The 56,928-nt window shown below is 60.3% G+C and carries 53 protein-coding genes and 1 pseudogene (1 of these 54 only partly in view); 26 read left to right on the forward strand and 28 right to left on the reverse strand.

The features are described 5' to 3' along the window. Together rep and ACYZT3_RS00010 are read left to right on the forward strand one after the other, a co-directional pair. Positions 1-2,010 carry a DNA helicase Rep gene (rep, locus tag ACYZT3_RS00005; RefSeq protein ID WP_282376194.1) on the forward strand — a complete coding sequence of 670 codons (2,010 nt, stop codon included), beginning with the start codon at positions 1-3 and terminating at the stop codon, positions 2,008-2,010. Between the two features lie 58 nt (positions 2,011-2,068). Then, positions 2,069-2,641 (forward strand): xanthine phosphoribosyltransferase, encoded by a 573-nt coding sequence (locus ACYZT3_RS00010; protein ID WP_020799401.1) that lies wholly within the window; start codon positions 2,069-2,071, stop codon positions 2,639-2,641. A 132-nt stretch (positions 2,642-2,773) separates the two neighbouring features. Here ACYZT3_RS00010 and ACYZT3_RS00015 read toward each other — a convergent pair whose 3' ends face one another. The 6 genes from ACYZT3_RS00015 to dadA form a co-directional block, all read right to left on the reverse strand. Next, on the reverse strand, positions 2,774-4,699 hold the full coding sequence (locus ACYZT3_RS00015) for an acetyl-CoA hydrolase/transferase C-terminal domain-containing protein (RefSeq protein WP_462031247.1): 1,926 nt from the start codon (positions 4,697-4,699) through the stop codon (positions 2,774-2,776). 135 nt (positions 4,700-4,834) lie between these two features. Further along, positions 4,835-5,260, reverse strand: a complete 426-nt coding sequence (locus ACYZT3_RS00020) for a c-type cytochrome (protein WP_348775346.1) — start codon at positions 5,258-5,260, stop codon at positions 4,835-4,837. A gap of 169 nt (positions 5,261-5,429) precedes the next feature. After that, on the reverse strand, positions 5,430-5,978 hold the full coding sequence (locus ACYZT3_RS00025; protein ID WP_008150195.1) for a cupin domain-containing protein: 549 nt from the start codon (positions 5,976-5,978) through the stop codon (positions 5,430-5,432). Positions 5,979-6,103: 125 nt separating this feature from the next. Next, positions 6,104-7,177 carry an alanine racemase gene (gene alr / locus ACYZT3_RS00030; RefSeq protein ID WP_282376196.1) on the reverse strand — a complete coding sequence of 358 codons (1,074 nt, stop codon included), beginning with the start codon at positions 7,175-7,177 and terminating at the stop codon, positions 6,104-6,106. A gap of 111 nt (positions 7,178-7,288) precedes the next feature. Continuing rightward, positions 7,289-7,642: a RidA family protein gene (locus ACYZT3_RS00035; RefSeq protein WP_008150191.1), complete on the reverse strand. Its 354-nt coding sequence runs from the start codon at positions 7,640-7,642 to the stop codon at positions 7,289-7,291. Further along, positions 7,614-8,918, reverse strand: a complete 1,305-nt coding sequence (gene dadA, locus ACYZT3_RS00040) for a D-amino acid dehydrogenase (RefSeq protein WP_282376197.1) — start codon at positions 8,916-8,918, stop codon at positions 7,614-7,616. Before dadA ends, ACYZT3_RS00035 begins: the two co-directional genes overlap by 29 nt. Positions 8,919-9,075: 157 nt before the next feature. Here dadA and ACYZT3_RS00045 point away from each other — a divergent pair, with 157 nt between their 5' ends. Then, complete coding sequence (locus ACYZT3_RS00045; protein WP_003206849.1) at positions 9,076-9,564, forward strand: Lrp/AsnC ligand binding domain-containing protein; 489 nt, start codon at positions 9,076-9,078, stop codon at positions 9,562-9,564. A gap of 8 nt (positions 9,565-9,572) precedes the next feature. Here the strand turns inward: ACYZT3_RS00045 and ACYZT3_RS00050 are convergent, their stop codons facing one another. Further along, the gene (locus ACYZT3_RS00050; RefSeq protein WP_282376199.1) at positions 9,573-9,926 is read right to left on the reverse strand and encodes a YkgJ family cysteine cluster protein; all 354 of its coding nucleotides are present in this window, start codon (positions 9,924-9,926) and stop codon (positions 9,573-9,575) included. Positions 9,927-10,077: 151 nt separating this feature from the next. On the opposite strand from ACYZT3_RS00050, the gene ACYZT3_RS00055 reads away from it, so the two are divergent. Beyond that, a complete protein-coding gene (locus ACYZT3_RS00055) occupies positions 10,078-11,391 on the forward strand; it encodes an NAD(P)/FAD-dependent oxidoreductase (RefSeq protein WP_462031248.1) in 1,314 nt (437 codons plus the stop codon). 197 nt (positions 11,392-11,588) lie between these two features. On the opposite strand, the gene ACYZT3_RS00060 is transcribed toward ACYZT3_RS00055, so the two are convergent. Further along, positions 11,589-11,834, reverse strand: coding sequence for a DUF1127 domain-containing protein (locus ACYZT3_RS00060; RefSeq protein ID WP_282376203.1), 246 nt, complete (start codon positions 11,832-11,834; stop codon positions 11,589-11,591). A gap of 179 nt (positions 11,835-12,013) precedes the next feature. On the opposite strand from ACYZT3_RS00060, the gene ACYZT3_RS00065 reads away from it, so the two are divergent. After that, a complete protein-coding gene (locus ACYZT3_RS00065) occupies positions 12,014-13,441 on the forward strand; it encodes an aminotransferase-like domain-containing protein (RefSeq protein WP_282376205.1) in 1,428 nt (475 codons plus the stop codon). 7 nt (positions 13,442-13,448) lie between these two features. Here ACYZT3_RS00065 and ACYZT3_RS00070 read toward each other — a convergent pair whose 3' ends face one another. The 3 genes from ACYZT3_RS00070 to ACYZT3_RS00080 form a co-directional block, all read right to left on the reverse strand. Further along, positions 13,449-15,869, reverse strand: a complete 2,421-nt coding sequence (locus tag ACYZT3_RS00070) for a fimbria/pilus outer membrane usher protein (protein ID WP_462031249.1) — start codon at positions 15,867-15,869, stop codon at positions 13,449-13,451. Next, complete coding sequence (locus tag ACYZT3_RS00075; protein ID WP_462031250.1) at positions 15,869-16,573, reverse strand: fimbria/pilus chaperone family protein; 705 nt, start codon at positions 16,571-16,573, stop codon at positions 15,869-15,871. Before ACYZT3_RS00075 ends, ACYZT3_RS00070 begins: the two co-directional genes overlap by 1 nt. Positions 16,574-16,749: 176 nt before the next feature. Then, positions 16,750-17,400, reverse strand: a complete 651-nt coding sequence (locus ACYZT3_RS00080) for a DUF1120 domain-containing protein (RefSeq protein WP_282376208.1) — start codon at positions 17,398-17,400, stop codon at positions 16,750-16,752. A 282-nt stretch (positions 17,401-17,682) separates the two neighbouring features. Here ACYZT3_RS00080 and ACYZT3_RS00085 point away from each other — a divergent pair, with 282 nt between their 5' ends. Next, positions 17,683-19,251, forward strand: coding sequence for a phospholipase D family protein (locus tag ACYZT3_RS00085; RefSeq protein ID WP_462031251.1), 1,569 nt, complete (start codon positions 17,683-17,685; stop codon positions 19,249-19,251). Here the strand turns inward: ACYZT3_RS00085 and ACYZT3_RS00090 are convergent. After that, positions 19,248-20,393, reverse strand: a complete 1,146-nt coding sequence (locus ACYZT3_RS00090; protein ID WP_282376210.1) for an MFS transporter — start codon at positions 20,391-20,393, stop codon at positions 19,248-19,250. The two genes, ACYZT3_RS00085 and ACYZT3_RS00090, sit on opposite strands and share 4 nt — an antisense overlap. Before the next feature lie 160 nt (positions 20,394-20,553). After that, positions 20,554-22,047: an aldehyde dehydrogenase gene (locus tag ACYZT3_RS00095; RefSeq protein WP_462031252.1), complete on the reverse strand. Its 1,494-nt coding sequence runs from the start codon at positions 22,045-22,047 to the stop codon at positions 20,554-20,556. Between the two features lie 238 nt (positions 22,048-22,285). On the opposite strand from ACYZT3_RS00095, the gene ACYZT3_RS00100 reads away from it, so the two are divergent. Beyond that, entirely contained in the window at positions 22,286-22,648 is a 363-nt protein-coding gene (locus tag ACYZT3_RS00100) for a cupin domain-containing protein (protein WP_282376212.1), read from the forward strand. A 72-nt stretch (positions 22,649-22,720) separates the two neighbouring features. Here the strand turns inward: ACYZT3_RS00100 and rpmG are convergent, their stop codons facing one another. Then, complete coding sequence (gene rpmG / locus ACYZT3_RS00105; RefSeq protein ID WP_007894709.1) at positions 22,721-22,876, reverse strand: 50S ribosomal protein L33; 156 nt, start codon at positions 22,874-22,876, stop codon at positions 22,721-22,723. A gap of 11 nt (positions 22,877-22,887) precedes the next feature. Next, the gene (rpmB, locus tag ACYZT3_RS00110) at positions 22,888-23,121 is read right to left on the reverse strand and encodes a 50S ribosomal protein L28 (protein ID WP_007894701.1); all 234 of its coding nucleotides are present in this window, start codon (positions 23,119-23,121) and stop codon (positions 22,888-22,890) included. Between the two features lie 447 nt (positions 23,122-23,568). Here rpmB and ACYZT3_RS00115 point away from each other — a divergent pair, with 447 nt between their 5' ends. Next, positions 23,569-25,155, forward strand: a complete 1,587-nt coding sequence (locus ACYZT3_RS00115) for an ABC transporter substrate-binding protein (protein ID WP_462031253.1) — start codon at positions 23,569-23,571, stop codon at positions 25,153-25,155. Between the two features lie 40 nt (positions 25,156-25,195). On the opposite strand, the gene radC is transcribed toward ACYZT3_RS00115, so the two are convergent. Further along, positions 25,196-25,870: a RadC family protein gene (radC, locus tag ACYZT3_RS00120; RefSeq protein WP_462031254.1), complete on the reverse strand. Its 675-nt coding sequence runs from the start codon at positions 25,868-25,870 to the stop codon at positions 25,196-25,198. 136 nt (positions 25,871-26,006) lie between these two features. Between radC and coaBC the strand changes: the two genes are divergently transcribed. The 5 genes and pseudogenes from coaBC (at position 26,007) to ACYZT3_RS00145 (ending at position 30,677) form a co-directional block, all read left to right on the forward strand. Continuing rightward, a complete protein-coding gene (coaBC, locus tag ACYZT3_RS00125; protein ID WP_282376216.1) occupies positions 26,007-27,215 on the forward strand; it encodes a bifunctional phosphopantothenoylcysteine decarboxylase/phosphopantothenate--cysteine ligase CoaBC in 1,209 nt (402 codons plus the stop codon). Positions 27,216-27,220: 5 nt separating this feature from the next. Next, the gene (dut, locus tag ACYZT3_RS00130) at positions 27,221-27,676 is read left to right on the forward strand and encodes a dUTP diphosphatase (RefSeq protein WP_134420907.1); all 456 of its coding nucleotides are present in this window, start codon (positions 27,221-27,223) and stop codon (positions 27,674-27,676) included. A gap of 259 nt (positions 27,677-27,935) precedes the next feature. After that, positions 27,936-29,339 (forward strand): annotated as a pseudogene (locus ACYZT3_RS00135) (phosphomannomutase/phosphoglucomutase); the annotation flags it as partial. Positions 29,340-29,378: 39 nt separating this feature from the next. Further along, positions 29,379-30,284 carry an acetylglutamate kinase gene (gene argB, locus ACYZT3_RS00140; RefSeq protein WP_214379802.1) on the forward strand — a complete coding sequence of 302 codons (906 nt, stop codon included), beginning with the start codon at positions 29,379-29,381 and terminating at the stop codon, positions 30,282-30,284. Positions 30,285-30,473: 189 nt separating this feature from the next. Continuing rightward, positions 30,474-30,677, forward strand: coding sequence for a hypothetical protein (locus tag ACYZT3_RS00145; protein WP_282376221.1), 204 nt, complete (start codon positions 30,474-30,476; stop codon positions 30,675-30,677). Positions 30,678-30,743: 66 nt separating this feature from the next. Here the strand turns inward: ACYZT3_RS00145 and pyrE are convergent, their stop codons facing one another. Then, positions 30,744-31,388, reverse strand: coding sequence for an orotate phosphoribosyltransferase (gene pyrE / locus ACYZT3_RS00150; RefSeq protein WP_007934609.1), 645 nt, complete (start codon positions 31,386-31,388; stop codon positions 30,744-30,746). An 82-nt stretch (positions 31,389-31,470) separates the two neighbouring features. Between pyrE and ACYZT3_RS00155 the strand changes: the two genes are divergently transcribed. Then, positions 31,471-32,250: an exodeoxyribonuclease III gene (locus ACYZT3_RS00155; protein ID WP_007934608.1), complete on the forward strand. Its 780-nt coding sequence runs from the start codon at positions 31,471-31,473 to the stop codon at positions 32,248-32,250. Between the two features lie 61 nt (positions 32,251-32,311). Here ACYZT3_RS00155 and ACYZT3_RS00160 read toward each other — a convergent pair whose 3' ends face one another. Then, entirely contained in the window at positions 32,312-32,680 is a 369-nt protein-coding gene (locus ACYZT3_RS00160) for a DUF4870 domain-containing protein (RefSeq protein ID WP_282376225.1), read from the reverse strand. 28 nt (positions 32,681-32,708) lie between these two features. Further along, a complete protein-coding gene (gene rph, locus ACYZT3_RS00165) occupies positions 32,709-33,431 on the reverse strand; it encodes a ribonuclease PH (RefSeq protein ID WP_010465211.1) in 723 nt (240 codons plus the stop codon). A 270-nt stretch (positions 33,432-33,701) separates the two neighbouring features. Between rph and ACYZT3_RS00170 the strand changes: the two genes are divergently transcribed. From ACYZT3_RS00170 to ACYZT3_RS00195, 6 genes are all read left to right on the forward strand, one after another. Then, positions 33,702-34,565 (forward strand): YicC/YloC family endoribonuclease, encoded by an 864-nt coding sequence (locus tag ACYZT3_RS00170; RefSeq protein ID WP_282376228.1) that lies wholly within the window; start codon positions 33,702-33,704, stop codon positions 34,563-34,565. Between the two features lie 12 nt (positions 34,566-34,577). Continuing rightward, positions 34,578-35,198: a guanylate kinase gene (gene gmk / locus ACYZT3_RS00175; protein ID WP_282376229.1), complete on the forward strand. Its 621-nt coding sequence runs from the start codon at positions 34,578-34,580 to the stop codon at positions 35,196-35,198. A gap of 167 nt (positions 35,199-35,365) precedes the next feature. Further along, the gene (gene rpoZ / locus ACYZT3_RS00180) at positions 35,366-35,629 is read left to right on the forward strand and encodes a DNA-directed RNA polymerase subunit omega (protein ID WP_007894670.1); all 264 of its coding nucleotides are present in this window, start codon (positions 35,366-35,368) and stop codon (positions 35,627-35,629) included. A 56-nt stretch (positions 35,630-35,685) separates the two neighbouring features. Then, a complete protein-coding gene (gene spoT, locus ACYZT3_RS00185; RefSeq protein WP_461967172.1) occupies positions 35,686-37,791 on the forward strand; it encodes a bifunctional GTP diphosphokinase/guanosine-3',5'-bis pyrophosphate 3'-pyrophosphohydrolase in 2,106 nt (701 codons plus the stop codon). 24 nt (positions 37,792-37,815) lie between these two features. After that, positions 37,816-38,196: a RidA family protein gene (locus tag ACYZT3_RS00190; RefSeq protein WP_003229509.1), complete on the forward strand. Its 381-nt coding sequence runs from the start codon at positions 37,816-37,818 to the stop codon at positions 38,194-38,196. A gap of 69 nt (positions 38,197-38,265) precedes the next feature. After that, positions 38,266-39,006 (forward strand): hypothetical protein, encoded by a 741-nt coding sequence (locus ACYZT3_RS00195; protein WP_462031255.1) that lies wholly within the window; start codon positions 38,266-38,268, stop codon positions 39,004-39,006. A gap of 51 nt (positions 39,007-39,057) precedes the next feature. Here the strand turns inward: ACYZT3_RS00195 and ACYZT3_RS00200 are convergent, their stop codons facing one another. After that, positions 39,058-39,915, reverse strand: coding sequence for an SDR family oxidoreductase (locus ACYZT3_RS00200; RefSeq protein ID WP_282376232.1), 858 nt, complete (start codon positions 39,913-39,915; stop codon positions 39,058-39,060). A gap of 188 nt (positions 39,916-40,103) precedes the next feature. Here ACYZT3_RS00200 and exbB point away from each other — a divergent pair, with 188 nt between their 5' ends. From exbB to ACYZT3_RS00215, 3 genes are read left to right on the forward strand one after another with little or no spacing between them, the layout of a single operon-like run. After that, positions 40,104-41,036 (forward strand): tonB-system energizer ExbB, encoded by a 933-nt coding sequence (gene exbB, locus ACYZT3_RS00205; protein WP_282376233.1) that lies wholly within the window; start codon positions 40,104-40,106, stop codon positions 41,034-41,036. Between the two features lie 6 nt (positions 41,037-41,042). Next, positions 41,043-41,471: a TonB system transport protein ExbD gene (gene exbD, locus ACYZT3_RS00210; RefSeq protein WP_008150131.1), complete on the forward strand. Its 429-nt coding sequence runs from the start codon at positions 41,043-41,045 to the stop codon at positions 41,469-41,471. After that, on the forward strand, positions 41,468-42,217 hold the full coding sequence (locus ACYZT3_RS00215) for an energy transducer TonB family protein (protein ID WP_282376236.1): 750 nt from the start codon (positions 41,468-41,470) through the stop codon (positions 42,215-42,217). The genes exbD and ACYZT3_RS00215 overlap by 4 nt, the downstream gene beginning before the upstream one ends. A gap of 389 nt (positions 42,218-42,606) precedes the next feature. Here the strand turns inward: ACYZT3_RS00215 and ACYZT3_RS00220 are convergent, their stop codons facing one another. Then, a complete protein-coding gene (locus tag ACYZT3_RS00220) occupies positions 42,607-43,665 on the reverse strand; it encodes an IS110 family RNA-guided transposase (RefSeq protein WP_282383495.1) in 1,059 nt (352 codons plus the stop codon). 290 nt (positions 43,666-43,955) lie between these two features. Between ACYZT3_RS00220 and ACYZT3_RS00225 the strand changes: the two genes are divergently transcribed. From ACYZT3_RS00225 to ACYZT3_RS00235, 3 genes are all read left to right on the forward strand, one after another. After that, positions 43,956-44,885, forward strand: a complete 930-nt coding sequence (locus tag ACYZT3_RS00225; RefSeq protein ID WP_010465236.1) for a hydrogen peroxide-inducible genes activator — start codon at positions 43,956-43,958, stop codon at positions 44,883-44,885. 9 nt (positions 44,886-44,894) lie between these two features. Then, positions 44,895-46,970: an ATP-dependent DNA helicase RecG gene (gene recG / locus ACYZT3_RS00230; RefSeq protein WP_462031256.1), complete on the forward strand. Its 2,076-nt coding sequence runs from the start codon at positions 44,895-44,897 to the stop codon at positions 46,968-46,970. Positions 46,971-47,048: 78 nt separating this feature from the next. Further along, positions 47,049-48,449: an aminoacyl-tRNA deacylase and HDOD domain-containing protein gene (locus ACYZT3_RS00235; protein ID WP_462031257.1), complete on the forward strand. Its 1,401-nt coding sequence runs from the start codon at positions 47,049-47,051 to the stop codon at positions 48,447-48,449. Positions 48,450-48,601: 152 nt separating this feature from the next. On the opposite strand, the gene ACYZT3_RS00240 is transcribed toward ACYZT3_RS00235, so the two are convergent. The 7 genes from ACYZT3_RS00240 to tssJ form a co-directional block, all read right to left on the reverse strand. Further along, positions 48,602-48,985, reverse strand: coding sequence for a helicase (locus ACYZT3_RS00240; RefSeq protein WP_282376240.1), 384 nt, complete (start codon positions 48,983-48,985; stop codon positions 48,602-48,604). Between the two features lie 178 nt (positions 48,986-49,163). Continuing rightward, on the reverse strand, positions 49,164-50,165 hold the full coding sequence (locus tag ACYZT3_RS00245) for a serine/threonine-protein kinase (protein ID WP_462031258.1): 1,002 nt from the start codon (positions 50,163-50,165) through the stop codon (positions 49,164-49,166). Beyond that, positions 50,162-50,890, reverse strand: coding sequence for a PP2C family protein-serine/threonine phosphatase (locus ACYZT3_RS00250; protein WP_282376242.1), 729 nt, complete (start codon positions 50,888-50,890; stop codon positions 50,162-50,164). Before ACYZT3_RS00250 ends, ACYZT3_RS00245 begins: the two co-directional genes overlap by 4 nt. Then, a complete protein-coding gene (gene tssM, locus ACYZT3_RS00255; protein WP_462031259.1) occupies positions 50,890-54,426 on the reverse strand; it encodes a type VI secretion system membrane subunit TssM in 3,537 nt (1,178 codons plus the stop codon). The genes ACYZT3_RS00250 and tssM overlap by 1 nt, the downstream gene beginning before the upstream one ends. Before the next feature lie 13 nt (positions 54,427-54,439). Further along, positions 54,440-55,315 (reverse strand): type IVB secretion system protein IcmH/DotU, encoded by an 876-nt coding sequence (gene icmH, locus ACYZT3_RS00260; protein ID WP_282376244.1) that lies wholly within the window; start codon positions 55,313-55,315, stop codon positions 54,440-54,442. 5 nt (positions 55,316-55,320) lie between these two features. Then, positions 55,321-56,652: a type VI secretion system baseplate subunit TssK gene (gene tssK, locus ACYZT3_RS00265; RefSeq protein WP_282376245.1), complete on the reverse strand. Its 1,332-nt coding sequence runs from the start codon at positions 56,650-56,652 to the stop codon at positions 55,321-55,323. Between the two features lie 2 nt (positions 56,653-56,654). Then, positions 56,655-56,928, reverse strand: the 3' portion of a protein-coding gene (tssJ, locus tag ACYZT3_RS00270) for a type VI secretion system lipoprotein TssJ (protein ID WP_282376246.1). 227 nt of this gene lie beyond the right edge of the window; only the last 274 of its 501 coding nucleotides appear in the window; its start codon lies off the right edge, out of view; it ends in the stop codon at positions 56,655-56,657.

The raw sequence follows: 56,928 nt of genomic DNA on the forward strand, positions 1-56,928 counted from the left end.
ATGTCCCGACTCAATCCCCGGCAGCAAGAAGCCGTGAGCTACGTCGGCGGCCCTCTTTTGGTGCTCGCCGGCGCAGGCTCCGGCAAGACCAGCGTGATCACCCGCAAAATTGCGCATCTGATCCAGAACTGCGGCATCCGCGCCCAGTACATCGTCGCCATGACCTTTACCAACAAGGCCGCGCGCGAGATGAAGGAGCGGGTCGGCACCCTGCTCAAGGGCGGCGAGGGTCGCGGCCTGACGGTCTGCACCTTCCACAACCTGGGCCTGAACATCATCCGCAAGGAACATGTGCGACTGGGCTACAAACCGGGTTTCTCGATCTTCGACGAAACCGATGTCAAAGCCCTGATGACCGACATCATGCAGAAGGAATACTCGGGCGACGACGGCGTCGACGAGATCAAGAACATGATCGGCTCATGGAAAAACGACCTGATCCTGCCGCCCGAAGCCCTGGAAAACGCACGCAATCCCAAGGAACAGACCGCCGCCATCGTCTACACCCACTATCAGCGCACGCTCAAGGCGTTCAACGCGGTGGACTTCGACGACCTGATCCTGCAGCCGGTGAAGCTGTTCCAGGAACACCCCGACATCCTCGAAAAATGGCAGAACAAAGTCCGCTACCTGCTGGTGGACGAGTATCAGGACACCAACGCCAGCCAATATTTGCTGGTGAAGTTGCTGATCGGCACGCGCAACCAGTTCACCGTGGTCGGTGACGACGACCAGTCGATTTATGCCTGGCGCGGCGCGCGGCCGGAAAACCTGATGTTGCTCAAGGACGATTACCCGTCCCTGAAAGTGGTGATGCTGGAGCAAAACTATCGCTCCACGAGTCGCATCCTGCGGTGCGCCAACGTGCTGATCTCGAACAACCCGCACGAATTCGAGAAGCAGTTGTGGAGCGAGATGGGCCACGGCGACGAGATCCGCGTGATCCGCTGCCGCAACGAAGACGCCGAAGCCGAGCGCGTGGCCGTGGAATTGCTGACCCTGCACCTGCGCACGGATCGGCCGTACAGCGATTTTGCGATTCTGTATCGCGGTAACTACCAGGCCAAGCTGATCGAGCTGAAGCTGCAACATCACCAGATTCCGTATCGCCTGTCCGGTGGCAACAGCTTTTTCGGACGTCAGGAAGTAAAAGACCTGATGGCCTACTTCCGCCTGATCGTGAACCCGGACGACGACAACGCCTTCCTGCGGGTGATCAACGTCCCACGCCGGGAGATCGGTTCGACCACACTGGAAAAGCTTGGCAACTACGCCACCGGGCGAAAAATCTCGATGTACGCCGCCACCGACGAAATCGGTCTGGGCGAACATCTGGATGCGCGCTTCACTGATCGCCTGTCGCGCTTCAAGCGTTTCATGGACAAGGTCCGCGAGCAGTGCACCGGCGAAGACCCGATTTCGGCGCTGCGCAGCATGGTCATGGACATCGACTACGAGAACTGGCTGCGCACCAACAGCTCCAGCGACAAGGCCGCCGATTACCGCATGGGTAACGTCTGGTTCCTGATCGAGGCGTTGAAGAATACCCTCGAAAAAGACGAAGAAGGCGAGATGACCGTCGAAGACGCCATCGGCAAACTCGTCCTGCGCGACATGCTGGAACGTCAGCAGGAAGAGGAGGACGGCGCCGAAGGTGTGCAGATGATGACCCTGCACGCCTCCAAGGGTCTGGAATTTCCTTACGTGTTCATCATGGGCATGGAAGAGGAAATCCTCCCGCACCGCTCCAGTATCGAAGCCGACACCATCGAAGAAGAACGCCGGCTGGCCTACGTCGGAATTACCCGAGCGCGTCAGACACTGGCCTTCACCTTTGCTGCCAAGCGTAAGCAATATGGCGAGATCATCGATTGTGCGCCGAGCCGCTTCCTCGATGAATTGCCGCCGGACGACCTGGCCTGGGAAGGCAACGACGACACACCGGTTGAAGTCAAAGCTGTTCGCGGTAATACCGCATTGGCGGATATACGCGCGATGTTAAAGCGCTAGAATCGACTGCTTTTTAACCGAACCTTCGGCGCACAAGGCGCCAGTAGAGGAAAGCTTCATGGAAGCACTGCACAAGAAAATTCGCGAAGAAGGCATCGTGCTTTCCGACCAGGTCCTGAAAGTCGACGCCTTTCTGAACCACCAGATCGACCCGGCCCTGATGAAGCTGATCGGCGACGAATTCGCCACGCTGTTCAAGGATTCGGGCATCACCAAGATCGTCACCATCGAAGCCTCGGGCATTGCCCCGGCGATCATGACCGGTCTGAACCTCGGCGTGCCGGTGATTTTTGCGCGCAAGCATCAGTCCCTGACCCTGACCGAAAACCTGCTGTCGGCGACCGTTTACTCGTTCACCAAGCAGACCGAAAGCACCGTGGCGATCTCTCCCCGCCACCTGACCAGCAGCGATCGCGTGCTGATCATCGATGACTTTTTGGCCAACGGTAAGGCGTCGCAAGCGCTGATCTCGATCATCAAACAGGCCGGCGCGACCGTGGCGGGTTTGGGTATCGTGATTGAGAAATCCTTCCAGGGCGGCCGTGCGGAGCTGGATGCTCAGGGTTATCGTGTTGAATCGTTGGCTCGGGTTCAATCCCTTGCCGGCGGCGTTGTAACCTTCATCGAATAACCCTCGCTGATGATCGTTCCCACGCTCCGCGTGGGAATGCCTCAAGGGACGCTCCGCGTTCCAGCTTTCGAATGGGACGCGGAGCGTCCCGGGCTGTATTCCCACGCAGAGCGTGGGAACGATCAGTCACGATCAGGTTTGCGTGGTGGCTTTCAGGCCCGTGAGCAGCAGCCGCTGAAACAAATCCTCTTTCAGCCCTTCCGGGTTGGTCAGCTGCATCCGTTCCAGATGCACGGGAAACTCCGACGCCTGCGGCGCATCCAGTGCAGCCTTGCCCAGTTCCAGAATCTCCGTGAGTTTGAACTTGCTCTTCAGCCAGTTCAGCGCCCGCAACAGGTCCCGCTCTTCAGCGGTGAAATCACAGCCCAACGGATACTCCGGAAACAAATTCGGATGCAGCGCCTGAATCGCCTGCAAACGCTGCGGGCTGTTATTGGCGAACCGTGGATCAATGCGGAAGTTCTTCGGCAATTTACCAACGTTCTGCGCCTGCTCGATCAACCCCGGCTGGAAACGTGAATCGCTGATGTTCAGCAACGCCTCGATCACTGCCGCATCGGTCTTGCCCCGCAGATCGGCGATGCCGTACTCGGTGACCACGATGTCCCGCAAATGCCGCGGGATCGTGCAATGGCCGTACTCCCAGACGATGTTCGAACTCACCTCACCGCCCGACTCGCGCCAGCTGCGCAGGAGCAACACCGAACGCGCCCCTTCCAGCGCATGGCCCTGGGCGACGAAGTTGTATTGCCCGCCGACACCGCTGAGCACTCGCCCGTCTTCGAGCTGATCAGCCACGCCTGCACCCAGCAAGGTCATGGTGAACACGGTGTTGATGAAGCGCGCATCGAGGCGTTGCAAGCGTTTGAGTTCTTCCTGACCGTAGAGCTCGTTGATGTAGCTGATGCGGGTCATGTTGAATTCGAGCCGCTTGCTTTGCGGCAGCTCGCGCAGGCGCTCATAGAAACTGCGCGGCCCGAGGAAAAACCCGCCATGCACCGAGATGCCGTCAGTCTGCGCGGCTTCATCCAGCGTGCCGGCATTGGCCTGTTGCTGGGTCGGCACATCGGGATAGACCTTGCGCCGCACAATCCCGGCGTCGGCCAGCACCAGCAAACCGTTGACGAACATTTCGCTGCAACCGTAAAGGCCTTTGGCGAAGGGTTCGACGCCGCCTTCGTGGTCGATGAGTTGCGCCCACTGACTGAGATTCACGTCCGCCAGCAACGCCTTGTAACCGTCATTGTCGGCCTGCCGCGCCAGCAACGCAGCGGTCAGCGCGTCGCCCATGGCGCCGATGCCGATCTGCAAAGTGCCGCCGTCGCGTACTAGCGTGCTGGCGTACAGTCCGATGAAGTGATCCTGGAAACCCACCGGCATGTTCGGCGTGGAGAACAGCGTGGTGCTGTCCTTCTCGTCGATCAGCAGGTCGAACGTGTCGATACCAATTTCGGCATCGCCGGGCATGTACGGCAAATCGTTGTGCACCTGGCCCACCAACAAGATCGTCTCCCCCGCCGCCCGACGCTTGGCGATCATGGGGAACAGGTCGAGGGTGATGTCCGGGTTGCAGCTCAGGCTCAGGCGATCGAGATGTTCGCTGTGGCTGGCCACCAATTGCGCCACCAGGTTCAACCCGGCGGCGTTGATGTCTCGAGCGGCGTGGCTGTAATTGCTGCTGACGTAATCCTGCTGGGCCTGTGCGCTGTGGAGCAGGCTGCCGGGCTGCATGAAGAATTGCTGAACATGGATGTTGGACGGCAGGCTGTCGCGATGCAGCTCTGCAAGGAAGTCCAGTTCCGGATAATCGCCGAAAACCCGTTCGATAAAGGGTTCGAGAAAACGCTTTTGCAAACCGTCGCCCAAGGCGGGACGGCCCAGGCACAGGGCGGTGTAGATCGTCAGCTGCCGTTCGGGCAACTGCGCAATGCGTTGGAACAGCGCGTTGACGAAGTGGTTGGGTTTGCCCAGACCGAGGGGCAGGCCCATGTGGATATGCACTGGCAACCGTGCCAAGACGTCATCGACCGCTTGCTCGATAGAACACAGCTGAACCATCTGATCCTCCCTTACATTCCGTGAACTGGGGTTGGACCGAGCTTGCCGGGCCTTTGCTGCAAAGAATAGTCCCAGGCGCAAATCGCGGGCACAAAAAAGCCGCTCGCAAGCGGCTTTTTCGCTGAAGATGGAGGCTTATTTCAAGCCGGACATCTTCTGGATGGCGCCCTTGAGATCTGCATCAGAGCAGTCGGCGCAGGTACCTTTAGGCGGCATCGCGTTGACGCCGGAGATCGCCTTCGCCAGCAAGCCGTCAAGGCCGCCTTGTTTCTTGGCGCGGTCGCCCCAGGCTGTCGCATCACCGACTTTCGGCGCGCCCAACAGGCCGGTGCCGTGGCAAGCGTTACAATGTTTTGCAATCACGGAATCAGGGGTTTTGGCATCACCACCGCCCGCCGAAGCAGCGACTTCCATCCCCTTGCACTCTTTACCCTGAACGCAAACCTGGCCGACTGGCTCAAGGCGTTTAGCAATATCGTCGTTGGTCGCAGCTTGTGCGCTGACTGCCCATAGGGCCAATACGGTTGCTGGTACGGCCAGCATTTTCATAATTAGATTCACGCGTTCACCCTCAATGGTGGCTAGTCACGCCCACGGCCACGGTTCGCAGGCGGGCGCAAGTATAACGGTAAGCCCGCCACACTGAAACAACCCCAAAGTCGAAGGGGTCTTATGCGTGGCGAAAAAACAACTCGGGCACCTGCGCAATGCTGGCGGGACGCCTCTTTTTTTAGAAATTTGCTGGAGTAGCTGCGCTGATTAGTCGCGCCGGCGCATCGAACGGATTACGGAAACGGTGCGGTTTAGTACTTTCAAAGTAGTAGCTGTCGCCGGCTTCGAGCACAAAAGTTTCGAGCCCTACCACCAGTTCAAGTCGACCTTCGAGCAAAATCCCGGTTTCCTCGCCCTCATGGGTGAGCATCTCGTCACCGGTGTCGGCGCCTGGCGGGTAGATTTCGTTGAGGAACGCGATGGCCCGGCTCGGATGAGCCCTGCCGACCAGTTTCATGGTCACTGCGCCATCGGAAATATCAATCAGCTCGTTGGCTTTGTAGACGATCTGAGTCGGTTTTTCCTGCAGGATCTCTTCGGAAAAGAACTCGACCATGGACATGGGAATCCCGCCCAGCACCTTCCTCAGCGAACTGATCGAGGGGCTGACGCTGTTCTTCTCGATCATCGAAATGGTGCTGTTGGTGACGCCCGCGCGTTTGGCGAGTTCACGCTGGGAAAGTCCTTTGAGCTTACGGATGGATTGCAGTCGTTCACCGACGTCCAAGCTTGCGCCTCCAAGATTCAGGTTGTTGGAATATTGAGCGTTATCATGGCGACAGCGTTCAGTATTTACAACACTTGGACCTGAATCCTGTTTGGCGAAGCGACTTTCGGTCGGCGCGCTTTGCGTCAAGCCCCGGAATAGAGCATTGACACCCGGCGCAGGTTGCAGAAGATCTGGTAAGGAATCGTGCCCGCGGCCGCAGCCACGTCACTGGCGAGGATATTTTTGCCCCACAACTCGACGGTCGAACCGAGACCGGCTTGCGGCGCATCGGTCAGGTCGATACAGAGCATGTCCATCGACACTCTGCCAATCAACTGGCTGCGCTGTCCGGCAACCATCACTGGCGTACCGGTCGGTGCCTGACGTGGGTAGCCGTCGGCGTAACCCATGGCTACCACGCCCACGCGCATCGGTTTCTGGGTGATGAATTGGGCGCCGTAACCGATCGGCTCGCCGGCCGGCAGTTCACGCACGCAAATCACTTTCGATTCGAGGGTCATCACCGGTTGCAGGCGCGACGCCACGGCATTGGCTTCTTCGAATGGCGTAGCGCCGTAGAGCATGATGCCCGGGCGAACCCAATCACTGGGAATCTGCGGCCAACCGAGCACTGCTGGCGAGTTGCGCAGGCTGACCTCGGCCGACAAGCCCTGACGCGCGGCTTCGAACACGGCGACCTGTTCTGCACTGGCCTGACTGTGCAGCTCATCGGCCCGGGCAAAGTGGCTCATCAGAACAATCTTCGCAACCTTGCCACTGGCCAGCAGCCGTTGATAGGCCGCCTGATAATCCTTTGGATGCAAGCCAACCCGATGCATGCCCGAATCGAGCTTGAGCCAGACCGTGATCGGCTTGCTCAGTGCAGCGTTCTCGATGGCTTCGAGCTGCCACAGCGAATGCACCACGCACCAGAAGTCATGCTCAACGATCAGCGACAGCTCATCGGCCTCGAAAAAACCTTCCAGCAACAACACCGGCGCACGAATGCCCGCGGCTCGCAGCGCCAGGGCCTCTTCAATACAAGCCACGGCAAATCCGTCCGCGCAGGCTTCCAGTGCCTGGGCGCAACGCACCGCGCCATGGCCATAGGCATCGGCCTTGATCACCGCGAGGGCCTTGGCCCCCGTGACTTCACGGGCGATTTGGTAGTTGTGACGCAGGGCTTGAAGGTCGATCAGGGCACGGGCAGGACGCATGGCGGCAGACTTCTGGTCGGTCATTGAGGAGGAAAAACCGGCGCTGGCTGACAGCGTGAACCGCGAGTAGCACCGGGAGAGGGATCTTTCTGAACACTTATGTCAGTGCAGTTATGGCAGAGCCGCGACAACTGACAGCTCAACCAGGATTTCCGGTTCACACAACTTCGATTCAACCGTGGCACGGGCCGGTGCGACGCCTTTTGGCAGCCACTTGTCCCAGACCGCATTCATGCCTTCGAAGTGCGCATCAATGTCTTTCAAGTAAATCGTCACCGACAGCAGGCGGCTCTTGTCGGTCCCGGCCAGATCCAGCAGACGCTCGATGTTGGCAAGCGTTTCACGGGTCTGCTGTTCAATCCCGGCGTTCATATCGTCGCCGACCTGCCCTGCCAGATACACGGTCCCGCTGTGGACTACGATCTGGCTCATGCGCTCATTGGTGAGCTGGCGCTGGATTGACATGTTTTGCTGACTCCTGAATTTTTTTGCCGTAACGGGAAATATCGAGGCCTTCGGCACTGATTTGCGGCGTTTTCTTCGCCATCAGATCAGCCAGCAAGCGACCGGAACCGCACGCCATGGTCCAACCAAGCGTACCGTGACCCGTGTTCAAAAACAGATTGCTGAACGGCGTAGCACCCACGATCGGCGTGCCGTCCGGGGTGGTCGGACGCAGACCGGTCCAGAAACTTGCCTGGGCCAGATCGCCGCCCTGAGGATAAAGATCGTTGACGATCATCTCCAGGGTTTCGCGCCGACGCGGGTTCAGCGACAGGTCAAAACCGGCTATTTCAGCCATGCCGCCGACGCGAATGCGATTGTCAAAGCGGGTGATCGCGACCTTGTAGGTCTCATCGAGGATAGTCGAAGTCGGGGCCATCGCCGGGTTGGTGATCGGCACGGTCAGGGAGTAACCCTTGAGCGGATACACCGGAGCCCTGATGCCCAACGGCTTTAGCAACTGCGGCGAATAGCTGCCCAGCGCCAACACATAGCGGTCAGCGGTTTCCAGCTTGCCGTCGATCCATACGCCGTTGATGCGATCACCGGCGTAGTCGAGGCGCTGAATGTCCTGGTCGAAGCGGAATTCCACACCGAGTTTCACGGCCATTTCGGCCAGGCGGGTGGTGAACATCTGGCAATCGCCGGTCTGGTCGTTCGGCAGGCGCAGGGCACCGGCGAGGATGTCGGTGACGCTGGCCAGCGCCGGCTCAACGCGAGCAATGCCAGCGCGGTCGAGCAGTTCGAACGGCACACCGGATTCTTTCAGCACGGCGATGTCTTTCCAGGCGCCGTCGAGTTGAGCCTGGGTGCGGAACAGTTGTGTAGTACCGAGGCTGCGGCCTTCGTAGGCAATGCCGGTTTCGGCGCGCAATTCGTCGAGGCAGTCACGGCTGTACTCGGACAGCCGGACCATGCGCTCCTTGTTCACCGCATAACGGTTGGCAGTGCAGTTGCGCAGCATTTGCGCCATCCACAGGTACTGGTCGATGTCGGCGGTGGCCTTGATCGCCAGCGGGGCGTGGCGCTGCAACAGCCACTTGATGGCCTTGAGCGGAACACCCGGCGCGGCCCATGGTGAGGCATAACCCGGCGATACCTGGCCGGCGTTGGCGAAACTGGTCTCCATGGCAGGGGCGGGCTGACGGTCCACGACCACCACTTCAAACCCGGCTCGAGCCAGATAATAAGCACTGGCGGTACCGATGACGCCGCTACCCAAGACCATAACGCGCATTTTCATATCCCTCATCGCGGCTTGCCGCTGACGTTCGTAGTTGTCGAGCATTGATGTGTGCAGTGTAAAAAAGATTAGGCAGTGCTTTTCACTATATAAGTGCCTATATTTGGCGAGAATTCTCGGCAAAATCCCTTTTCACGGAGGCGCATCCCCTATGCGTACCAACACTCAAACGAAACGTGAGCTGGACAAGATCGACCGCAACATCTTGCGGATCCTGCAAGCGGACGGGCGCATCTCCTTCACCGAGCTGGGGGAAAAGGTCGGGCTCTCGACCACGCCGTGTACCGAGCGGGTCCGGCGTCTGGAGCGCGAAGGAATCATCATGGGCTACAACGCCCGGCTCAATCCGCAGCACCTCAAGGGCAGTCTTCTGGTGTTCGTCGAGATCAGCCTCGACTACAAATCCGGTGATACTTTCGAAGAGTTCCGACGCGCGGTCCTGAAGCTTCCCCACGTGCTGGAGTGCCACCTGGTGTCAGGGGATTTCGACTATCTGGTGAAGGCGCGGATTTCCGAGATGGCCTCGTACCGCAAACTGCTGGGCGACATCCTGCTCAAGCTGCCGCATGTGCGCGAATCAAAGAGCTACATCGTGATGGAAGAGGTGAAAGAAAGCCTGAATCTGCCGATTCCGGATTGAGCCCACGATCAAACGAGGACTTGCCGAGTGCTGGCCATGTACTCGTGAATTTGCTTCTCGACCCGCGGATGAATCAGCTCCACCGGCCCGCGTCCATTGGGGCATGGCAAGGTCTTGGTAGTGCCGAACAGCCGACAGATCAGCGGCCGCTCGTCATACACGGTGCAGCCGTTGGGCCCCAAGTGGACGCAATTGAGTTCATCCATCGCGGCGTCCTGCTCGACCCGGGTCTTGCGCGGCAGGCGAGACATTTCTTCCGGTGAGGTGGTCACCGGCCCACAGCAGTCATGGCAGCCGGGCACGCACTCGAACGAGGGAATCTGCTGCCGTAGCGTGCGAATTTTCTGACTGTTGCAGCTCATCGAAGCGGTGACCAAAAGCGGAATAGAGCGCGATTCTGACGGAAAAGCCCCGATCCAGACAGCACCGATCGACCGACCAGTGTTGCCCGTGTCCGAAGGTCCGGCTTATGCTCCGTCAAATTTTCTAAACACAAGAATCAGGAACACGCACATGAATGCCCGTGCTCAGCAACCTGCCCCGAACCACCAGCACATTGCCTCTTATTACGCCGCCAGCAGCCTGCCGCAGCCCGATCATCCGGTGCTCACAGGCGATCTGGTGGCTGACGTGTGCGTCGTCGGTGGCGGGTTCTCCGGGTTGAACACGGCGCTCGAACTGGCCGACCGCGGCCTCAGCGTGATCCTGCTCGAAGCCCACAAAATCGGTTGGGGCGCCAGCGGACGCAACGGCGGGCAATTGATTCGTGGCGTCGGCCATGGCCTCGATCAGTTCGCTAACGTGATCGGTGCGGACGGCGTGCGTCAGATGAAACTCATGGGCCTGGAAGCGGTGGAAATCGTCCGACAGCGGGTCGAGCGTTTTCAGATCGCTTGCGACCTGACTTGGGGCTACTGCGACCTGGCCAACAAGCCCCGTGACCTCGAAGGCTTTGCCGAAGACGCCGAAGCGCTGCGCAGCCTCGGTTACCGTTACGAAACCCGTCTACTGCAAGCCAACGAAATGCACTCCGTAGTGGGGTCCGACCGCTACGTCGGCGGTTTGATCGACATGGGCTCGGGGCATCTGCATCCGCTGAACCTGGCGCTGGGCGAAGCGGCCGCCGCACAGCAGTTGGGGGTGAAGCTGTTCGAACAATCGGCGGTCACCCGCATCGATTATGGCCCCGAGGTCAAGGTCCATACCGCCCAGGGCTCGGTTCGCGCCAAGACGCTGGTGCTGGGCTGCAACGCCTACCTCAATGAACTCAGTCCCGAACTCAGCGGTAAAGTGCTGCCCGCCGGCAGCTACATCATCGCCACCGAACCCTTGAGTGAAGAGCTGGCTTACTCGCTACTGCCGCAGAATATGGCGGTCTGCGATCAACGGGTAGCGCTGGATTACTACCGACTCTCGGCGGACCGACGCTTGCTGTTTGGCGGCGCCTGTCATTATTCAGGTCGCGACCCGAAGGACATCGCCGCGTACATGCAGCCGAAGATGCTGGAAGTTTTCCCGCAACTGGCCGGCGTGAAGATCGATTTTCAATGGGGCGGGATGATCGGCATCGGCGCCAATCGCCTGCCGCAGATCGGGCGGCTAAAGGATCAGCCGAATGTCTATTACGCCCAGGCTTATTCCGGTCATGGCGTGAATGCCACACACCTCGCGGGCAAACTGTTGGCTGAGGCTATTAGCGGTCAGCACAGTGGAGGCTTTGATCTGTTTGCCAAGGTGCCGCATATCACCTTCCCGGGTGGTAAGCATTTGCGCTCGCCGTTGCTGGCATTGGGGATGCTTTGGCATCGGCTTAAAGAGTGGGTCTGAACCTGATTCAGCGACATGTCCGCCCTTGTAGCAGCTGACGAGCACCGGGAGGCAGCGTTCGGCGGCGAAGCCGTCGCAAATGCTGCAACCGCGCTCTTTCAGGCAAACCACGGCGCCTGATTTACGACTGCTGCGCAGTCGGACGTCCGAACGCGGCCCGAACCTTCCGCAGTTGCTACAAGGGATCGCATTTCATCTCACAGACGCCAGAACGGCTTCAAGCCCTCCTCCCGCGCCTGCTCCCGACTTAATCCGACATCCCTGAGCTGTTCCGGTGTCAGCCCAAGCAACGCCTTGCGCGTGTGCAGACGATGCCAGAACAGACCCCAGCGACTCAGGCCGGACGGTGCGTTGCGCATGACCGCCTCGCGTGCGCCGTTGTTTTGCGCTGCCGCCAGTTCCTGACTGTGTAACGTGAGCCGCACATCGCTCAATCCGTTCATTTTGATTGCTCCTGTTTACTTGGGTAGCCAGAGCTTTCATGATGCGCGGACGACGAAAAGCATTACAGAATCAAAGCAACTGTATTATTTCCATACAGATTGACTGTTTAAAGCTCTGAATCCTGTATTTCTGCCCCATCTGTACTGGTCAACCGAATCACCTGCACCGAGGCTGCGCCATGACCCTTTACGTCAATCTCGCCGAATTGCTCGGCACGCGTATCGAACAAGGCTTCTATCGCCCCGGCGACCGGCTGCCGTCGGTGCGGGCGCTGAGTGTCGAACACGGGGTCAGCCTGAGCACCGTGCAGCAGGCTTATCGGGTGTTGGAAGACAGCGGGCTGGCGACCCCGAAACCGAAATCCGGGTACTTCGTGCCAGTCAGCCGTGAGCTGCCAGAACTGCCCGCCGTTGGCCGTCCGGCTCAACGCCCGGTGGACATTTCCCAGTGGGATCAGGTGCTGGAATTGATCCACGCAGTGCCACGCAAAGACGTGGTGCAGCTGGGCCGCGGCATGCCGGACATCACCTCGCCAACCATGAAGCCGCTGCTGCGCGGGCTGGCGCAGATCAGTCGGCGCCAGGACATGCCCGGCCTGTATTACGACAACATCCATGGCAACCTCGAACTGCGCGAACAGATCGCCCGCCTGATGCTCGATTCCGGTTGCCAGTTGAGCGCCGCAGTCTTGGTGGTGACCACCGGTTGCCACGAAGCGCTCTCCACCAGCATCCGGTCCATCTGCGAACCCGGCGACATTGTCGCGGTGGATTCGCCGAGCTTTCACGGCGCCATGCAGACCCTCAAGGGCCTGGGCATGAAAGCCCTGGAAATCCCCACCGACCCGATCACCGGCATCAGCCTCGATGCGCTGGAACTGGCCTTGGAGCAATGGCCGATCAAGGCCATACAGTTAACGCCCAACTGCAACAACCCTTTGGGCTACATCATGCCGGAGTCGCGCAAACGCGCGTTGTTGACACTCGCACAGCGCTTCGACGTGGCGATCATAGAGGACGATGTGTATGGCGAACTGGCCTACACCTACCCGCGCCCACGCACGATAAAATCCTTCGATGAAGACGGTCGCGTCCTGCTGTGCAGTTCCTTTTCCAAGACCCTGGCGCCAGGGCTGCGTATCGGTTGGGTGGCGCCGGGACGGTATCTGGAACGGGTGCTGCACATGAAATACATCAGCACCGGCTCTACGGCGCCGCAACCGCAGATCGCGATTGCCGAATTTCTCAAGGCAGGGCACTTCGAACCGCATTTGCGGCGGATGCGCACCCAATACCAGCGCAATCGCGACGTAATGATCGATTGGGTCAGCCGTTATTTTCCTGCCGGCACCCGCGCCAGTCGCCCCCAGGGCAGCTTCATGCTTTGGGTTGAGCTGCCGGAGGGCTTCGACACCCTGAAACTGAATCGTGCGTTGCACGATCAAGGCGTACAGATTGCCGTCGGCAGCATTTTTTCCGCCTCGGGCAAATACCGCAATTGCCTGCGCATGAACTACGCTGCCAAGCCGACGCCGCAGATTGAGGATGCGGTGCGCAAGGTTGGTGCTGCGGCGATCAAACTGTTGGCCGAGACTCCCACGGACTGAGGAAGTCCTACCCCGCCCGGCAAACCACCTCGACGGTTGCGTAAGGCAAAGACGATTCGGGAAGCCCGGCGGTGTCGAGTTCAAGATGACAGGGTCGATTATCAGACAGCATCACTTGCAGTCGAACTTCGTCAGGCGCATCGGCCAGGTACACCAGGCCGGCGTCCACCACGCTGGTCAGGTACTCGCCCTGGTTGCCATGAACCGATGCGCCTTTGGGCACCCAGTCGCCCTCGGCCGTACGCACATGCAGCATCAACCGGCGCACCGAACCCACGCTGAAGTCCAGCCGCGGTACTGCGCCACGTCCGGCTTCGACTTCTTGATAGCCGTTGAGCACGTCCAGGTGACGCGGCAGGCTGACGGTGTCGATTTCGATACGACTGGTCTGGTAGGCCGGCAGGCTCGCAGCCACCGCCCGCCCGCCGCCATCGGTCCAGACCGGGCCTTGGGGCGTGCTGACCTTGACCCCGGCAGCATCGCCAACTTTGAGCAGGCCGAAGGTGTCACGCAACGGATAGGGTGACGGCGTCAGCCCTTCTTCATGGATCGCCAGGCCGCCGCGTAGCGTGAGGTCGTAACTGCTGGCGCCAACGCCACTGCGCGAATAGCCGAGGTCAACGCTGGTGTAACGGGGCAGGGCATTCAGGCGCCCGTTGACGTCCGTCTGACCACTGTCAGAACGGTCTGCACCGAGGCTGTAGCCCAGGGTATCGCTGATCTGTTCTGTGTAACGGGCGCCAGTGCGCAGTCCGTTTCGCTCATCATGGCGCCCGTAGGTATTGAGGCTACGGTTGCGCCCAAGGGGCAGACTGAGGCTGGCATAGAGACCCGTGCCACGGGCGTCGTCACCGCTGTCGCGCTGCACACTCAACGATAGGTTTGCACCACTGAACGCCCGTGACCACGAGGTGCTGACACGCGAACGGTCCTGCCCGCCTCCCACGGCATACCGCGTCAACGATCCGGAAAACGCGCCCCATAGTGGGTTGGAATGGCTCAACGACGCACCCCACTGGCGCTCAGAGCGACTATCGAAGTCATCGGCAACAGACGCCAGTCCGGTGTCGGCCAGGTGTTGAAACCCTTGACTGCGCTGACTCGCCGTCAGGCTGGCGGACAACCCGGGACCCAATGCCGCGCTGAACGTGGCTTGCAGTTCGCGACCCTGGCCGCTTTGTGGCGTTCGCGAACTCAGCTGCTGGAAACTCACCACCGACCTTCGAGTCAGCGCTTGCTGCACGCCCCAACCCAAGGATTGATATTGACCAGCGCCCATCAACCCGCCACTTAACTGAGTCGCAGACCCCCACTGCCAGTCCTTGCTCACGGCAAAGAATGACGGCGCATCGCGCTCATCCCCGTGAAACCGTCGGACCTTGCCTGCCGCTATGCCATAGCCCGGCAACATCCCGACGCTGACGGGGCGTACGTTAGCCGCCGGTACGCGGAAGTCACGCTGTTCGCCGCTCTCTTCGAAGACGCTGACCTCAAGGTCCAGTCGATGGCTGAGCAACGGCAAGTCGCGCAGGGTGAACGGCCCGCTGGGAACGAGGGTGGTGTAGATCACCACGCCACTCTGGCGCACCTCGACCCGCGCCGGCGAATAGGCCAGCCCTTGCACCGCCGTCCCGGCCCCCAGGCCATCGCCATTTTGGGACGCGAGGGCCGTTTCCGGGAGGATATGGAGGCCGGTGAACGCTTCCCCGGCAAACAGAGACGAACGCATGTTGAGCTGGCCCAGTTGCACGTTGGCCTGAAAACGCTCCCAGGTACGCGAGGCCTGGGTGTAAAGCGTTTCAAAACGCTCTACGCCCTGAAACGAGGTGTAGTTTTGCCGACTGCGCACCACCCAATCGCTGGCGTTGAAGCCCAACTCGGTGCCAAGACTGCGAAACTGGCTGGATTGCCCGGAGGCAGAACTGGTGAGCATCAGCGCGTCGTAGTTGAGCAACCCGGCCATACCGCCCGAGGCCCAGGTTCGCGGGCGCGGCGCTGATGCGAGCAGCAGGTCGGTTGGCACCAACAGCTGCACTTGTTGCTTGCCCGGGCCGAGCTGTACCTGCACACCCGTCAGACCATCGATGCTCCGTAAACACTGCGCACTGTCAGCGCTCGAGGGCAATCCCGATGGCGCGGCAATCCCGGCCTGATCAAGCAGATTCGAATCGAGGCACAACTGCCCGTCCGCATCGAAGGTCGCCACGACGTGTCCCGAAGGGGCGCCATTGACCTGCAGTGCCACTCGATTGCGCCCTGCCGAAAAGCGTGGCGCGCGACCAAAGTGCTCGGCGACTTTCGGATCGATGCCACGCGCCTTGAGCACTGACGGGTCGAACTCGGTGAGTGCCTCACCCCAGGCGTTGTCCATCGCCAACATGACCAGGGCAACGCCACCGGCCAGACGCCAACCGCTGCCATGACTCACTACTGCAAACTCAGCGGCGCATCGTAGTTGCCGACGGCAAACCCATAGGTTGTCGCGGGAAATAGCCGTACATGGGTGGCCAGGATCGACGGCGCACTGAGGCTCAGCACCTCTCCTGGCAGGATATAGGTGCGCCCCAGGTCCAGCGTCGCGCCACCGGGAATCAGGTTCACTGACCTGGCGAGCCTTACCACATAGGGGCTGGGATTGCTGACTCGCACATGATTGCCGGCGCCCGTCCAGACCAACCGTTTCCAGGGCATGCGCTCTACCGGGAGATTGGCCGGACGCAGGATGACCGGGATGTTCTGCCGGATCCCCAGGCTGACGTGTGCATCACTCGCATTCTGCCGAGGCTGGATGCCTTCCAGCACCACACGCTTGAGCCGTTCGGTTTCCAGGGGTCTGGCGCTACGCAGGATAAACCGCACTTGCTGGCTCTGACCCGGTTCGACGCGTGCCACTGGCGGGTTCAGCAACAACAGAGGCTCATTGTCCTCGGCGATATGCTCAATGGAGCTGTACAGCAACGCCGGTTGGTCGTCGGAGTTCCTGACGTTCAGGGTTGCCTCGCCCAACACCTGGTCGACCATCACCACTGGCGTCTCGGGGATCATTCCGGCGGCATGCGTACTCGGATTCGTGAACGACAGGCACACAGCTGCGACGGCGCCGAGCACCTTGTAGGATTTAAAGGGGTACATGAAAGTCTCCAGAAGGAATCGACCGACGCTGTTAAACACAGCGCCAGCCGATAACCGTTGATGCAATGACGTCTGTCGATGACGGTCTTTCAGGTAAGCCGCCACCCAGGTTAGCGCCAGGCAAACCCCGTCAATCAGGCAGGTTCAGAGCACAGTGACGCAGTGGCTGCGTCGGTTCAGAGGTAATACATGTCAAAGGTGACCGAACCGTCGAGCAGGAACTCGTCGGTGGTCGGCGGCAGCTCGGAGGTGGCGCGAATGGCCGCTGCCACTCTCATCGGGAATGTGTGCAGACGGGCTGCGGCCGGACCTGCCGCCGCACTCGGCCCCCAGGAGTAGGAGGTCGGCGCATTGGACATCAATCCACTGACCGGAACACGCCACACCGGGTTGGCCGGCGAACGCACCAGGAACATCTGTAGGTTGCCATCGGTCGATGGCTGACCGGTCTCCAGACTGAAACCACCGATACCGACGCCCTGAGTACTGCCCAAGCCGTAGTAAAGAGCGTCGCTGGTCCGGCCATTGAACGTCAGACCCGGCACCTTGGTGGCACCACGGTTATCGGTGACGGCGATTTCCACCGCAGCCGGCGCATCGCAAGCGATCTTCAGGGTGATATCCCGTGGCGGCAGATTGTTTTGCGCGTTAGGGCTCAAGGTGGCGGAAGAGATTCGACCCAGATCGACATTGCTACCGCCGGCAAAGGCCGGAATGCACGATGTCGGGATGACCGTGCCCGAGACCGTCAGATCAACGCTGGCTGCCTGCACCGCCAAAGGCGCCAGTGCAGCGGCCAAAACGCTGACCCAATAAAACTTTTTCATAATCACTTACCTGTGAGATAGCTGGAGACATGGACGCACGGGCAGCGCACGGAAAAAGCCGCTGCCTGCTACCGCATCCGATGCCCAGTCATCATTCCGGGTTTTGTAGGACGTTTATGTAGGAAGCAATGGCAAATCAACGCGGTTTTATCTACAGACTTTGTAGTTTCTGAAAGCTCACGGAGAACTGTCCAACAACCAGCGACTTCACGTCCTGCAAAAGCGATGAATCACAATGACGTGCCATACTTCGGCCTTTGCAATCACCTGAGACGATCCGATTTGAGAGTCAGTCCGGCCCTGCGCTTCGCTCTTTTGCTCGCCTTGCTGCTCAATGGCTGTGCGAGCCTCGACGTCTCCCGTGAGCCCAGCCAGGCATTACCGGCGGCCAGTTCGGCATTCGGTCGCTCAATCCAGGCTCAGGCCGCGCCCCATGAGGGGCAATCCGGCTTTCGCCTGCTGCCCAATAGCACCGAGGCCTTCACCGCCCGCGCCGAGCTGATCCGCAACGCCCAAAGCAGCCTGGATTTGCAGTACTACATCGTTCACGACGGCATCAGCACACGGATGCTGGTGGACGAACTGCTAAAGGCGGCCGATCGCGGGGTGCGTGTGCGCATTCTGCTCGACGACACCACCAGCGATGGCCTGGACCGGATTATTGCCACTCTGGCGGCGCATCCGCAGATCCAGATCCGTGTGTTCAACCCTTTGCACCTGGGCCGCAGCACCGGCGTGACACGAACGGTGGGACGGTTGCTCAACCTCTCACAGCAACACCGACGCATGCACAACAAGCTCTGGCTAGCGGACAACAGCGTGGCCATCGTCGGAGGGCGCAATCTGGGGGACGAGTATTTCGATGCCGAACCCAACCTGAATTTCACTGACATCGACATGCTCAGCGTCGGCCCGGTCGCCGAACAGCTGGGGCACAGCTTCGACCAATACTGGAACAGTGCGCTGAGCAAGCCGATCGACGAGTTCCTCTCAAGCAAACCGACGGCCAAGGACCTGGAAAACACCCGGACCCGACTGGAGGAATCGCTTGAGGAAACGCGCAAACAGAATCACGCGCTTTACCAGCAGTTGATGACCTTTACCACCCATCCGCGCCTGGACATCTGGCGTCGGGAGTTGATCTGGGCCTGGAACCAGGCGCTGTGGGACGCACCGAGCAAGGTGCTGGCCGACGGCGAGCCCGACCCGCAGTTGCTGCTGACCACGCAGCTGGCGCCCGAGCTCAATGGCGTCAGCAAAGAACTGATCATGGTTTCGGCCTACTTTGTACCCGGTCAGCCGGGGCTGGCGTACCTGACCGGGCGCGCCGACGCCGGGGTGTCGGTGAAATTGCTGACCAACTCACTGGAAGCCACTGACGTGCCGGCGGTGCATGGCGGTTACGCGCCGTATCGCGAGGCTCTGCTGAAGCATGGCGTGCAGCTGTTCGAATTGCGTCGCCAGCCCGGCGAAAGCGGCGGCAGCGGACCCTATTTGCTCTACAGCAAGTCCTACCGCGGCTCCGACTCCAGCCTGCACAGCAAGGCGATGATCTTCGACCAGCAGAAGTCTTTCATCGGCTCGTTCAACTTCGACCCGCGCTCGGTGCTGTGGAATACCGAAGTCGGGGTGCTGGTAGACAGCCCGGAACTCGCCGCGCGCGTCCGCGAATTGGCGATGCAGGGCATGGCGCCACCCCTGAGTTATCAGCCCAAGATTGAGAATGGCCAGATTGTCTGGGTCACTGAAGATGACGGCAAACTGCACACTCTGACCAAGGAACCCGGAAGCTGGTGGCGGCGCTTCAATGCGTGGATGAGCACCACCGTCGGCCTGGAACGGATGCTCTAGGCCGGTTCGGTCACCGCGCCAAACGCGCCTTGGCGCGACAGCAGAATTACCAACCCCAGCGCGCCTGCCGCCATCAAAAGCGGCAACGCATGCCCGCTGATCCACTGACTGCCAGCACCGGCCGCCAACGGTCCGATCAGGCAACCGATACCCCACAGCTGCGCGATATGCGCATTGGCGCGCACCAGTGCATCGTCGCGATAGCGCTCGCCGATCAGGATCAGTGACAAGGTGAACAAGCCGCCGGCACTGGCACCGAACAACACCCACAACGGCCAGATCAGCAACGTGTCGATCAACGACGGGATGGCCAGGCTCGATATCAGCAGGACCACCGCACACCCGGTGAACAACGTGCGTCGTGACAAGCGATCAGCCAGCGCGCCAATCGGCAATTGCAGCAAGGCGTCACCGACCACCACCGTGCTGACCATCGCCAGCGCAATTTCCGTCGTGAAGCCCTGACGCAGGCAATAGACCGGCAACAAGGTCAGGATCATCGCTTCGAACGCCGCGAACAGCGACACCGCCCAGGCAATCGCCGGCAGGCCACGGCAGAAGGTCAGTAAGTCACCGAAGGTCACGCTGCTGGCTTCGCTGGAGGGCGCGCCGCTGCGGCCCAGCAACAGGAAAGGTGCCGCCGTCAGCAAACCGACGCCGACCCAGAATCCGTAATCGTGTTCGGTGCCCACCACGCCCAGCAGCAACGGTCCGGCCAGCTGACTCAGTGCATAACTGCTGCCATACAGCGCCACCAATCGCCCGCGCCATTGCTCGACCACCAGTTGGTTGATCCAGCTTTCACCGAGGATGAAGACCAGCGTCAGGATCACCCCGATCATCAGCCGCAATACCAGCCAAATCGGATAGCTCGGCAACAGCGCCAGCAAACCGATGGACAACGCCCCGGCCCACAAGCACAGGCGCATCAGGTTGGCCGTGCCCAGACGCGCGGCCAGATGGCTGGAGATCTTGGCCCCCAGCAATACGCCCATGGCGGGCATCGCCGCCATCACGCCGATGGCGAAGGAGTCGTAACCCCAGCTTTCCAGGCGAAACGACACCAGCGGCATGCTGACGCCCAGGGCCAGGCCGACACTCAAGACAGACGCCAACACGGCGAAATAAGTCGCCCAACGCATGTTCCACGCTCCTGTGGATTGTTATTTTTTAACCGCCGCACAAAGCAATGTGGGAGCGAGCTTGCTCGCGATGACGGAGCAACATTCAACATTGACGTCGACTGTCATACCGCTATCGCGAGCAAGCTCGCTCCCACAAGGGATCTGCGTTGTATTGAGCTTACAACTTGATCCAGGTCGCCTTCAGCTCGGTGTACTTGTCGAACGCGTGCAGCGACTTGTCGCGACCGTTGCCGGACTGCTTGAAGCCACCGAACGGGGCCGTCATGTCGCCGCCGTCGTATTGGTTGACCCACACGCTACCGGCGCGCAGCGCTTTGGCGGTCAGGTGGGCCTTGGAAATATCCTTGGTCCACACCGCTGCAGCCAAACCATAAGGCGTGTCGTTGGCGATCTGGATGGCTTCTTCGGCGGTATCGAAAGTGATCACCGACAGCACCGGGCCGAAGATTTCTTCCTGAGCGATTTTCATCGCATTGCTGACGCCGTCGAAAATCGTCGGCTCAACGTAGGTGCCGCCGGTTTCCTGAAGAATGCGCTTGCCGCCCGCCACCAGTTTGGCGCCGTCGGCGTGGCCGGATTCGATATAGGACAGCACGGTGTTCATCTGCTGCGTATCCACCAGCGCGCCGACATTGGTCGCCGGGTCCAGCGGGTTGCCCGGTTTCCAGGTTTTGAGGGCCTCAATCACCAGTGGCAGGAATTTATCCTTGATCGAACGCTCCACCAGCAGACGCGAGCCGGCGGTGCAGACTTCGCCCTGGTTGAAGGCGATGGCACCAGCAGCCGATTCAGCGGCAGCTTGCAGGTCCGGAGCATCGGCGAACACGATGTTCGGGCTCTTGCCGCCGGCTTCGAGCCAGACGCGTTTCATGTTCGATTCGCCGGAGTAGATCAGCAATTGCTTGGCGATCTTGGTCGAACCGGTGAACACCAGGGTGTCCACGTCGTTGTGCAGGGCCAGGGCCTTGCCGACGGTGTGACCGTAACCTGGCAGGACGTTCAGCACGCCTTTCGGGATACCGGCCTCGACGGCCAGCGCAGCAATGCGGATAGCCGTCAGCGGCGATTTTTCGGACGGTTTGAGGATCACCGAGTTACCGGTGGACAGCGCCGGACCGAGTTTCCAGCAGGCCATCATCAGCGGGAAGTTCCACGGCACGATGGCGCTGACAACGCCGACCGGCTCGCGAGTGACCAGACCCAACTGATCGTGCGGGGTCGCGGCCACTTCGTCGTAGATCTTGTCGATGGCTTCACCGCTCCAGCTCAGGGCCTGCGCCGCGCCTGGAACGTCGATGTACAGGGAATCGCTGATCGGCTTGCCCATGTCCAGGGTTTCAAGCAGGGCCAGCTCTTCGGCGTGCTGTTTCAGCAGGCCAGCGAAACGAATCATGGTGGCTTTGCGTTTGGTCGGCGCCAGGCGCGACCAGACGCCGGAATTGAAGGTGACGCGGGCATTTTCAACAGCGCGCTGGGCATCGGCGGCGTCACAGCTGGCAATCTTGCCCAGCAGACGGCCATCGACCGGGCTGATGCACTCGAAGGTCTCGGCGGAGACAGCATCGGTGTATTCGCCATTGATGTAGGCGCGGCCTTCGATCTTCAGATCGCGAGCCCGTTGTTCCCAATCGGCACGAGTCAGGGTGGTCATACGAGTGTCCTCCTCTTGTTGAATACGAGCGCGCCGCGTTCTTCGTGGACGCCCTCAGGAATTCTGCCCGGCCAGCCTGCTTTTTCGGCCCAAGGCAAACGCCACCCTAAACCAGTGGCCGGGGTTGTTTCAATATATTTGACACAAGGTCGGCAAACGGCCTTGCGGTGTTCATTTTAATAAACATAGACTTTGGGCTTTCCAGTCACTTGCGCCGCAATCACGGGGGATTATAAGAATGAGCATCCAGGACATCGTCGACTTCAGCCAGGCCGCCACTGAGCCTGAGCGCTATAGACCGGACCAGGCCAAGATCCTGAAAGGTGACCCCGAACAAGTGGTTTACAACCACTACAACAGCCCCTGCGGCCAGTTGAACGCGGGGGTTTGGGAAGGCGCTGTTGGCCAGTGGCATGTGAACTTCACCGAGCATGAATACTGCGAAATCATTCAGGGCGTTTCAGTGCTGCGCGACAACGAAGGCAATGGCAAGACCCTTCGTGCGGGTGATCGCTTCGTGATCCCGGCCGGGTTCCGCGGCACCTGGGAAGTGCTGGAGCCGTGCCGCAAAATCTATGTGGCGTTTGAACAGAAGGCCTGAAGCCTTTCTTCAAGCCACAAAAAAGGCCCGTATCTCGCGATACGGGCCTTTTTCGTAAGTCGGAAAAATCAATTACTTGATTTTGCCTTCTTTGTAGATCACGTGCTTGCGAACAACCGGATCAAATTTCTTGATCTCGATTTTGTCCGGAGTAGTGCGCTTGTTCTTGTCGGTAGTGTAGAAGTGACCAGTACCGGCGCTCGAGATCAAACGAATCAATTCACGCATGATTATCTCCCTTAGATCTTGCCAGCTTTGCGGATTTCGGCCAGCACGACAGTGATGCCACGCTTGTCGATGATACGCATGCCTTTGGCAGATACGCGCAGACGCACAAAACGTTTCTCTTCTTCAACCCAGAAGCGGTGATGCTGCAGGTTCGGCAGGAAACGACGACGGGTTTTGTTGTTTGCGTGGGAAATGTTATTCCCAGTCACCGGACCCTTACCGGTAACTTGACAGACTCTCGACATGCCTCAGCCCTCTAAAACCACATGCCCAACCCGGCATGGGTTGGCCGCTTAATCTCTCAGTCATTTGGCGCCAGGCGCCGCGTTTCTTTAGAGGTCTTACCGGCTACACCTACAAGTGAAGGAACCGGGCCCCTAGAAAAGAGCGCTGCTTTATACCAGAAAGACTAGAGAGCAACAACATTCCGTGTGCACGGACTTGATAAAAACCCCATTTTTCGAGCTCAGAGCGCCTTGGATAAAGGCTCTCGTCGATAGAGACCGCTCGTCGCAGAGAATCGGCCAACACGCCAATCCAGGATTTTTCTCAGCCCGCACTCACGGAAAACAATCGCCTATAGTCCCCTTAAAATGAAAAAGGGGATAGTCATTTGCAAAAGAGCCCACTAGGGTAAGCCTTTTCCAGACTGCACTTGCAGATGGGCCTTCGATCTGTAAAGGAATCCGACCATGCGCCTCGCTGCCCTACCGCTGTTGCTCGCCCCTCTTCTGCTGAGCCCAATGGCCCATGCCGCCGCGCTGAGCGTCTGCACTGAGGCAAGCCCCGAAGGGTTCGACGTGGTGCAATACAACTCGCTGACCACCACCAATGCCTCGGCCGACGTGCTGATGAACCGTCTGGTGGACTTCGATACCGATAGTGGCAAAGTGGTCGCCGGCCTCGCGGACAGCTGGGAAGTCACGCCAGACGGTCTGACCTACGTCTTCAAATTGCATCCGCAGGTGAAGTTCCACCGCACCGAGTACTTCAGCCCGACACGCGAACTGACCGCCGAAGACGTGAAGTTCAGCTTCGACCGCATGCTCGACCCGGCAAACCCATGGCACAAAGTCGCCCAGAGCGGCTTTCCACACGCCCAGTCGATGCAGTTGCCCGCACTGATCAAGAAGATCGACGCCCTGGACCCGCTGACCGTGCGCTTCACCCTCGACCACCCGGACTCGACCTTCCTCGCGACGTTGAGCATGGGCTTCGCCTCGATTTACTCGGCCGAGTACGCCGACAAACTGATGAAGGCCGGCACGCCGGAGAAGCTCAACAGCCAGCCGATCGGCAGCGGTCCTTTCATCTTCACGCGCTTCCAGAAAGATGCCTCGATTCGCTACAAGGCCAACCCGGATTACTTCCGCGGCAAGCCGTCGGTGGACCCCTTGATCTTCGCCATCACCCCGGACGCCAACGTACGGTTGCAGAAATTGCGCCGCAACGAGTGCCAGATCGCCCTGTCGCCCAAGCCTCTGGACGTACAGGCGGCACTGAAAGAACCGACGCTGAAAGTCGAAAAGACCGACGCCTTCATGACGGCGTTCGTCGGCATCAACAGCCAGCATCCGCCGCTGGACAAGCCTGAAGTGCGCCAGGCGATCAACCTCGCGTTCGACAAGGCCAACTACGTCAAGGCCGTGTTCGAAGACACCGCCGAACCCGCCAATGGCCCCTACCCGCCTAACACCTGGAGCTACGCCAGAGGCTTGCCGGGCTACCCGCATGACGTCGAAAAGGCTCGGGCATTGATGGCCAAGGCCGGGCTCAAGGACGGTTTCCAGACCACCATCTGGACCCGACCTTCCGGCAGCCTGCTCAACCCGAACCCAAGCCTCAGCGCTCAAATGCTCCAATCCGACCTCGCGGAGATCGGTATTCAGGCCGAGATTCGAGTGATCGAATGGGGCGAACTGATTCGCCGCGCCAAGGCCGGTGAACATGACCTGCTGTTCATGGGCTGGGCCGGCGACAACGGTGACCCGGACAACTTCCTCACACCGCAGTTTTCCTGCGCCGCAGTCAAGTCCGGCACCAACTTCGCCCGCTACTGCAACCAGGACCTGGACAAGTTGATCAGCGCCGGCAAGACCACCGGCGAGCAAGGTGTGCGTACCAAGCTCTACGAACAGGCTCAGGCGCAGATCCAGCAGCAAGCGCTGTGGTTGCCGCTGGCCCACCCGACCGCATTCGCACTGATGCGCAAGGAAGTCGAGGGTTACTCGGTGAGCCCGTTTGGTCGTCAGGATTACTCGAAAGTCAGCCTTAAGTAATAGCCACACCACAAACCCCTGTGGGCATCGTATTTACCCTTTACATCCACCCATACTCAGCCATCGACAGCGGATCGCCATCGCCTATGATGAAATGGTCGAGTACCCGCACATCGATCAGGTCCAGCGCCTCTTGCAGGCGCTTGGTCAGCGTGCGGTCGGCTTGACTGGGGTTGGTGTTGCCCGACGGATGGTTGTGGCAGAGGATCAACGCTGCAGCGTTGTGGGCAAGTGCACGCTTGACCACCTGTCTTGGATGGACACTCGTGCTGTCGATTGAGCCGCGAAACAACGCTTCAAAGGCCAGCACTTGATGCTTGGAATCCAAAAACAGACACCCGAACACCTCGTGAGGCTCATGGCGCAGCATCGACTTCAGATAATCACGAACCGCCTGCGGATTTTCCAATGCCGATTTTTGGCGCGCACGTTCGGCTAAATGCCGTCTGCCCATTTCCTGGACCGCTTGCAACTGAGCGAATTTCGCGGGTCCGAGCCCCAATTGCCTGCTGAATGCTTCCTGATCGGCCTCGAGCAGTGCGCGCAGGCTGCCAAACTGATTCAACAGGTGTCGCGCCAGATCTACCGCGCTTTTACCCGACACGCCGGTTCGTAAAAAAATCGCCAGCAGTTCGGCGTCCGAAAGACTCCCAGAGCCCAACTCAAGTAACCTCTCCCGCGGGCGCTCAGCCGCCGGCCAATCACGAATACTCATAGCACCTCCCTGTCGTGTGGGCGCCGCTGTTCCGTAGCGGTCGCTGTGATATCGTAGCCCATCTTTTTTGCTGGCGATTTCATCCCTGGGGAGGGGGTATCGCCATGCAGTCACCATCGAATTGAAAGGCAGACCTATGCAGCGGCTGTATCGGAAACGCATCGTTCTGGGCGTCGGCGGCGGTATCGCTGCCTACAAGAGCGCCGACCTGGTTCGCCGCCTGATCGACCAGGGCGCCGAAGTGCGCGTGGTCATGACCCGTGGCGGCAGCGAGTTCATCACCCCGTTGACCATGCAGGCCTTGTCAGGGCACCCGGTCCACCTCGACCTGCTGGACCCGGCGGCCGAAGCTGCGATGGGCCACATCGAGCTGGCCAAGTGGGCCGACCTGGTGCTGATCGCCCCCGCTACAGCGGACCTGATCGCCCGTCTGGCACAAGGCATTGCCGACGACCTGCTGACCACGCTGGTGCTGGCCACCGACGCCGTGGTCGCCGTTGCCCCGGCGATGAACCAGGCCATGTGGCGCGATCCAGCGACCCAGGCCAACCTGCAACTGCTCGAAAGCCGCCACCTGAAAGTCTTCGGCCCGGCCTCCGGCAGCCAGGCCTGTGGCGACGTCGGCATGGGCCGCATGCTCGAAGCCACCGACCTCGCGCAGTGCGCAGCGGACTGCTTCCAGCGCCAGGCGCTGACCGGCAAACACGTGCTGATCACCGCCGGGCCGACCCAGGAAAACATCGACCCGGTGCGCTACATCACCAACCACAGCTCCGGAAAAATGGGCTTTGCCCTGGCCGAAGCCGCGGTGGAAGCCGGCGCCCGTGTGACGCTGATCACCGGCCCAGTGCACCTGCCAACGCCAGATCGCGTCACCCGCATCGACGTGGTCAGCGCTCGCGACATGCTCGCCGCCTGTGAAGCCGCGATCCCTTGCGACCTGTTTATCGCTTCGGCAGCGGTCGCGGACTACCGCCCGGAAGTCGTCGCCCCACAGAAACTCAAGAAAGACCCTGCGAACGGCGACGGCTTGTTGCTACAGATGGTGCGCAACCCAGACATTCTGGCCACCATCGCCACGCGCCCTGACCGTCCGTTCAGTGTCGGTTTTGCCGCTGAAACCGAACACCTGCTCGACTACGCTGCACGCAAGTTGAAAGACAAGAACCTCGACTTGATCGTCGCCAACGACGTCGCCAACCCGAGCATTGGCTTCAACAGCGAAGAAAACGCCTGCAGCGTGATCGACCGCCAGCTACACGCCACACTTTTCGCCCAGACCAGCAAGAGCAAGATTGCCCGCCAGCTGATCACTTTTATCGCCGAACGTCTGAACCAGGTTTAATTTACATGCACGCTTTGCAAGCCAAGATCCTCGACCCTCGCATCGGTACCGACTTCCCGCTGCCGCAGTACGCCACACCAGGCTCCGCCGGCCTCGACCTGCGCGCCATGCTGGAAAAAGACACCGTCATCAAGCCGGGCGAAACCCTGCTGATTCCAACCGGTCTGTCGGTGTACATCGGCGACCCGGGCCTGGCGGCGCTGATTCTGCCGCGCTCCGGCCTGGGCCATAAGCACGGCATCGTGCTGGGCAACCTCGTCGGCCTGATCGACTCCGATTACCAGGGTCCGCTGATGGTGTCGTGCTGGAACCGTGGCCAGACCGACTTCAACATGGTGGTGGGCGAGCGTTTGGCCCAGCTGGTTTTGGTGCCGGTCGTTCAAGCGCACTTCGAGATGGTCGAAGAGTTCGTTGAAACCGAGCGCGGCGCTGGTGGTTTCGGGCATTCCGGCAGCCATTGATCACAGGGTCGCAGGCTGGGCAGTCTGCCCGGCCTGACGCCAGTTTTTTTTGCATTCCAGGACGAAAATTGCACTAGCCTCATCTGGAAGGTTTACCGCCCAAAATCAAGGCATTGGCCGGCCAATCGCTAGCTAATGTTGGGGGCATGGCCTTTGCACACCACGAACTCTCAGTGGAAAACGCCGTCATACCCTTCAGTTTGAACCTGCCGACGAGTTCTTCGCAGCAGGTCCAGCCACCCTTCGAGATGGAGCATTTCCAGTAATGAGCAGCCCAGCCCAAGTCGCACCCAAGTTCCCCGACAGCATCTTCCGCGCCTACGACATTCGCGGCACCGTCCCGGAATTTTTGAACGCTGAAACCGCTTATTGGCTAGGTCGCGCCATCGGCTCCCAGAGCCTGGCCCAGGACGAACCGAATGTATCCGTTGGCCGTGACGGTCGCTTGTCCGGCCCGGAACTGGTGGAGCAACTGATCAAAGGCCTCGCCGACAGCGGTTGCCACGTCAGCGACGTCGGCCTGGTGCCAACACCTGCGCTGTACTACGCCGCCAACGTGCTGGAAGGCAAATCCGGCGTGATGCTCACCGGCAGCCACAACCCGTCGAACTACAACGGCTTCAAGATCGTCATCGCTGGCGACACCCTGGCCAACGAACAGATCCAGGCCCTGCACGAACGCCTCAAGACCAACAACCTGAGCACCGGCAAGGGCAGCATCACCCAGGTCGAAATCCTCGACCGCTACAACACCGAAATCGTCCAGGACATCAAACTGGCTCGCCGTCTGAAAGTCGTGGTCGACTGCGGTAACGGCGCCGCCGGCGTGATCGCCCCGCAACTGATCGAAGCCCTGAACTGCGAAGTCATCCCGCTGTTCTGCGATGTCGACGGCAACTTCCCGAACCACCATCCGGATCCGGGCAAGCCTGAAAACCTCGTGGACCTGATCGCCAAGGTCAAGGAAACCAACGCTGACCTCGGCCTGGCTTTCGACGGCGATGGCGACCGCGTCGGCGTGGTGACGAACACCGGCAGCATCGTCTTCCCGGACCGCCTGCTGATGCTGTTCGCCCGTGACGTACTGGCGCGCAACGCTGACGCGGAGATCATCTTCGACGTCAAATGCACCCGTCGCCTGACCCCGCTGATCAAGGAATACGGCGGCCGTCCGCTCATGTGGAAGACCGGTCACTCGTTGATCAAAAAGAAAATGAAACAAACTGGCGCCCTGTTGGCTGGCGAGATGAGCGGGCACATCTTCTTCAAGGAACGCTGGTTCGGTTTCGACGACGGCATTTACAGCGCAGCGCGTCTGCTGGAGATCCTCAGCAAAGAAAAATCCACTGCGGAAGAGCTGTTTGCGACCTTCCCGAACGATATTTCTACGCCGGAAATCAATATCCATGTGACCGAAGAGAGCAAATTCAGCATCATTGATGCACTGCACGACGCGAAATGGGGCGAAGGCGCCAACCTGACCACCATTGACGGCGTGCGAGTCGACTACGCCAAAGGCTGGGGCCTGGTGCGCGCGTCCAACACCACACCGGTGCTGGTGCTGCGCTTCGAGGCCGATGACGAGGCTGAATTGCAGCGCATCAAGGATGTTTTCAAAGTCCAGTTGAAGCGCGTTGCACCTGATCTCCAATTACCGTTTTGACCTTCTGAAGCGCCCTTATTTGAAGTGCCGGAGCCCTGAATGACCCTCGAACGCGAAGCCGCCGCCAACACCGCCAAGGTCCTGTCCGAAGCGCTGCCTTACATTCGCCGCTACGTCGGCAAGACGCTGGTGATCAAATACGGCGGCAACGCGATGGAAAGCGAGGAGCTGAAAACCGGCTTCGCCCGCGACATCGTGCTGATGAAAGCCGTGGGCATTAACCCGGTGGTGGTTCACGGCGGCGGCCCGCAAATCGGCGACCTGCTCAAGCGTCTGTCGATCGAGAGCCACTTCATCGATGGCATGCGCGTGACTGATGCGCAAACCATGGACGTGGTGGAAATGGTCCTCGGCGGCCAGGTGAACAAGGACATCGTCAACCTGATCAACCGTCATGGCGGCAGCGCCATCGGCCTGACCGGTAAAGACGCCGAGCTGATTCGTGCGAAGAAACTCACCGTGACCCGCCAGACGCCGGAGATGACCCAACCGGAAATCATCGACATCGGCCAGGTCGGAGAAGTAGTCGGCATCAACACCGACCTGCTGAACTTGCTGGTCAAAGGCGATTTCATTCCGGTGATCGCACCAATCGGCGTCGGTGCCAACGGCGAGTCGTACAACATCAACGCCGACCTGGTGGCCGGTAAAGTCGCCGAAGCGCTGAAAGCTGAAAAGCTGATGCTGCTGACCAACATCGCCGGCCTGATGGACAAGCAAGGCACGGTCCTGACCGGCCTGACCACCCAACAGGTCGACGACTTGATCGCCGACGGCACGATCTACGGCGGCATGCTGCCTAAGATCCGTTGTGCGCTGGAAGCGGTTCAGGGGGGTGTGGGCAGTTCGTTGATCATTGATGGTCGGGTGCCGAATGCGATTTTGCTGGAGATTTTCACCGATACGGGTGTGGGCACCTTGATCAGCAATCGCAAGCGTCACTGATTCCAGAACGTCAAAAGATCGCAACCTTCGGCAGCACCCACGGATGTACGAATATTCCGTAGGAGCTGACGAAGTCTGCGATCTTTTTATGCGCGAAGGAAATGCCTTACCTGACTCAGCGAAACGTCCGACATCGCGTAGAAAACAATCCGCCTAGGATCTTCTCTGTATCCACAGGAGATCTTCCCTATGCAGAAAAAACACGTTCCCTACGGCAGTGACGTTTCCGCAGGCAGCTATGCCTGCGCAGATTGCGGCCACACATATTCCAACCAGTCGAAGACGTCGCTTCCACCCTGCCCGAACTACGAGCCGAGCACTCACTCGCTCAATGGCTGGAACATTCTGTCGGGACGCGGCGATGCTGTTCGCGACCCTTATCCGACCAAGTAGTGGCGACATTGGAGCCTGAATAGGGCCCCAAAACAAAAAAGGCCCTGTTTTCACAGGGCCTTTTTGTTAGACGCCGAACTGAGCCCGATAGGCTTCAACCGCTGGCAAATGCTGCTTGAGCTGGGGGTCGTCCGCCAGGAATTCCAGCACCTGGTTCAACGAAACAATGCTGATCACCGGAATGCCGAAGTCACGCTCCACTTCCTGGATTGCCGACAACTCGCCGTTGCCACGCTCCTGACGGTTCAGGGCGATGAGTACGCCCGCAGCCTTGGCGCCGTCCTGGGAAGCGATGATCTGCATCACCTCGCGGATTGCAGTGCCTGCGGTGATGACGTCGTCGATGATCAGCACGTCGCCGGTCAATGGTGCGCCGACCAGACTGCCGCCTTCGCCGTGGGCCTTGGCCTCCTTGCGGTTGAAGCACCATGGCAGATCACGGTCATGATGCTCGGCCAACGCGACAGCGGTGGTGGCCGCCAGCGGGATGCCTTTGTAGGCCGGGCCGAAGAGTACGTCGAACGAAATACCGCTCTCGACGATGGCTGCCGCGTAGAAACGACCCAGCTGCGCAAGGGCCGATCCCGAGTTGAACAGGCCGGCATTGAAGAAGTAAGGACTGGTGCGCCCGGACTTCAGGGTGAACTCGCCGAAGCGCAAAACGCCGCGATCGATGGCAAAACGAATGAAATCGCGCTGATACGCTTGCATGAAAAAAACCCCAAATACCACGGATTTAGCTAATTAGGTTGACGCCGTGTATCATACACGCACGCGATTTTTGGGGCCATTTATGCGGATCATCAGTGTGAACGTCAATGGTATTCAGGCTGCAGTGGAGCGAGGTTTGCTCAGTTGGCTGCAAGCACAGAATGCCGACGTCATCTGCCTGCAGGACACCCGCGCCTCCGCCTTTGAACTGGACGATCCAGCCTTCCAACTGGATGGCTACTTCCTTTATGCCTGCGAAGCCGAAGTTCCCGCCCAAGGTGGCGTGGCTTTGTATTCGCGGCTGCAACCGAAGGCAGTCATCAGCGGTCTCGGGTTCGAGACGGCCGACCGCTACGGGCGCTACCTGCAAGCCGATTTCGACAAGGTCAGCATCGCGACCTTGCTGCTCCCTTCGGGGCAGAACGGCGATGAAGACTTGAACCAGAAGTTCAAGCTAATGGACGATTTCGCCCGTTATCTGGATAAACAGCGACGCAAACGTCGCGAGTACATTTACTGTGGCTCGCTGTACGTGGCGCAACAGAAGCTGGATATCAAGAACTGGCGCGACAGCCAGCAATCCCCGGGATTCCTGGCACCTGAGCGTGCCTGGATGGACGAGATTGTCGGCAACATGGGCTATGTTGACGCCCTGCGTGAAGTCAGCCGTGAAGGTGACCAGTACAGCTGGTGGCCGGATAACGAACAGGCTGAAATGCTCAACCTCGGTTGGCGTTTCGACTATCAGTTGCTGACGCCGGGTCTGCGCCGCTTCGTACGTAGCGCGCGCTTGCCTCGCCAGCCACGGTTCTCGCAGCACGCGCCGCTGATCGTGGACTACGACTGGACGCTGACCATCTAAAGCGTCTTTTCGCACACACAAAAAAGCCGACATCAGTGTCGGCTTTTTTGTGCGCAACGATTTATCTGATCAACCGCCACGTGAACGGATACCGGTAAGGCAGCCCTTCATTGGCCTTCACGCCACCGATGATGGTCAGCACCAGCGCACCGATCGCCAACAGACCGAACAGGAAGAACCCGACGATCACCACCATCAGCAGGAAGCAGATGGCGGAAGCAATGGCGACGGTGATCTGAAAGTTCAGCGCCTCCTTGCCCTGCGCATCGATGAACGGGTCCATCTCGCGCTTCATCTGCCAGAGAATCAGCGGACCGATCAACGTACCGAACGGAATCCAGATCCCCAGCAAGGCGGACAGGTGACAAAACATCGCCCACTGCCGAACCTCTTTGCTCGGGGTGGGAAGTAGCTGTTGCTCGTCACTCATAACGTCCTCCTTGCCTGGAGCGGTCCGATCAGTCGGCCAGTGCAGCCTTTTGCAGCTCGAAGATTTCGGTCATGCCTTTCTTCGCCAGTTCCAGCATAGCGTTCAGCTCTTCAGGCTGGAACGGTGCGCCTTCGGCAGTGCCCTGAACTTCGATGAAGCCGCCAGTGCTGGTCATCACCACGTTCAGGTCCGTCTCGGCAGCCGAGTCTTCCAGGTAGTCGAGGTCGAGCACAGGCTCGCCCTGATACATGCCCACAGAAACGGCAGCGATCATTTGCTTCAACGGGTCGCCGCCTTTCAGGCCGCCGCGCTTCTTGATCACTTTCAACGCGTCGACCAGTGCAACCATCGCACCGGTGATGGACGCAGTGCGGGTGCCGCCGTCAGCCTGGATCACGTCGCAGTCGACGTACAAGGTGACGTCGCCCAGCTTGGACATGTCCAGCGAAGCACGCAGGGAACGGCCGATCAGACGCTGGATTTCCAGGGTACGGCCGCCTTGCTTGCCGCGGCTCGCTTCACGCTGGTTACGCTCGCCAGTGGCGCGCGGCAGCATGCCGTATTCAGCGGTCAACCAGCCTTGGCCCTGACCTTTGAGGAACCGCGGCACGCCGTTCTCGACGCTGACGGTGCAGATGACTTTGGTATCACCGAACTCGACCAGTACAGATCCCTCGGCGTGTTTGGTGTAGTTGCGGGTAATGCGGATCGAGCGGAGCTGATCGGCAGCGCGACCACTTGGACGTTTCATAGGGAGTACCTGTACGGGGGACGGAAAACTGCGGAGCATTATAGAGCCGCAGGGCCGTGAGTGGGCACTTCTAAAAAAATCCCCCGACGACTGAAGGCCCTGAATAGCGCTTTACCGACGGCCTGCAGCCCTTTGTCACACCGTGTGTTTGGGCGCATTCGCCCCACTGCGCTACAATCCTGCGCCTTTGCTGCCTCTCGGCTTAAATTCATATAGATCAGGCCTGCGAAACCTTTGGTAACGCATGAACCTGCATTGCGAGGTACCTCCATGGTGCACAGCATGACCGCCTTCGCCCGCGTCGAAAAAGCCGGCGCCCAAGGCACCCTGAGCTGGGAACTGCGCTCGGTCAACAGCCGCTACCTGGAGCCGCACTTGCGTCTGCCGGAGTCCTTTCGCGACCTCGAAGGCGCGGTCCGCGAAGCCCTGCGCCAGGGAATCTCCCGGGGCAAGCTCGAATGCACCTTGCGCTTCACCGAAGAAAACACCGACAAACCACTGCAAGTGGACCGCGAGCGCGCCGCGCAATTGGTCGCCGCCGCCGAGACCATCGCCGGCCTGATCAAGAATCCCGCCGCACTGAACCCGCTGGAAGTCCTGGCCTGGCCCGGCGTGCTGGTGGGCGATGCGACCGACCCGCAAGCCTTGAATGCCGAAGCACTGGCGCTGTTCAACGAAGGTCTGAAAGAACTCAAGGCCGGCCGCGAGCGCGAAGGCGCGGAGCTGGCACGGTTGATCAATGATCGCCTGACCTCCATTGAAGAAGACGTGGTGACCCTGCGTGAACGGGTCCCGCAGATGCTCGCCACCCAGCGCCAGAAAGTGCTCGACCGCTTTGCCGACATGAAGGCCGAGATGGACCCGCAGCGGCTGGAGCAGGAAATGGTCATGCTCGCGCAAAAGAGCGACGTCGCCGAAGAACTGGATCGCCTGAGCACTCACATCATCGAAGTTCGCCGGGTGCTCAAATCCGGTGGCGCTGCCGGTCGGCGCCTCGACTTCCTGATGCAGGAGCTCAACCGCGAAGCCAACACACTGGGCTCCAAAGCCTTCGACCCGCGCAGCACCCAGGCGGCGGTCAACCTCAAGGTGTTGATCGAGCAGATGCGCGAACAAGTGCAGAATATTGAGTAAGGCAAACCCCACATGACCCACAGCACTGGCACCCTGTACATCATTTCCGCACCTTCGGGCGCGGGCAAGAGCAGCCTGGTCAAGGCCCTGACCGACGCTAATCAGGAGATCCGCGTCTCCGTTTCCCACACCACCCGGGCCATGCGCCCCGGTGAAGTGAACGGTGTGAACTACAACTTCGTGTCGCGCGAAGAGTTCGTGAAGATGATCGAACACGGGGATTTCCTCGAGCGCGCCGAAGTGTTCGGCAATCTCTACGGCACTTCGCAAAGCCACCTGCAGCAGACCCTGGACGAAGGCCACGACCTGATTCTGGAAATCGACTGGCAGGGTGCAGAGCAAGTGCGCAAGTTGATGCCCCAGGCCCGTTCGATCTTCATTCTGCCGCCGTCGCTGCAGGCCTTGCACCAGCGCCTGACCAATCGCGGCCAGGACAGCGACGAGATCATCGAAGGCCGAATGCGCGAAGCCGTCAGCGAAATGAGCCACTACGTCGATTACGACTACCTGATCATCAACGACGATTTCGCCCACGCACTGAAGGATTTGCAGGCGATTTTCCGTGCCAATCAGCTGCATCAGAAGCGTCAGCAGCAGCGTAACGGAAAACTTTTGGCTGAATTGCTCGGCTAAACGGCGCTTCCCAAAACCGCTGCAAGGGCTTTACATTGGCACTTGCAGCGCGTTGAAGGGCTTGGTCAAAAAATCAGCGCTTCCCTAAACGCTGGTGATTTTTTAAACTGTTGAGTCCGCTCGCCCAACCGGGCAGCGCGCATATTGCATTCGCTCCGAGGAATACCATGGCCCGCGTAACCGTTGAAGATTGCCTAAACCACGTGGAAAACCGCTTTGAGCTGGTCATGCTGTCTACCAAGCGTGCCCGTCAACTGGCCACCGGCGGCAAAGAGCCACTGGTCCAGTGGGAAAACGACAAGCCTACCGTTGTAGCCTTGCGTGAAATCGCTGAAGGCCTGATGAGCTACGAGTTCATCGCCAATGCTGAAATCGTCGAAGACGAACCGCTGTTCGCAGCGTTCGAGGACGAGTCCAACGAGGCCGTCTAAGCCATGCCTGGTCGACGTAGCACGGCGCGGGGTCACAGCGAACGGCAGGATTCATCATGCCGAGCATAGACGCCCTCGCCGATCGCTTATCGACCTACCTCGGCAAGGACCAGGTCAACCTGGTCCGCCGAGCGTACTTCTACGCCGAACAAGCCCACGATGGCCAACGCCGCCGTAGCGGCGAGGCGTACGTCACGCACCCACTCGCGGTTGCGAATATTCTTGCCGAAATGCACATGGACCATCAGAGCCTGATGGCTGCGATGCTGCATGACGTGATCGAAGACACCGGTATTGCCAAGGAAGCGCTGCAAGCGCAGTTCGGCGAAACCGTGGCCGAACTGGTCGACGGGGTCAGCAAACTGACCCAGATGAACTTCGAGACCAAAGCCGAAGCCCAGGCCGAAAACTTCCAGAAAATGGCCATGGCCATGGCCCGCGACATTCGCGTGATCCTGGTCAAGCTGGCTGACCGCCTGCACAACATGCGCACGCTGGAAGTCCTGTCCGGCGAAAAGCGTCGGCGAATTGCCAAGGAAACCCTGGAAATCTATGCGCCCATTGCCAACCGGCTGGGCATGCACGCCATCCGCATAGAATTCGAAGACCTCGGCTTCAAGGCGATGCACCCGATGCGTTCCGCACGGATTAACCAGGCGGTCAAACGCGCCCGGGGCAACCGCAAGGAAATCGTCAACAAGATCGAAGAATCACTCAGCCACTGCCTGGCTATTGATGAAATCCAGGGCGAAGTCAGCGGTCGTCAGAAACACCTCTACGGCATCTACAAGAAAATGCGCGGCAAGCGTCGGGCCTTCAACGAGATCATGGACGTCTATGCGTTCCGGATCATCGTCGACAAGGTCGATACCTGCTACCGCGTGCTGGGTGCTGTGCATAACTTATATAAACCACTGCCGGGGCGCTTCAAGGATTACATCGCGATCCCCAAAGCGAACGGCTACCAGTCGCTGCACACCACATTGTTCGGCATGCACGGTGTTCCGATCGAGATCCAGATCCGCACCCGTGAAATGGAAGAGATGGCCAACAACGGCATCGCCGCGCATTGGCTGTACAAATCCAGCGGCGACGAGCAGCCAAAAGGCACTCACGCCCGCGCCCGTCAGTGGGTCAAAGGCGTGCTGGAGATGCAGCAACGGGCCGGCAACTCGCTGGAATTCATCGAGAGCGTGAAGATTGACCTGTTCCCGGACGAGGTCTACGTGTTCACGCCCAAAGGCCGGATCATGGAGCTGCCCAAAGGCTCCACGGCGGTCGACTTCGCTTACGCGGTGCACACCGACGTGGGCAACAGCTGCATTGCGTGTCGGATCAATCGTCGTCTCGCACCGCTGTCCGAACCGCTGCAAAGCGGCTCCACGGTCGAGATCGTCAGCGCCCCCGGCGCGCGGCCGAACCCGGCGTGGCTCAACTTCGTGGTCACCGGCAAGGCGCGGACCCACATCCGCCATGCGCTGAAACTGCAGCGCCGCTCCGAATCCATCAGCCTCGGCGAACGCCTGCTGAACAAAGTGCTGAATGGCTTCGACAGCTCGCTGGAGAAAGTCGCGGCCGAGCGCGTCAAAGCGATGCTCACCGAGTACCGCCTGGAACTGATCGAAGACTTGCTCGAAGACATCGGCCTGGGCAATCGCATGGCTTACGTGGTGGCTCGCCGACTGCTTGGCGAAGGCGAACAGCTGCCGAGCGCGGAAGGCCCGCTGGCGATTCGTGGCACCGAGGGCCTGGTACTCAGCTACGCCAAGTGCTGCACACCGATCCCGGGCGACCCGATTGTCGGCCACCTGTCCGCGGGCAAAGGCATGGTCGTGCACCTGGACAACTGCCGCAACATCAGCGAAATCCGCCACAACCCGGAAAAATGCATCCAGCTCTCGTGGGCCAAGGATGTCACCGGCGAATTCAATGTCGAGCTGCGCGTCGAACTGGAACACCAGCGTGGCCTGATCGCTCTGCTGGCCAGCAGCGTCAACGCCGCCGACGGCAATATCGAAAAAATCAGCATGGACGAACGCGATGGTCGCATCAGCGTGGTCCAACTGGTGGTCAGCGTGCACGACCGCGTGCACCTGGCCCGCGTGATCAAGAAACTGCGCGCCCTGACCGGGGTGATTCGCATCACCCGCATGCGTGCGTAAGCCACTCATTACAAGGAGTCATTCATGACCAAAACAGTTATCACCAGCGACAAGGCCCCGGCTGCCATCGGTACTTACTCCCAGGCGATCAAGGCTGGCAACACCGTTTACATGTCGGGTCAAATTCCTCTGGACCCAAAAACCATGGAACTGGTTGAAGGCTTCGAAGCCCAGACCGTCCAGGTGTTCGAGAACCTCAAAGCCGTCGCCGAAGCCGCTGGTGGTTCGTTCAAGGACATCGTCAAACTGAACATCTTCCTCACCGACCTGAGCCACTTCGCCAAGGTCAACGAGATCATGGGCAAGTACTTTGACCAGCCTTATCCTGCCCGCGCCGCTATCGGCGTTGCGGCCCTGCCAAAGGGTTCGCAGGTTGAAATGGATGCCATTCTGGTCATTGAGTAATGCGCCCGGCGCAGCCCTTCGGCTGCGCCGCTGCCGTACGTATAGAAAGCGTTTTGAAAGGATTCCACCATGCGCAAAGCGCTAGTTCTCTCGCTGCTCGCCCTATTTTTGAGCGGTTGTGCCAGCGACCCTGCCGACCGTGATATCAGCGGCACCTGGATCAATCAGTCGGCGATCGATGCTGCATCCAAAGGCGGCCCCCTGCGCGAAGCGCTCCAGGCCTTTGGTCCGAACCTGGAATGGGACGTCAACACCAAGGCCAGTCAGGCCCGCTACACCAATGGTTTTGAAAACGTCGAAGGCAAGCTGCTGGGCGAAGAGTCCGGGGCCTGGAAGATCGACTTTTATGGCAGCTCCGCCAGCGAGCTGAAGCGTGACGGCAAGCAACTGAACCAGGCCGCCAACGACAACGAGCCTGCGCAGGTCTTCGATCGCGCGCTGACCCCGGTGCCGGACGGCGCGCCGATTGGCGCCAGCTTCGAACGGGCACTGTATTCGGCCTATATGGGTGGCAGCTGGAAAGTCGTCAGCGGTCCCGGTGAAGGCAGCACGGTGCAATTCCAGGCCGACGGCCAGGTTGCCGGCCTGCCGGGCGCGGATCGTTATGCCCTGTGCCTGGCGGGCGATTGCGCGTCGATGAGCGGCGGCAACGATAATATCTGGCTGCAACTCAACGGCCAGGGCAACACCTGGATCTTTGCGCGCAAGGGCAAAGAGCTGGAGATTTTCCAGACCGTGAACACCGCTCAGGCGGACGAGATGCCATCGTTCACACCGGGTGATCGCAAGTGGTTGCTGGAGAAACAGTGATCCAGCAAAAAGGAGCCCAAGGGCTCCTTTTTCTTTGACTGGCAGATTAAGTCAGCTGCGCCCTTCAAGAATCGCAGCATAGCCTTCGCGAAAGCTTGGGTACTTCGGTGTCCAGCCCAAGGCTTTCGCCCGAGCATTGCTGCATTGCTTACTGCCAGTGCGACGCACGCTCGCGTCTTCGGCCCATTCGGTCACGCCCAGGTACTCACGCAACCAGCCCACCACTTCAGCCAGCGGCGCAGGCGCATCGTCCACACCAATGTAGACGTCATCCAGCGCCACACCGCGACGATCCGCTTCAAGCAGACACGCCATCAACCCCGCCGCGTCGTCGGCGTGAATGCGATTGCCGTACAACGGTGGATCGACGGCCACGCGATAACCCCGACGAACCTGCGTCAGCAGCCATTCGCGGCCCGGGCCGTAAATGCCGGTCAAACGTACGATGCTGGCCGGGATGCCGCTATCGAGCGCCACTTGCTCCGCCTCCAGCATCAATCGACCTGAATAGCCTGCTGCAATGGTCGGAGAAGTCTCGTCGACCCACTCGCCATCCTGCTGGCCATACACACTGCTGCTGGAAACAAACAGCAGGCGATTGGGCACCTGACCGTAGACGTTCAGCCAGTCCAGCACATGCTGCAAGCCCTGCACATAAGCGGAACGATAACCGGCTTCATCGTGATCGGTGGCGGCCGCGCAATACACCAGGTAATCCACCGCACCGACTGGCCAAGTCGCCGGGCAGTCTTCATTGAACAAGTCGCCGGCAACACCAATGACTCCCTCGGGTAGGCGCGAGACGTCACGCCTCAGGCCATGAACCTCCCACCCAGAAGCCACCAATTGCGTGGCCAGACGGCTACCAACATCACCGCAGCCGGCGATCAAAACAGAAGGCGCGGACATCAGAAAACTCCCATCAGAAAGGCACAGACTAGCGCTGGCAATGGACAAGCGGCTAGCAATGAAGGAAAAAAGATACTCTATTACTTTTGTTAACAAGAATTACTTGCAATAATGCCTGCCACTTTTGTTCTCGGCCTCACGAGGCCTGGAAGAGCATCTACCGTTTTTCTTTCTCAGGTCCGGCCAGCATGACACGCAATCAATTCCCCGCTTCGCCAACCAAACGACCTCGCGCCTGGAGCGCGGTAGCCGCCCTGCTGATCAGCTTGATGCTGGCGCCGACCGCCGCGTTCGCTGACGCACAAACGCCAGCGGATCACGCCGCACCGGCCGTTACCGCGACCGGCCCGGCCCAGGCCGTAGACACCACCGCCGAAGACGTTCCTGAAGTCCTCGAAGCTGACAACTCCCTGGGCATGGCCCACGACCTGTCGCCGTGGGGCATGTACCAGAACGCCGACATCATCGTGAAAATCGTGATGATCGGTCTGGCCATCGCGTCGATCATCACCTGGACCATCTGGATCGCCAAGGGTTTCGAGCTGATGGGCGCCAAGCGTCGTCTGCGCACTGAAATCGCCCACCTGAAAAAAGCCACCACCCTTAAAGAAGCCAGCGCTTCGGCAACCAAGGCCGGCACCCTCGCCAACCTGCTGGTGCACGATGCACTGGAAGAAATGAAGCTGTCGGCCAACAGCCGCGAGAAAGAAGGCATCAAGGAACGTGTCAGTTTCCGCCTCGAGCGTCTCGTTGCAGCCTGCGGTCGCAACATGAGCAGCGGCACTGGTGTGCTCGCCACCATCGGCTCCACTGCGCCGTTCGTCGGGCTGTTCGGTACCGTGTGGGGCATCATGAACAGCTTCATCGGCATCGCAAAAACCCAGACCACCAACCTCGCCGTCGTCGCTCCCGGCATCGCCGAAGCCCTGCTGGCGACCGCACTGGGCCTGGTTGCCGCGATTCCGGCCGTTGTGATCTACAACGTCTTTGCCCGTTCCATCGCCGGTTACAAGGCGCAAGTGTCCGACGCTTCGGCAGAAGTCCTGCTGCTGGTCAGCCGCGACCTTGACCACTTGCCGCCCGAGCGCAGCTCGCAACCGCACATGGTGAAAGTGGGGTAATCGGCCATGGGCCTGCATTTGAAAGAAGGCGCAGACGACGATCTGGCCGAGAACCACGAAATCAACGTCACGCCGTTTATCGACGTGATGCTGGTGCTGTTGATCATCTTCATGGTGGCGGCCCCGCTCGCCACCGTGGACATCAAGGTCGACCTGCCCGCCTCGAGTGCCAAACCGGCGCCACGGCCAGAGAAACCGGTGTTCCTCAGCGTCAAGGCTGACCAACGCCTGTTCCTCGGCGAAGACGAAGTGAAGGCCGAAGCACTCGGCGCCACTCTGGACGCCAGGACCAAGGGCAAGAAAGACACGACGATCTTCTTCCAGGCCGATAAAGGCGTGGACTACGGCGACCTGATGAGCGTGATGGACAACCTGCGCTCCGCCGGGTACCTGAAGGTGGGCCTGGTCGGACTCGAGACGGCAGTCAAGAAATGATCACGACGCGCCAAAAGCTGACGCGTTACAGCGCGAGCCTGGCCGTGGTGCTGGGCGTCCATGCACTGGCCATTGCGCTGGCACTGAACTGGACGTCACGCCCACCGATCGAGCTGCCGCCGCAGGCGATGATGGTCGAGTTGGCGCCGGTTCCGGCCCCGCCACCGCCGGCACCGCCGAAGGTCATAACACCGCCACAGCCACCTGCCCCGGTGGAAGAACTGCCGATACCGAAACTGGCTGAAGTGCCGAAGGCCGAGATTGCGGTGCCGAAACCGGTTAAACCCAAGCCCAAGCCTCAACCGCCCAAGCCTGTGGAGAAAAAGCCGGAACCGCCAAAAGAGAAGCCGTCCGAGGAAAAACCGAGCGACGCGCAACCGACTCAGGCGCCAACGGAAAAATCCGCACAACCGGCACCGGGTCCATCACCGGCGCAGCAAGCGGCCAAGGCCAGCTGGCAAGGCACCCTGCTCGCTCACTTGGCCAAGTACAAGAAGTACCCGGCCAGTGCGCAGTCGCGGGGCAAGGAAGGCATGAACCGTCTGCGCTTCGTGGTGGATGCTGAAGGTAACGTGTTGTCGTTCGAGCTGGTGGGCGGCTCTGGCACTGCCGATCTGGACAGGGCCACCCTGGAAATGATCCGCCGCGCCCAACCACTGCCCAAGCCACCGGCTGACATGTTGACCAATGGCGCCATCGAAATCGTTGCACCGTTTGTTTACTCGCTGGAAAAACGCCGGCGATAAAACAAGTAGCAGCTGGCGCAGCCTGCGTTCGGCTGCGAAGCAGCCGTGAAATCAGGCAGCGCGGTATTTCATGTAGAGCGAGCGTTGCTGGGATTACGACTGCTGCGCAGCCGAACGCAGGCTGCGCCAGCTGCTATGTATGGACTCGCCCCCACTGTCTACCCGCTTTTGAAAAACCGCCGCCCCGTTGCATCTATGTATCAGGCCTATTCGAGGAAGCCGTCTTCGGCTTCTGGCCAAAATTGGAAGAGCTCGTGGTATGCCGATTACAGTCAGGCCTCGAAGGCCAGTAGCAGCTAAGGCATCAATCCACGCCGGTCTTACCTGGGGTCAATTTTTTTTCAGCAAAGGGCCGGACAGTTAGTACCTCGGTGGCAGAACTCTGTCGCTCAGTGGCTCATCGTCGCTTGCTGGCCATCACCAGCCTGGCGACGATAAGTCTGGTCATTCTGTAGAAGCACCCAGACGATTCGCAGGTTGCGGTTGGCTAACCTGACCGCAGCCTCCTTACGGCCCAGTCGGCTCATCCAGCGCAACAAGCGGCGGTCATCGGGTTGCTGGGAATCAGGTCGTAGTTGTTGCAGTACCGCATGAGCTCCCTGGATCATCAGGCTGCGTAAATAAACATCGCCTCGCTTGGTCATGTCCCCCAGCCGGACCGTCTGCCCGCTGCTGTGCTGGTCAGGCACCATGCCAAAGTACGCGGCAAACTTGCGGGCATTGGGAAATCGCTCAGGCTTGGTTTCCTTGGCCACCAGTGCCGTGGCAGTGACTGGGCCGATGCCGCGCACAGTCATCAGTCGCTTCGCCGTCATGTCGGCGTTGGCGGCCACTTCCAGGCGCCCCGTCAGCACGCTGATGCGTTCGCCCAAATGGCGCCACTCGGCCAACAGTTCGTCGATCAGTTCACGCAGCAGGCCCGGCACCGGCTGGGTGGCATCTTCCAGTACCCGCGGAATTTTCTGGCTGATCGCAACATCGCCCTGCGCCAAGGCCACGCCGTGCTCGAGCAGCAGGCCGCGCATCTGATTACTCACCGCCGTGCGTCGACGCACATAGCCTTGGCGGGCGCGATGCAACGCCTGCATTGCCAGCGCCGCAACGCTTTTGACCGGCACTGCGTAGATCTTTTCATCGCGACCAGCCCGCAGAATCGCCAGCGCATCGTTGCGATCATTTTTAGGCCCGCTGCGATGGGTGGCCACCAAACCGGCTGGAAGAATCCGCGCCAGATTGCCTTGCTCTTGCAACTGCCGGGCCCAGGCTTGAGCACCCGGACCGGTCTCCATCAGAACCACGACATGAGGCGGCAACTGGCGGAGAAACTCATAAAACGCCTCGCGCGACTTGATCCGTCGCTCGTAGTGCACCTGGCCGAAGACGTCTTCACCGGCGACCTGAAAGACCTGCTTGGCCAGATCGACCGCCACAGTTGTGCAGGCCGACAAATCGGAAGAAGACAGGGATTGATCAATCGAAGTATGCTTTTTCATGGACTCGCCCTCGCTGTCGTTGGCTGTTTAGACTGCCACCGTGGCGCATTGACGCCTCGGCTTGGGCGAGTCCATCCAATTACAGGGATATGCGTATAGCTCGAAAAAGGTACTGAAAGGTGCCTTTTGTTTATCTGCCAGCGGCAAACCTGCTTGCCCGGTGTCACTTAACACACTCAGTCTGATAACGTGCGTCTATCGATTGCAGCCGGTATGCTTGGCCCGCAACTTCATGGACGCTTGCTATGACTCTTACAGAATTACGCTACATCGTTACCCTCGCCCAAGAGCAGCACTTCGGCCACGCGGCCGAGCGTTGCCATGTCAGCCAGCCGACCCTGTCGGTGGGCGTGAAAAAGCTTGAAGACGAACTCGGTGTGCTGATTTTCGAGCGCAGCAAGAGTGCCGTGCGCCTGACCCCGGTCGGCGAGGGCATTGTCGCCCAGGCGCAGAAAGTCCTGGAGCAGGCCCAAGGCATCCGCGAACTGGCCCAGGCCGGCAAGAACCAGCTGACCGCCCCGCTGAAAGTCGGCGCGATCTACACCGTCGGCCCATACCTGTTTCCGCACCTGATTCCACAACTGCACCGGGTCGCCCCGCAGATGCCGTTGTACATCGAAGAAAACTTCACCCACGTGCTGCGCGACAAACTGCGCAACGGCGAGCTCGACGCGATCATCATCGCCCTGCCGTTCAACGAAGCCGACGTGCTGACCCTGCAGCTCTACGACGAGCCGTTCTACGTCCTGATGCCGGCCCAGCACCCGTGGACCCAAAAAGAATCCATCGACGCCAGCCTGCTCAACGACAAAAGCTTGCTGCTGCTCGGCGAAGGCCACTGCTTCCGTGATCAAGTGTTGGAAGCGTGCCCGACCCTGGCCAAAGGCAACGACGGCGCCAAGCACACCACGGTGGAATCCAGCTCCCTGGAAACCATCCGCCACATGGTTGCGTCCGGTCTGGGTATCTCGATTCTGCCGCTCTCGGCCGTCGACAGCCATCACTACGCCCCCGGCGTGATTGAAGTGCGCCCACTGACGCCGCCGGTGCCGTTCCGCACCGTGGCCATCGCCTGGCGCGCGAGCTTCCCGCGGCCGAAGGCGATTGAAATCCTCGCTGACTCCATTCGCCTGTGCTCGGTGGCCAAGCCGCAAGCACCGGTGGTTGCGGCCTAAGTCGCTGCCATGACCGAGTTGTCGCAGGTGTCGGTGACGGCACTCAAGGGTGTCGGCGAAGCCATGGCCGAGAAATTGGCCAAGGTCGGCCTGGAGAATCTCCAGGACGTGCTATTCCACCTGCCGCTGCGCTATCAGGACCGCACTCGCGTGGTCCCGATCGGCCACTTGCGACCGGGCCAGGACGCCGTGATCGAAGGCACCGTCAGCGGCGCCGATGTGGTCATGGGCCGCCGCCGAAGCCTGGTGGTGCGTCTGCAGGACGGCACCGGCGGGCTCAGCCTGCGTTTCTACCATTTCAGCAACGCCCAGAAAGAAGGCCTCAAACGCGGCACGCGCATTCGCTGCTACGGCGAAGCGCGGCCCGGTGCATCGGGTCTGGAAATCTATCACCCGGAATACCGCGCCATCACCGGCGACGAGCCGCCGCCGGTGGATGAAACCCTGACCCCGGTTTACCCGCTCACCGAAGGCCTGACCCAACAGCGCTTGCGTCAGTTGTGCATGCAGACCCTGACGATGCTCGGCCCGACCAGTCTGCCCGACTGGCTGCCAACTGAGCTGGCGCGGGACTATCAACTGGCGCCGCTGGCCGATGCGATTCGCTACCTGCATCACCCACCCGCCGATGCCAATGTCGATGAACTCGCCCTTGGTCATCACTGGGCGCAGCACCGTCTGGCCTTCGAAGAACTCCTGACGCATCAACTGTCCCAGCAGCGCCTGCGCGAGAGCATGCGTTCCCTGCGCGCGCCGGCGATGCCAAATGCCACCCGGCTGCCAGCCCAGTATCTGGCCAATCTTGGCTTCACTCCGACCGGTGCTCAGCAACGGGTCGGCAACGAAATCGCTTACGACCTCAATCAGCACGAGCCCATGCTGCGGCTGATTCAGGGCGACGTTGGCGCCGGTAAAACCGTGGTCGCGGCCCTCGCCGCACTCCAGGCCTTGGAGGCCGGCTATCAAGTGGCACTCATGGCGCCCACCGAAATCCTCGCCGAGCAGCATTTCGTCACCTTCAAACGCTGGCTCGAACCGCTGGGCATTGAAGTAGCGTGGCTGGCCGGCAAGCTCAAAGGCAAGAACCGCGTGGCCGCACTGGAGCAGATCGCCAGCGGCACACCGATGGTGGTCGGCACTCACGCACTGTTCCAGGACGAGGTGAAATTCAAGAACCTGGCCTTGGTGATCATCGACGAACAACACCGCTTCGGCGTGCAACAGCGCCTGGCGTTGCGGCAGAAAGGCGTCGGCGGGCGGATGTGTCCGCACCAGCTGATCATGACCGCCACACCGATTCCGCGGACGCTGGCCATGAGCGCCTACGCCGACCTCGACACCTCGATTCTCGACGAACTGCCGCCCGGTCGAACCCCGGTGAACACCGTGCTGATCACCGATACCCGGCGCGTCGAAGTCATCGAGCGGGTGCGCGGTGCCTGTGCCGAAGGGCGTCAGGCCTATTGGGTGTGCACGCTGATCGAAGAGTCGGAAGAGCTGACCTGCCAGGCCGCCGAAACCACTTACGAAGACCTCACCGCGGCCCTCGGCGAGCTGAAGGTCGGGCTCATCCACGGTCGCATGAAGCCCGTCGAGAAAGCCGCCGTCATGGCCGAATTCAAGGCCGGCAACCTGCAACTGCTGGTCGCGACCACCGTGATCGAAGTCGGCGTCGACGTGCCCAACGCCAGCCTGATGATCATCGAAAACCCTGAGCGCCTCGGGCTCGCTCAGTTGCACCAGTTGCGCGGTCGCGTCGGTCGAGGCAGCGCCGCCAGCCATTGCGTGCTGCTTTACCATCCACCGCTGTCACAGATCGGTCGCCAGCGACTGGGCATCATGCGCGAAACCAACGACGGTTTTGTCATCGCCGAAAAAGACCTCGAGCTGCGCGGCCCTGGCGAAATGCTTGGTACGCGTCAGACCGGACTGCTGCAATTCAAGGTCGCCGACCTGATGCGCGACGCCGATCTGCTGCCCGCCGTGCGCGACGCCGCCCAAGCGCTGCTGGAGCGCTGGCCGGATCACGTGAGCCCGCTGCTCGACCGCTGGCTACGTCATGGGCAGCAATACGGCCAAGTGTGAGCACCGTCGCAGTTTCTGAACCCTCGTTCTGAGCAAGCTGGTTATACTCCTGCCATTGTTTTAAAACGGATACAGACCATGACCGAAGTTGCCCTCGCACCCGCCACCCCGCACGCTCCGTCGGTTATTCGGCTGCTGCTGGGCAAACTGGGTATCGCCTACGAAGAAGTCCTCGACCATCACGGCCTGAACGCCGCACGCAAAGTGCAGGCTGTTCTGCTTGGTGACGCCGTGGGCACGCTGATGGTGCTGTTCCCGCAGAGCCAATTGCTGGACCTCAATAGCCTCGCCGAACTGACCGGCCGCCACCTCACCGCCGTGCCCACCGAACGCCTGGTAAAAATGCTCGGCAAACACAACCTGAGCTTGCTGCCCGGCCTGCCGGGGCTCACCAGTTCACCGTGTCTGTATGAAGAAAGCCTGCTGCGCGAACCGAAGTTGCTGATCAACTCGGACGAGCCGGGCGTGTTGCTGGAAGTCACCAGCGAAGACTTCAAGACCATGCTGACCAAGTCCAGCGCCGCCAACTTCGGCGAAGCGTTGACCCGCATTCGCCCGAACCTCGATCGCCCCGATGATGACCGTGAGGAAATCACTCAGGCCGTTCAAGCGTTCACCGCGCGGCGCATCCAGCAGCGTCTGGAAGAGACCATCGAAATTCCGCCCTTGGCCGAGACTGCGCAGAAAATCATCAAACTGCGTGTCGATCCCAACGCCACCATCGACGACATCACCGGCGTCGTCGAAACCGACCCGGCCCTGGCCGCACAAGTGGTGAGCTGGGCGGCGTCGCCGTACTACGCCTCGCCGGGCAAGATTCGCTCAGTGGAAGACGCCATCGTCCGGGTGCTGGGTTTCGACCTGGTGATCAACCTGGCGCTGGGCCTGGCCCTGGGCAAAACCCTGAGCCTGCCCAAGGACCATCCGCAACACACCACGCCGTACTGGCAGCAATCGATTTACACCGCCGCCGTCATCGAAGGCCTGACCCGCGCCATGCCGCGCGCCCAGCGCCCGGAAGCCGGCCTGACCTACCTCGCCGGCCTGCTGCACAACTTCGGCTACTTGCTGCTCGCCCACGTGTTCCCGCCGCACTTCTCGCTGATCTGCCGCCACCTGGAGGTCAACCCGCACCTGTGCCACAGCTACGTCGAGCAACACTTGCTGGGCATCAGCCGCGAACAGATCGGCTCGTGGCTGATGCGCTACTGGGACATGCCGGATGAACTGGCCACCGCCCTGCGCTTCCAGCACGACCCGGGCTACGACGGCGATTACGCCGAGTACCCAAACCTCGTATGCCTGGCTGTGCGCCTGCTGCGTAGCCGCGGCATTGGCTCCGGCCCGGACGAAGACATCCCGGACGCCTTGCTGGAACGCGTCGGCCTGACTCGCGAGAAAGCCAACGACGTCGTCAGCAAAGTGCTTGAAGCTGAAGTGCTGCTGCGTGAACTGGCTTCGCAATTCACCCAGCCCTGAAAAGCTTCGCGGGCAAGTCGGATCGCCGCACCGCTCGCTCCTACGGATCACTTAAATCCTGTAGGAGCGAGCGGTGCGGCGATCCGACTTGCCCGCGAAGAATCCACCCCGATCCAACTGGCTCTCCCTCGCCACAGGATCGCGCAGAATTCTCAAGCCTTAGACTTAGCCTTCCTCGGCTTCAAATACTTGGTCAACCCCTGAAACCAGATCACCAACGCCGGGTTGCCCTTGATCTGAATCGACTTGTCCTGAATCCCCGTCATAAACGCCAACTGCTTGTTCTTCGCCTGCATCGTGGCAAAGCCATACATCGCATCTTTAAAGGCAATCGCAAACGCAGGCTCGGCATGTACGCCGGACCTGCTGGTAATGCGCTGATCCTTCACAAAGAAATGCCGCGCCACCTTCCCGTCCAGGGTCTGTAATTGGAATACGAGCTCCTTGTCACCCAACTGTTGCTGAAACGCAGGATTAGTCCGACTGGCCTTACCCATCAACAAACCCAGCATCCACAGAAGAAAACGAAATTTCATGCGCACAGCCTCAAAAGGAAAATGAACGGCCGGCGCAGTGTAGCGGCTTCAAGCGAGAACGCCACCATTGCGCAGTGTTAGAAGAAGATGCCGCACTTTTTGACGCTGATGACTACCAAGTCATTGACGAAACGGATCGTTATGGCAGCTGTGTGTGGGAGACCTTCGAGTCTGCCGGTCACGCCCGAAGTTTCAGACGTTGCAGCAAAGACGATGTGGCGCCCATAGCGTCACGCAGTTGGGCGGCAGTGATCGTTCGATCTGCCGCATCGAAAGCCAGCGCCGTTCGCAGGGCTGGCCAGCAGTGTTTCGGTAGATTTCTGGGTGCGTGCAGCTCGCGTTCGAGGTGCCCGTCGCGGGCCTCGGTCGAGGGCAAGCGGCGGAACGGGGGTTTGCCGCCCGCCAATTCGTACAACACGCAGGCCACACCGTAGACATCTGCACTGGCCGACAGCAGCTGGCCCTCAAGCAGTTCGGGGGCGGCGTAGCGGGGGGTCCAGGCGTTGAAGCGGTGGCGGCTCAGGTGTGGCAGGCCGGGCAAGATGCCCTCCTCGGCCTGGCCCAGACCGAAGTCGAACAGGCGCACGCCTTCTTCGCTGAGCATGACATTGCTCGGCTTCAGGTCACCGTGCAGCACGCCGCGAGCGTGGGCGAAGGCTAGCGCGTCGAGCAGCGGCAGCGCGATGTCGCGCAGTTCTTTCCACGGCAGGCCCAGCGGCCGCTCGCAGAGTAATTTGTCCAGGGTCAGCCCACGCATGAGCTCCATGGTGATGAAGGCGCGCTGGCAATCGGTGTCCACTTCAAAGCTGTGCAAACGCAGCACGTTGTCGTGGCGCAGGCGTCGGGTCAGGGCAAACTCGCTGTAGAGCAAGGCACTGGCGTCCGGCGACTCGGAAAATTCTTCGCTGAGGATTTTCAGCGCGATGTAAGGGTCGGGATCGCCGAACTGCTCGCTCAGCAGATCCCGTGCACGGTAAACCGTACCCATGCCGCCTGCACCAAGCAGGCGCTCGATGCGGTAACGGCCTGCGAGTACGTCGGGCATTTCGCCGACGCTGGCCTTTGTTGGCGCCAGCGCGGGCTCAGCTTTATGCGACTTGGCGAACGCAAAGTAAGTCAGGTTATTGGCTTCCTCGTCGGTCACCAGCAGGTCGTCGAGCGGCGGCATGAGTTCAGTCATTGGCGGATCACCACAGCAGTCAGGTTGTCCCGAGCCGAGCCCCGCAAAGCGCCATCGAACAGACGCTCCAGCGCGACATGCGGCGCGGTCAGGCTCAAGGCATTACCCATCGCGTCGCTGCTCAGCCCGTTGTACAAACCGTCGCTGCACAACAGAAACGTATCGCCCGGATAAACTTCGAGTTCGAGCACATCCAGCGTCAGCACATCGGCCGCCCCAACCGCACGAGTCAGGGCATGGGCCGACGGATGCGCGCGGGCGTCTTCGAGACTCATTTGTTGCTCGTCGATGAGTTGCTGTTGCAGCGAATGGTCTTTGGACAGTTGGTACAAACGCTGGCCACGCCACAGGTAGCAACGGCTGTCGCCGGCCCAGATGCAGGCCGCGCGATTGCCTTCCACCAGCAGCGCCACCACGGTGCTGCCCATGATGCTGTCATGGCGCCCGGCGGTGACGGTCAACTCCTGACCCAAGCGGCGATTCAACCAGTGAAGGCACTGGCGAATGCCTTTGAGTCGTTCGTCGAAATCGTCTTGCACCGGCAATTCCGCCAGGCTGGCGACGATCAACTGGCTGGCGATGTCGCCACCCTGATGACCGCCCATGCCGTCCGCGACCACCCACATACCCTGCCGTGGACAGTCCAGAAAAGCATCTTCGTTGCGCGCCCGAACCTTGCCCGGATCGGTACGCGCAGCGCTGCGCCAGGGACTGGCAACCCGCATCAGAGCTGCACCGGCATACGGAAGGTACGCAGCACGCCCATGTCGAACGGGTTCGGTGTGCGCTGGCTCGACAGCAAGTAGTTGGCGCGCAGGCCGCCTACGTCAGCTTTGAGTACCAGCACATCGCGACCGCTCAGGTACTCGGTCTGCATCAGGTCGAACAGACGGAACAGTGACCATGGGCCGGTGTTCTTCTCGATGCCGATCGGGCGGCCGGCCATTTTGTCGAGGACCAGGCTGGTGCGACCGTCTTCAGCGTCGGTCGGCCATTTGAACGACACTGGCACAATCGGGCCGTGGCGGTATTCGATGGTCTTGTCGCCAAACTTGAACTCGGAACGGCTGACGGCCGGGTCGAGGGTGTACGGCTCCAGTTTGAACTGCACTTGCGGCTCGGCCGGGTTGATGGCGAAGAAGCTCTGACGGATCACTTGTGCGGCGGCCATCTGATCGAGGTAGACCTTGGAGATCGGCATGCTATGACCGTCGATGCTGCGCAGACGGTAGTTGCCTGGATCGCCACTCACGAACGGACGCATATAGTTCTCGAAGAAGCGATCAGCAATACCCTGGGCCTTGAAGAACTCACGGAAGTCGCTGATCGCAACATCGCTGGTGCTGTGGGCGCTGAATGGATAATGCTTGTTGATCGCCTTGCCGTAGAAGCTGTACAGCTCGCGCTGATAACGCTGGTTCAGGTACTGGTAGGAATCGTTGAGCACCAGGCGCCAGGTGTCTTCGGCCAACACGTTGAACCACACGCTGACGGGGCGCGGCAGACGGTTCGACGCGTTACGCAGGTTGCTCAGCGCATCGCGCTGGCCGCTCATGCGAGTCTTGGCCATTTCGAACGCAGCCTGTTCTGGCGCGCTGGCACGGGCCAGGCTTGCCAGTTGCAGTTGCAAGTCGTTGAGCGCATTCAGTGCCGGAGTCAAATCAGCGGCAGGGCCGTTGTTGTCATCCAGCAAACGGTGCAGCGGTTCGAAGCGACGTTGCAGGGATTTCTTCGCGGTGTCGGGCAGCTGCTTTGCCATATTAGCCGCCATGTCCGACGCTTTGCCCGCTGCAGCAGCAGCCAGTTTGCCGAGCTTGCCGCCCTTCTCGCCCAGATTGTCAGCCGCATCGGCGGCTTCATCGGCGCTGTCCGCGATCACCGGGAAACGGGTGTTCTCACGCACTTCCACCAGCAGTTGCAGCACTGGGGAGTTGGCGGACGTCAGGCCAGCCAGTTGCTCGGCGCCTTCACCGGCGTCGTTGATCGGTGGCAAGGCAACCTGGCCGACCGCTTCACTCCAGAAGTTGGCGTAGTCGCGGAAGTACAGTTGCTCCAGCTCGACCATCAAGCGACGAAGGTCCATGCCGCTGATGCCCGCGCCTTCACCCAGCACCCAGTTATCACGCAGGATGTCGGTGACCAGCGCACTGCCCTGAATCGAGAAATACTGCTGATAACCCTGTTGGGTGTAGAAGCCCGGAATCACGTAATCGGTGCCGACAAACAGCGCACCTTGTGACCCCAAGTGTTGGCTGAAGCGGTATTCCGGCAGATTGCGAGCCTGCTCGCGCAGCATCCGGTAAACCACGTTGGCCAGGGACTCGCTACGCAAGACCTGACGCGCCTGGGCCACCAGTTGATCGTTCAGCGGGTAGATAAACGGTTGCTTGAGCAAGCGCTCGAAGTGCGTGTTCAGACCGTTCTGCACCGCGGTATTGCCGGCGTAACGCAGGGACCAGTCAGTGGCGACCCAATCCTTGAGCCATTCAGTGTCGCGACGATCTTTCATGTTCAGCATCAGGTACGCACGCAGGCTGTTGAGCAGGCGTTCGCGGTCCTTCATGTTGGCGCGGATCTGCCCTTCCAGCAGCGTGGCGACTTTCGGCAGCAGTTGCGCTTCGAGCTCGCGCTCGTAAGCCGCCCTGACCACCGGATTGACGTCTTCGCCCTGATACAGGCCGCCACGTTCGTGGTACGACACGTCACCCTTGTTCGGGAAAACCTGAGTCGCCGCGTAGCTGCTGTCGAGAGGTTTCAGTACGGCCATGGAATCATCACGCGCGGTCAGGGCCGAGCGTTGTTGCGTCCAGTTGGTCGCCAGGTCGCGCAGGTTTTCCAGACGCTCGTAGTTGGCCGAGAAACCGCCCGCCCACAGCATGCCGAACAGCGCCAACGACGCCAGAGCGCCGACGTACAACGCACGCTGGCCCCAATGGATGCGGCTGCGCTCGCGCTTGTCCAGACCGGCCAGATCAGCCTCGGGGAAAATCACTCGGCTGAGCAAGTGGTGAATGAAACGCGAACGGCCGCTGCGCAAGGTCGGCAGCACGCCGACGTTCATGCCCAGATTGGCGCCGATGCCGGCGGTGTCCGGGTCCATTTCCTCAGTCAGGTGCGGTGCGCTGGTCAGGTAGAAACCGCGCAACTGGCTGACACGCTGGTAGCGGTTGCCGGTGAACGCCATGTCGACGAAGAGGCACAAGCGCTCGCCGATCTGCCCCAGTTGGTGCGGGAAGTCGAGGATGCGACCGCGGCGCTGGGTGTCGCGCTCCTGGTGCATGCGCATGATGACCTGGCTGTTCAGGCGACGCAGCAGTTCTTCGAACTCGCTACGCAACACAGCCACATCGGTGCCGCTCTGCTTTTTGCGGAAGCTGGTACCGAGCACCTGATCGCTTTCTTCGCTAGTCAGCTGATCGAAGAACTCGTCGAAACCAAGCAGCTTGTCAGCCTTGCTCAGCACCAGGTAAACCGGCACATCGACGTGCAGTTTCTGATGCACGTCCTGCAAGCGTGCACGCACCTGGCGAGCCAGGGTGTCGAGGTCTTGCTCGGTGTTGCCCAGCAGGGTTTCCACTGGAATGGTCACCAGCACGCCGTTCAACGGACGGTTGCGGCGACGCTTGCGCAGCAGGTCGAGCAAGGTGCGCCAGGCGCTGCCATCGACTTCAGCATCCGGCAGGGTCAGGTAACGCCCGGCGGTGTCGATCAACACCCCGTGGTCGGCGAAGTACCAGTCGCAATGACGGGTGCCAAGGGTGTCGCGGGTCAGCTTGCGGTCGATCTTGTTGATCGGAAACTCAAGGCCAGAGAAGTCCAGCAGGCTGGTCTTGCCGCTGCCCTGTGGACCGATCAGTAAGTACCAAGGCAAATCGCTGCGCCAGCGCTCGCTGCGACCGCGATAGAGGCTCGAGTTCTTCAGGGTTTTCAACGCATCCTTGAAGCGCACGCGAAGCTCTTTCTGCTCTTCGTCGATCAGCTCTTCACGGCGGATACGGTCCTGGCCGTCTTCAGTGTCTTCGATGGCTTTCTTGCGTACGCCAGCGCGCCAGCTAACGAAGACCATGCTCAGGCCCCAGATCAGGAACAGCACACTGATGGTCAGCAGGCGGGAGGTCGAACCTTCCCAGAACTTGTAGTCATTGACCGCCAGCAGCGGCCCGACGAGCCACACCAGCAGCGCGACAAACAGCACCACCAGCAAGGTCCAGACCCAGGTCTGGCGCAAGAATGCGCCGACTTTCTTGAAAAACTTTTTCATCACACGTCCCTGTTTACGGCTGCGACTGCGGCGCAGCGGCGGCCGGATCTAGCGGCTGATAAGGTTGCAGAACGGTTTCGCGTTGCTCGCCCAATACCCAGGCAAAACCCGAGTACATCACCACCAGGCAAACCACGGTGAACAGCACCACCATCCGAGCCGGCACGATGCGCACGAGGCTGCGGCGCTGATCGTTCAAGCCTTCCCAATGCGGCGACAGTTCCCGCGGCATGTCGCCGCGCAGTTGGCGAATCTGGCGATACAAGGCGTCGCGGATGCCTTCGAGTTCGAGCATGCCGCGCGCTTGCACGCGGTACTTGCCCTCAAAGCCCAGCGACAGACACAGGTACATCAGTTCCAGCATCGACAGGTGCTTGACCGGGTTTTTCGACAGGCGATCCAGCAGCTGGAAAAACTTCTCGCCGCCGAAGGTTTCGTTGTGGAAGCTGCTGAGCAGGCTCATCTGCGACCATTCGCTTTCGTTGCCCCACGGCGTAGTAACGACGGCTTCATCGACCACGGTGCAAAGCACGTAACGCGCGGCCATTACCTGGCTGCTTTCGGCGCCGTTGTGCAGCGCACGGACTTCGAACAGTTTCAACCCGGCCGTCAGTCGCTCGTTGAGCGCGTACAGGTCTTCGCGGGTGTCGCTGTGCTTGAGTCGCACCACTTCCGACAACAGGTCGGACGCTGCGGCTACCAGCGAGTTGAGGCTGATGTTGAACGCTTCGGCCGGACGCAGGCGCGCGGCGTAAATCATCCGTTCTTCGAGCTGTTCGAAACGCGGTGGTGCGGCGAAATCTGTCAGCGGACTCGAAGCAGGGCCGTGGCCCTGACGGTCGAGCAGGACGGTTTTATCGTCCTGGTTATGTTCCATGTCCTTGATCATGTCGGTCAGTTCCTGATGGCCCAGAATTTCAGTTCAAGCTCGGCAAATTCGCCCGATACGTGGAACGCGAAGCCGCCGGAGCGCTCAAGTTGCGCCAGGTCTTCGGAACTGAGTTCGAGAATGAAATAGGTTTTGTTGGAGTGGAACGCGATCTGCCGCGGCGCCACCGGCAACGGTTTGACCTTGATGCCCGGCAGATGCAGGTTGACCAGCTGGCGGATGCGCTCCACCGGGCCGACCTTGAGGTGCGCCGGCAAGCGATGACGCAGTTCTTCGCCATCGCAGTTGGCACTGGCGGCGAGCACGAACGAGGCCGAGCCCAGCAGTTTGTGGTCGTGCAACGGCGAGACGATGATCCCGTACTGACGCGCTTGCAGGACCAGTTCGATGGCGTGCTGCTCGAGCACCATCGACAGCACCTGACGAATCGCTTCCATCAGTTTGCGGAAGCTCGCGCCCTGATCGCTGTGCTGGTAACGGCTGTCCAGACGCGGGCGTTTGCTGTCGCTGGAGAAGGTCGCCAGATCGCCGAGCATGGTCAGCAGCGTGCGGTACAACTCTTCCGGGTGAACCTGTTCCAGGCCGAGGTAGTGGCGCAGCAGCAGTTCGGTGCGGTTGATCAGCTGCAGCATCATGAAGTCGCCGACCTCCGCGCCACCGACTTTGCCGTTGGAACGGATCCGCTCGGCGATGGTGTCGCCTCGGTGGCCGAGCATGCTGATAACTTCCTTGAGGCACGACAGCAGGTAACTGGACGAGTGCGCCTGAAGGAAGGTCGGGACGAAGTCCGGGTCGAGGCTGATTACGCCGTCGGGCGTGGTGTCGAGCACTTCGCAGATCTTCAGTTTCACGTAGGCCTGGTCGCTCTGCTGCTCGCCGAGCAACAGTTTGAAGTCCGGACGGCCGCAGGTGACCTGGCTGGCAGAGTCGTCGCCGGCGTTGGAGTCGGCGACTTCCGCTTCGTACGCGGTATAGCGCGCCAGCACGTCGGATTGATCCGGACGGCGCGACTCGATGTGGTTGCCGGTGACCAGTGGCAGTGCCAAGTAGATCGGCGTATTACCGGTGTTCGGCGGCACGTCGAGGGCCAGCGGCTCGGTGTTGCCGCCGAGTTCGAACAGGCTGCCGTCCGGCAGAATCCCCGAGGCCTGGCTGATCACCAGTTTGCCCATGTTGAGGAACTGCAAGTCGATGTCCAGGTTCAGGAAGCCCCAGGTGTAGCTGCCCAGCAACTGAGTGCGGGTTTTCATCTGGTGGTCGTAGTAGCGATCATTGTGCTGGAAGTGCTGCGGGCGCAGCAGCATGCCTTCCTGCCAAATCACTTTATGGGAATTCATGATCAGTCATCCGCCTTGGCGAGCGTTTCGTTGCTATTGCGGATACCCGCCTGGTCGAGGGTCAGATCAGCGTTGGTGACGTCCACCGGAGTGATTTGCACCGTGTAGCGCCATTTGGTTTCCGGCAGATCGCGGTAGGCGGCAAGGATGCCGACGTAACGACTGCCCTCCTCCACGCTGAGTTTCATCTCCACGGTTTCACCCGGGCGCAGCTCGATTTCTTCGCTGGCCACCAGGTCCGGGGCCAGGGATTCTTTGGCGCGCTCATACAGGCTG

It is taken from the genome of Pseudomonas sp. MDT1-16 (genome assembly GCF_054898115.1).

Excerpts from the sequence above, each read along its gene's own strand:
- rpmG (WP_007894709.1), bottom strand. The coding sequence starts at position 22,876 with ATGCGTGAATTGATTCGTTTGATCTCGAGCGCCGGTACTGGTCACTTC.
- ACYZT3_RS00250 (WP_282376242.1), bottom strand. The coding sequence starts at position 50,890 with ATGCGGGTTGCCAGTCCCTGGCGCAGCGCTGCGCGTACCGATCCGGGC.
- ACYZT3_RS00065 (WP_282376205.1), top strand. The coding sequence starts at position 12,014 with ATGACCCTTTACGTCAATCTCGCCGAATTGCTCGGCACGCGTATCGAA.
- ACYZT3_RS00200 (WP_282376232.1), bottom strand. The coding sequence starts at position 39,915 with ATGTCCGCGCCTTCTGTTTTGATCGCCGGCTGCGGTGATGTTGGTAGC.
- ACYZT3_RS00195 (WP_462031255.1), top strand. The coding sequence starts at position 38,266 with ATGCGCAAAGCGCTAGTTCTCTCGCTGCTCGCCCTATTTTTGAGCGGT.
- recG (WP_462031256.1), top strand. The coding sequence starts at position 44,895 with ATGACCGAGTTGTCGCAGGTGTCGGTGACGGCACTCAAGGGTGTCGGC.
- rep (WP_282376194.1), top strand. The coding sequence starts at position 1 with ATGTCCCGACTCAATCCCCGGCAGCAAGAAGCCGTGAGCTACGTCGGC.
- ACYZT3_RS00100 (WP_282376212.1), top strand. The coding sequence starts at position 22,286 with ATGAGCATCCAGGACATCGTCGACTTCAGCCAGGCCGCCACTGAGCCT.
- ACYZT3_RS00010 (WP_020799401.1), top strand. The coding sequence starts at position 2,069 with ATGGAAGCACTGCACAAGAAAATTCGCGAAGAAGGCATCGTGCTTTCC.
- ACYZT3_RS00190 (WP_003229509.1), top strand. The coding sequence starts at position 37,816 with ATGACCAAAACAGTTATCACCAGCGACAAGGCCCCGGCTGCCATCGGT.
- icmH (WP_282376244.1), bottom strand. The coding sequence starts at position 55,315 with ATGATCAAGGACATGGAACATAACCAGGACGATAAAACCGTCCTGCTC.
- ACYZT3_RS00145 (WP_282376221.1), top strand. The coding sequence starts at position 30,474 with ATGCAGAAAAAACACGTTCCCTACGGCAGTGACGTTTCCGCAGGCAGC.
- rpoZ (WP_007894670.1), top strand. The coding sequence starts at position 35,366 with ATGGCCCGCGTAACCGTTGAAGATTGCCTAAACCACGTGGAAAACCGC.
- alr (WP_282376196.1), bottom strand. The coding sequence starts at position 7,177 with ATGCGTCCTGCCCGTGCCCTGATCGACCTTCAAGCCCTGCGTCACAAC.
- ACYZT3_RS00060 (WP_282376203.1), bottom strand. The coding sequence starts at position 11,834 with ATGAACGGATTGAGCGATGTGCGGCTCACGTTACACAGTCAGGAACTG.
- ACYZT3_RS00155 (WP_007934608.1), top strand. The coding sequence starts at position 31,471 with ATGCGGATCATCAGTGTGAACGTCAATGGTATTCAGGCTGCAGTGGAG.
- ACYZT3_RS00225 (WP_010465236.1), top strand. The coding sequence starts at position 43,956 with ATGACTCTTACAGAATTACGCTACATCGTTACCCTCGCCCAAGAGCAG.
- rpmB (WP_007894701.1), bottom strand. The coding sequence starts at position 23,121 with ATGTCGAGAGTCTGTCAAGTTACCGGTAAGGGTCCGGTGACTGGGAAT.
- ACYZT3_RS00050 (WP_282376199.1), bottom strand. The coding sequence starts at position 9,926 with ATGAGCTGCAACAGTCAGAAAATTCGCACGCTACGGCAGCAGATTCCC.
- ACYZT3_RS00075 (WP_462031250.1), bottom strand. The coding sequence starts at position 16,573 with ATGTACCCCTTTAAATCCTACAAGGTGCTCGGCGCCGTCGCAGCTGTG.
- argB (WP_214379802.1), top strand. The coding sequence starts at position 29,379 with ATGACCCTCGAACGCGAAGCCGCCGCCAACACCGCCAAGGTCCTGTCC.
- ACYZT3_RS00015 (WP_462031247.1), bottom strand. The coding sequence starts at position 4,699 with ATGGTTCAGCTGTGTTCTATCGAGCAAGCGGTCGATGACGTCTTGGCA.
- pyrE (WP_007934609.1), bottom strand. The coding sequence starts at position 31,388 with ATGCAAGCGTATCAGCGCGATTTCATTCGTTTTGCCATCGATCGCGGC.
- ACYZT3_RS00045 (WP_003206849.1), top strand. The coding sequence starts at position 9,076 with ATGCGTACCAACACTCAAACGAAACGTGAGCTGGACAAGATCGACCGC.
- ACYZT3_RS00215 (WP_282376236.1), top strand. The coding sequence starts at position 41,468 with ATGATCACGACGCGCCAAAAGCTGACGCGTTACAGCGCGAGCCTGGCC.
- ACYZT3_RS00240 (WP_282376240.1), bottom strand. The coding sequence starts at position 48,985 with ATGAAATTTCGTTTTCTTCTGTGGATGCTGGGTTTGTTGATGGGTAAG.
- ACYZT3_RS00245 (WP_462031258.1), bottom strand. The coding sequence starts at position 50,165 with ATGACTGAACTCATGCCGCCGCTCGACGACCTGCTGGTGACCGACGAG.
- ACYZT3_RS00235 (WP_462031257.1), top strand. The coding sequence starts at position 47,049 with ATGACCGAAGTTGCCCTCGCACCCGCCACCCCGCACGCTCCGTCGGTT.
- ACYZT3_RS00035 (WP_008150191.1), bottom strand. The coding sequence starts at position 7,642 with ATGTCAATCCAGCGCCAGCTCACCAATGAGCGCATGAGCCAGATCGTA.
- ACYZT3_RS00115 (WP_462031253.1), top strand. The coding sequence starts at position 23,569 with ATGCGCCTCGCTGCCCTACCGCTGTTGCTCGCCCCTCTTCTGCTGAGC.
- ACYZT3_RS00090 (WP_282376210.1), bottom strand. The coding sequence starts at position 20,393 with ATGCGTTGGGCGACTTATTTCGCCGTGTTGGCGTCTGTCTTGAGTGTC.
- coaBC (WP_282376216.1), top strand. The coding sequence starts at position 26,007 with ATGCAGCGGCTGTATCGGAAACGCATCGTTCTGGGCGTCGGCGGCGGT.
- ACYZT3_RS00080 (WP_282376208.1), bottom strand. The coding sequence starts at position 17,400 with ATGAAAAAGTTTTATTGGGTCAGCGTTTTGGCCGCTGCACTGGCGCCT.
- ACYZT3_RS00160 (WP_282376225.1), bottom strand. The coding sequence starts at position 32,680 with ATGAGTGACGAGCAACAGCTACTTCCCACCCCGAGCAAAGAGGTTCGG.
- ACYZT3_RS00055 (WP_462031248.1), top strand. The coding sequence starts at position 10,078 with ATGAATGCCCGTGCTCAGCAACCTGCCCCGAACCACCAGCACATTGCC.
- dadA (WP_282376197.1), bottom strand. The coding sequence starts at position 8,918 with ATGCGCGTTATGGTCTTGGGTAGCGGCGTCATCGGTACCGCCAGTGCT.
- tssM (WP_462031259.1), bottom strand. The coding sequence starts at position 54,426 with ATGAAAAAGTTTTTCAAGAAAGTCGGCGCATTCTTGCGCCAGACCTGG.
- gmk (WP_282376229.1), top strand. The coding sequence starts at position 34,578 with ATGACCCACAGCACTGGCACCCTGTACATCATTTCCGCACCTTCGGGC.
- dut (WP_134420907.1), top strand. The coding sequence starts at position 27,221 with ATGCACGCTTTGCAAGCCAAGATCCTCGACCCTCGCATCGGTACCGAC.
- tssK (WP_282376245.1), bottom strand. The coding sequence starts at position 56,652 with ATGAATTCCCATAAAGTGATTTGGCAGGAAGGCATGCTGCTGCGCCCG.
- exbB (WP_282376233.1), top strand. The coding sequence starts at position 40,104 with ATGACACGCAATCAATTCCCCGCTTCGCCAACCAAACGACCTCGCGCC.
- rph (WP_010465211.1), bottom strand. The coding sequence starts at position 33,431 with ATGAAACGTCCAAGTGGTCGCGCTGCCGATCAGCTCCGCTCGATCCGC.
- ACYZT3_RS00095 (WP_462031252.1), bottom strand. The coding sequence starts at position 22,047 with ATGACCACCCTGACTCGTGCCGATTGGGAACAACGGGCTCGCGATCTG.
- radC (WP_462031254.1), bottom strand. The coding sequence starts at position 25,870 with ATGAGTATTCGTGATTGGCCGGCGGCTGAGCGCCCGCGGGAGAGGTTA.
- spoT (WP_461967172.1), top strand. The coding sequence starts at position 35,686 with ATGCCGAGCATAGACGCCCTCGCCGATCGCTTATCGACCTACCTCGGC.
- exbD (WP_008150131.1), top strand. The coding sequence starts at position 41,043 with ATGGGCCTGCATTTGAAAGAAGGCGCAGACGACGATCTGGCCGAGAAC.
- ACYZT3_RS00170 (WP_282376228.1), top strand. The coding sequence starts at position 33,702 with ATGGTGCACAGCATGACCGCCTTCGCCCGCGTCGAAAAAGCCGGCGCC.